At 36.7% G+C, this 57,671-nt stretch carries 60 protein-coding genes and 2 tRNA genes (2 of these 62 only partly in view); 29 read left to right on the top strand and 33 right to left on the bottom strand.

Translation table 11 applies throughout. The annotated features are described in order from the left end of the window. The 14 genes from BM201_RS03190 to gdhA form a co-directional block, all read right to left on the bottom strand. Window positions 1-2,019 carry the 5' portion of a TonB-dependent receptor gene (locus BM201_RS03190; RefSeq protein WP_092539931.1) on the bottom strand. The gene continues 615 nt to the left of window position 1, outside the view, so 2,019 of the gene's 2,634 nt are visible here — the first part of the coding sequence; the start codon lies at window positions 2,017-2,019; the stop codon falls past the left edge of the window. Between the two features lie 103 nt (window positions 2,020-2,122). Beyond that, a complete protein-coding gene (locus tag BM201_RS03185; protein WP_092539930.1) occupies window positions 2,123-2,800 on the bottom strand; it encodes a GLPGLI family protein in 678 nt (225 codons plus the stop codon). Between the two features lie 100 nt (window positions 2,801-2,900). Next, a complete protein-coding gene (locus BM201_RS03180) occupies window positions 2,901-3,632 on the bottom strand; it encodes a GLPGLI family protein (protein WP_092539929.1) in 732 nt (243 codons plus the stop codon). A 15-nt stretch (window positions 3,633-3,647) separates the two neighbouring features. After that, a complete protein-coding gene (locus BM201_RS03175) occupies window positions 3,648-4,370 on the bottom strand; it encodes a GLPGLI family protein (RefSeq protein ID WP_092539928.1) in 723 nt (240 codons plus the stop codon). After that, window positions 4,367-4,771: an ExbD/TolR family protein gene (locus BM201_RS03170; RefSeq protein ID WP_139219119.1), complete on the bottom strand. Its 405-nt coding sequence runs from the start codon at window positions 4,769-4,771 to the stop codon at window positions 4,367-4,369. The genes BM201_RS03175 and BM201_RS03170 overlap by 4 nt, the downstream gene beginning before the upstream one ends. Window positions 4,772-4,779: 8 nt before the next feature. Further along, window positions 4,780-5,520 carry a GLPGLI family protein gene (locus BM201_RS03165; RefSeq protein WP_092539926.1) on the bottom strand — a complete coding sequence of 247 codons (741 nt, stop codon included), beginning with the start codon at window positions 5,518-5,520 and terminating at the stop codon, window positions 4,780-4,782. Continuing rightward, complete coding sequence (locus BM201_RS03160; RefSeq protein ID WP_175486965.1) at window positions 5,517-6,221, bottom strand: GLPGLI family protein; 705 nt, start codon at window positions 6,219-6,221, stop codon at window positions 5,517-5,519. Before BM201_RS03160 ends, BM201_RS03165 begins: the two co-directional genes overlap by 4 nt. 1 nt (window position 6,222) lies before the next feature. Beyond that, complete coding sequence (locus BM201_RS03155; RefSeq protein WP_092539924.1) at window positions 6,223-6,930, bottom strand: GLPGLI family protein; 708 nt, start codon at window positions 6,928-6,930, stop codon at window positions 6,223-6,225. Further along, a complete protein-coding gene (locus BM201_RS03150; protein ID WP_092539923.1) occupies window positions 6,927-7,670 on the bottom strand; it encodes a GLPGLI family protein in 744 nt (247 codons plus the stop codon). The genes BM201_RS03155 and BM201_RS03150 overlap by 4 nt, the downstream gene beginning before the upstream one ends. An 80-nt stretch (window positions 7,671-7,750) precedes the next feature. Beyond that, complete coding sequence (locus BM201_RS03145; RefSeq protein ID WP_175486964.1) at window positions 7,751-8,506, bottom strand: GLPGLI family protein; 756 nt, start codon at window positions 8,504-8,506, stop codon at window positions 7,751-7,753. A 108-nt stretch (window positions 8,507-8,614) separates the two neighbouring features. After that, on the bottom strand, window positions 8,615-9,076 hold the full coding sequence (locus BM201_RS03140) for a hypothetical protein (RefSeq protein WP_092539921.1): 462 nt from the start codon (window positions 9,074-9,076) through the stop codon (window positions 8,615-8,617). Window positions 9,077-9,465: 389 nt separating this feature from the next. Next, window positions 9,466-11,862 carry a TonB-dependent receptor plug domain-containing protein gene (locus BM201_RS03135; RefSeq protein WP_092539920.1) on the bottom strand — a complete coding sequence of 799 codons (2,397 nt, stop codon included), beginning with the start codon at window positions 11,860-11,862 and terminating at the stop codon, window positions 9,466-9,468. Next, window positions 11,862-12,581 (bottom strand): DNA repair protein RecO, encoded by a 720-nt coding sequence (gene recO / locus BM201_RS03130; protein WP_092539919.1) that lies wholly within the window; start codon window positions 12,579-12,581, stop codon window positions 11,862-11,864. The genes BM201_RS03135 and recO overlap by 1 nt, the downstream gene beginning before the upstream one ends. Window positions 12,582-12,668: 87 nt before the next feature. Continuing rightward, window positions 12,669-14,012, bottom strand: a complete 1,344-nt coding sequence (gene gdhA / locus BM201_RS03125; RefSeq protein WP_092539918.1) for an NADP-specific glutamate dehydrogenase — start codon at window positions 14,010-14,012, stop codon at window positions 12,669-12,671. A 202-nt stretch (window positions 14,013-14,214) separates the two neighbouring features. On the opposite strand from gdhA, the gene BM201_RS03120 reads away from it, so the two are divergent. Further along, a complete protein-coding gene (locus BM201_RS03120; RefSeq protein WP_092539917.1) occupies window positions 14,215-14,973 on the top strand; it encodes a THC0290_0291 family protein in 759 nt (252 codons plus the stop codon). Between the two features lie 3 nt (window positions 14,974-14,976). Here the strand turns inward: BM201_RS03120 and BM201_RS03115 are convergent, their stop codons facing one another. From BM201_RS03115 to BM201_RS03105, 3 genes are read right to left on the bottom strand one after another with little or no spacing between them, the layout of a single operon-like run. Continuing rightward, window positions 14,977-15,600, bottom strand: coding sequence for a hypothetical protein (locus BM201_RS03115; protein ID WP_092539916.1), 624 nt, complete (start codon window positions 15,598-15,600; stop codon window positions 14,977-14,979). Continuing rightward, the gene (gene pncA, locus BM201_RS03110) at window positions 15,590-16,192 is read right to left on the bottom strand and encodes a bifunctional nicotinamidase/pyrazinamidase (RefSeq protein ID WP_092539915.1); all 603 of its coding nucleotides are present in this window, start codon (window positions 16,190-16,192) and stop codon (window positions 15,590-15,592) included. Before pncA ends, BM201_RS03115 begins: the two co-directional genes overlap by 11 nt. Window positions 16,193-16,198: 6 nt before the next feature. Then, window positions 16,199-17,608, bottom strand: a complete 1,410-nt coding sequence (locus BM201_RS03105) for a nicotinate phosphoribosyltransferase (protein WP_092539914.1) — start codon at window positions 17,606-17,608, stop codon at window positions 16,199-16,201. Window positions 17,609-18,055: 447 nt separating this feature from the next. Between BM201_RS03105 and BM201_RS03100 the strand changes: the two genes are divergently transcribed. From BM201_RS03100 to BM201_RS03080, 5 genes are all read left to right on the top strand, one after another. Then, a tRNA-Asn gene (locus tag BM201_RS03100) sits at window positions 18,056-18,129 on the top strand. A 57-nt stretch (window positions 18,130-18,186) separates the two neighbouring features. Beyond that, window positions 18,187-18,260: transfer RNA gene (locus BM201_RS03095), tRNA-Asn, on the top strand. A gap of 191 nt (window positions 18,261-18,451) precedes the next feature. Next, window positions 18,452-20,029 (top strand): glycoside hydrolase family 32 protein, encoded by a 1,578-nt coding sequence (locus tag BM201_RS03090; protein WP_092539913.1) that lies wholly within the window; start codon window positions 18,452-18,454, stop codon window positions 20,027-20,029. 16 nt (window positions 20,030-20,045) lie between these two features. Continuing rightward, window positions 20,046-20,945, top strand: a complete 900-nt coding sequence (locus tag BM201_RS03085; protein ID WP_092540608.1) for a carbohydrate kinase family protein — start codon at window positions 20,046-20,048, stop codon at window positions 20,943-20,945. A gap of 99 nt (window positions 20,946-21,044) precedes the next feature. Next, the gene (locus BM201_RS03080; RefSeq protein WP_092539912.1) at window positions 21,045-21,962 is read left to right on the top strand and encodes a glycerophosphodiester phosphodiesterase family protein; all 918 of its coding nucleotides are present in this window, start codon (window positions 21,045-21,047) and stop codon (window positions 21,960-21,962) included. 100 nt (window positions 21,963-22,062) lie between these two features. Here BM201_RS03080 and rseP read toward each other — a convergent pair whose 3' ends face one another. Beyond that, window positions 22,063-23,382, bottom strand: a complete 1,320-nt coding sequence (rseP, locus tag BM201_RS03075; RefSeq protein ID WP_092539911.1) for an RIP metalloprotease RseP — start codon at window positions 23,380-23,382, stop codon at window positions 22,063-22,065. A gap of 153 nt (window positions 23,383-23,535) precedes the next feature. Here rseP and BM201_RS03070 point away from each other — a divergent pair, with 153 nt between their 5' ends. From BM201_RS03070 to feoB, 3 genes are all read left to right on the top strand, one after another. After that, window positions 23,536-24,210 carry an SCO family protein gene (locus BM201_RS03070; protein WP_092539910.1) on the top strand — a complete coding sequence of 225 codons (675 nt, stop codon included), beginning with the start codon at window positions 23,536-23,538 and terminating at the stop codon, window positions 24,208-24,210. 82 nt (window positions 24,211-24,292) lie between these two features. Next, entirely contained in the window at window positions 24,293-24,523 is a 231-nt protein-coding gene (locus tag BM201_RS03065; protein WP_092539909.1) for a FeoA family protein, read from the top strand. Further along, on the top strand, window positions 24,520-26,622 hold the full coding sequence (gene feoB / locus BM201_RS03060; protein WP_092539908.1) for a ferrous iron transport protein B: 2,103 nt from the start codon (window positions 24,520-24,522) through the stop codon (window positions 26,620-26,622). Before BM201_RS03065 ends, feoB begins: the two co-directional genes overlap by 4 nt. A 186-nt stretch (window positions 26,623-26,808) precedes the next feature. On the opposite strand, the gene BM201_RS03055 is transcribed toward feoB, so the two are convergent. From BM201_RS03055 to BM201_RS03045, 3 genes are all read right to left on the bottom strand, one after another. Then, on the bottom strand, window positions 26,809-27,222 hold the full coding sequence (locus tag BM201_RS03055) for a hypothetical protein (protein ID WP_092539907.1): 414 nt from the start codon (window positions 27,220-27,222) through the stop codon (window positions 26,809-26,811). A 63-nt stretch (window positions 27,223-27,285) separates the two neighbouring features. Further along, entirely contained in the window at window positions 27,286-28,110 is an 825-nt protein-coding gene (locus tag BM201_RS03050; RefSeq protein WP_092539906.1) for a ZIP family metal transporter, read from the bottom strand. A gap of 11 nt (window positions 28,111-28,121) precedes the next feature. Next, window positions 28,122-28,784: a metal-dependent transcriptional regulator gene (locus BM201_RS03045; RefSeq protein ID WP_092539905.1), complete on the bottom strand. Its 663-nt coding sequence runs from the start codon at window positions 28,782-28,784 to the stop codon at window positions 28,122-28,124. A gap of 97 nt (window positions 28,785-28,881) precedes the next feature. Here BM201_RS03045 and BM201_RS03040 point away from each other — a divergent pair, with 97 nt between their 5' ends. Beyond that, a complete protein-coding gene (locus BM201_RS03040; protein WP_092539904.1) occupies window positions 28,882-31,242 on the top strand; it encodes a TonB-dependent receptor in 2,361 nt (786 codons plus the stop codon). Between the two features lie 317 nt (window positions 31,243-31,559). Then, complete coding sequence (locus BM201_RS03035; RefSeq protein ID WP_175486963.1) at window positions 31,560-32,039, top strand: thioredoxin family protein; 480 nt, start codon at window positions 31,560-31,562, stop codon at window positions 32,037-32,039. Window positions 32,040-32,406: 367 nt separating this feature from the next. Here BM201_RS03035 and BM201_RS18075 read toward each other — a convergent pair whose 3' ends face one another. Beyond that, a complete protein-coding gene (locus BM201_RS18075) occupies window positions 32,407-32,544 on the bottom strand; it encodes a hypothetical protein (protein ID WP_175486962.1) in 138 nt (45 codons plus the stop codon). Window positions 32,545-32,736: 192 nt separating this feature from the next. Continuing rightward, complete coding sequence (locus tag BM201_RS03030; protein WP_092539902.1) at window positions 32,737-33,477, bottom strand: TerB family tellurite resistance protein; 741 nt, start codon at window positions 33,475-33,477, stop codon at window positions 32,737-32,739. Window positions 33,478-33,656: 179 nt separating this feature from the next. Between BM201_RS03030 and BM201_RS03025 the strand changes: the two genes are divergently transcribed. From BM201_RS03025 to BM201_RS03005, 5 genes are all read left to right on the top strand, one after another. Next, window positions 33,657-34,067: a BrxA/BrxB family bacilliredoxin gene (locus BM201_RS03025; RefSeq protein ID WP_013069643.1), complete on the top strand. Its 411-nt coding sequence runs from the start codon at window positions 33,657-33,659 to the stop codon at window positions 34,065-34,067. A gap of 98 nt (window positions 34,068-34,165) precedes the next feature. Beyond that, complete coding sequence (locus BM201_RS03020) at window positions 34,166-34,549, top strand: hypothetical protein (RefSeq protein ID WP_092539901.1); 384 nt, start codon at window positions 34,166-34,168, stop codon at window positions 34,547-34,549. Window positions 34,550-34,603: 54 nt separating this feature from the next. After that, complete coding sequence (locus tag BM201_RS03015) at window positions 34,604-35,335, top strand: lysophospholipid acyltransferase family protein (RefSeq protein WP_092539900.1); 732 nt, start codon at window positions 34,604-34,606, stop codon at window positions 35,333-35,335. A 3-nt stretch (window positions 35,336-35,338) separates the two neighbouring features. Next, window positions 35,339-35,995, top strand: coding sequence for an HD domain-containing protein (locus tag BM201_RS03010; RefSeq protein ID WP_092539899.1), 657 nt, complete (start codon window positions 35,339-35,341; stop codon window positions 35,993-35,995). Between the two features lie 57 nt (window positions 35,996-36,052). Next, window positions 36,053-36,481 (top strand): hypothetical protein, encoded by a 429-nt coding sequence (locus BM201_RS03005; protein ID WP_092539898.1) that lies wholly within the window; start codon window positions 36,053-36,055, stop codon window positions 36,479-36,481. On the opposite strand, the gene BM201_RS03000 is transcribed toward BM201_RS03005, so the two are convergent. The 10 genes from BM201_RS03000 to BM201_RS02955 all read right to left on the bottom strand — a co-directional run bounded on the left by BM201_RS03000 (window position 36,478) and on the right by BM201_RS02955 (window position 47,629). Next, window positions 36,478-37,266 carry an Fpg/Nei family DNA glycosylase gene (locus BM201_RS03000; RefSeq protein WP_092539897.1) on the bottom strand — a complete coding sequence of 263 codons (789 nt, stop codon included), beginning with the start codon at window positions 37,264-37,266 and terminating at the stop codon, window positions 36,478-36,480. The two genes, BM201_RS03005 and BM201_RS03000, sit on opposite strands and share 4 nt — an antisense overlap. Window positions 37,267-37,507: 241 nt before the next feature. Then, window positions 37,508-38,788, bottom strand: coding sequence for a hypothetical protein (locus BM201_RS02995; protein WP_092539896.1), 1,281 nt, complete (start codon window positions 38,786-38,788; stop codon window positions 37,508-37,510). Window positions 38,789-38,872: 84 nt separating this feature from the next. After that, a complete protein-coding gene (locus tag BM201_RS02990) occupies window positions 38,873-39,949 on the bottom strand; it encodes a PA0069 family radical SAM protein (protein ID WP_092539895.1) in 1,077 nt (358 codons plus the stop codon). Window positions 39,950-40,129: 180 nt separating this feature from the next. Beyond that, the gene (locus BM201_RS02985) at window positions 40,130-40,912 is read right to left on the bottom strand and encodes an enoyl-CoA hydratase/isomerase family protein (RefSeq protein WP_092539894.1); all 783 of its coding nucleotides are present in this window, start codon (window positions 40,910-40,912) and stop codon (window positions 40,130-40,132) included. 237 nt (window positions 40,913-41,149) lie between these two features. After that, window positions 41,150-42,604, bottom strand: a complete 1,455-nt coding sequence (locus tag BM201_RS02980) for a sensor histidine kinase (protein ID WP_092539893.1) — start codon at window positions 42,602-42,604, stop codon at window positions 41,150-41,152. Window positions 42,605-42,703: 99 nt separating this feature from the next. Next, window positions 42,704-43,252: a CopD family protein gene (locus BM201_RS02975; RefSeq protein ID WP_092539892.1), complete on the bottom strand. Its 549-nt coding sequence runs from the start codon at window positions 43,250-43,252 to the stop codon at window positions 42,704-42,706. A 37-nt stretch (window positions 43,253-43,289) separates the two neighbouring features. Further along, the gene (locus tag BM201_RS02970) at window positions 43,290-44,639 is read right to left on the bottom strand and encodes an MATE family efflux transporter (protein ID WP_092539891.1); all 1,350 of its coding nucleotides are present in this window, start codon (window positions 44,637-44,639) and stop codon (window positions 43,290-43,292) included. Further along, window positions 44,639-45,673 (bottom strand): ferrochelatase, encoded by a 1,035-nt coding sequence (gene hemH, locus BM201_RS02965; protein WP_092539890.1) that lies wholly within the window; start codon window positions 45,671-45,673, stop codon window positions 44,639-44,641. The genes BM201_RS02970 and hemH overlap by 1 nt, the downstream gene beginning before the upstream one ends. A gap of 186 nt (window positions 45,674-45,859) precedes the next feature. Continuing rightward, window positions 45,860-46,567: a ThuA domain-containing protein gene (locus BM201_RS02960; RefSeq protein WP_245758557.1), complete on the bottom strand. Its 708-nt coding sequence runs from the start codon at window positions 46,565-46,567 to the stop codon at window positions 45,860-45,862. Window positions 46,568-46,732: 165 nt separating this feature from the next. After that, entirely contained in the window at window positions 46,733-47,629 is an 897-nt protein-coding gene (locus BM201_RS02955) for a helix-turn-helix domain-containing protein (RefSeq protein ID WP_092539889.1), read from the bottom strand. Between the two features lie 201 nt (window positions 47,630-47,830). Between BM201_RS02955 and hemA the strand changes: the two genes are divergently transcribed. The 13 genes from hemA to BM201_RS02890 form a co-directional block, all read left to right on the top strand. After that, a complete protein-coding gene (hemA, locus tag BM201_RS02950; protein ID WP_092539888.1) occupies window positions 47,831-49,084 on the top strand; it encodes a glutamyl-tRNA reductase in 1,254 nt (417 codons plus the stop codon). Further along, a complete protein-coding gene (hemC, locus tag BM201_RS02945; protein WP_092539887.1) occupies window positions 49,081-49,995 on the top strand; it encodes a hydroxymethylbilane synthase in 915 nt (304 codons plus the stop codon). The genes hemA and hemC overlap by 4 nt, the downstream gene beginning before the upstream one ends. Window positions 49,996-50,000: 5 nt before the next feature. Continuing rightward, window positions 50,001-50,651, top strand: coding sequence for a uroporphyrinogen-III synthase (locus tag BM201_RS02940; RefSeq protein WP_092539886.1), 651 nt, complete (start codon window positions 50,001-50,003; stop codon window positions 50,649-50,651). Window positions 50,652-50,757: 106 nt separating this feature from the next. Next, entirely contained in the window at window positions 50,758-51,786 is a 1,029-nt protein-coding gene (gene hemE / locus BM201_RS02935) for a uroporphyrinogen decarboxylase (RefSeq protein ID WP_092539885.1), read from the top strand. Then, window positions 51,786-52,265 carry a DUF6973 domain-containing protein gene (locus BM201_RS02930; RefSeq protein WP_092539884.1) on the top strand — a complete coding sequence of 160 codons (480 nt, stop codon included), beginning with the start codon at window positions 51,786-51,788 and terminating at the stop codon, window positions 52,263-52,265. The genes hemE and BM201_RS02930 overlap by 1 nt, the downstream gene beginning before the upstream one ends. A gap of 9 nt (window positions 52,266-52,274) precedes the next feature. After that, window positions 52,275-52,673, top strand: a complete 399-nt coding sequence (locus BM201_RS02925; RefSeq protein WP_092539883.1) for a hypothetical protein — start codon at window positions 52,275-52,277, stop codon at window positions 52,671-52,673. 1 nt (window position 52,674) lies between these two features. Further along, window positions 52,675-53,577 (top strand): oxygen-dependent coproporphyrinogen oxidase, encoded by a 903-nt coding sequence (gene hemF / locus BM201_RS02920; protein WP_092540604.1) that lies wholly within the window; start codon window positions 52,675-52,677, stop codon window positions 53,575-53,577. A 96-nt stretch (window positions 53,578-53,673) separates the two neighbouring features. Then, window positions 53,674-54,030 carry a four helix bundle protein gene (locus tag BM201_RS02915; RefSeq protein WP_092539882.1) on the top strand — a complete coding sequence of 119 codons (357 nt, stop codon included), beginning with the start codon at window positions 53,674-53,676 and terminating at the stop codon, window positions 54,028-54,030. A 32-nt stretch (window positions 54,031-54,062) separates the two neighbouring features. Beyond that, window positions 54,063-55,055 carry a porphobilinogen synthase gene (gene hemB, locus BM201_RS02910; protein ID WP_092539881.1) on the top strand — a complete coding sequence of 331 codons (993 nt, stop codon included), beginning with the start codon at window positions 54,063-54,065 and terminating at the stop codon, window positions 55,053-55,055. A 238-nt stretch (window positions 55,056-55,293) separates the two neighbouring features. Continuing rightward, window positions 55,294-55,647 (top strand): hypothetical protein, encoded by a 354-nt coding sequence (locus tag BM201_RS02905; RefSeq protein ID WP_092539880.1) that lies wholly within the window; start codon window positions 55,294-55,296, stop codon window positions 55,645-55,647. Between the two features lie 103 nt (window positions 55,648-55,750). Continuing rightward, the gene (locus tag BM201_RS02900; protein WP_092539879.1) at window positions 55,751-56,233 is read left to right on the top strand and encodes a hypothetical protein; all 483 of its coding nucleotides are present in this window, start codon (window positions 55,751-55,753) and stop codon (window positions 56,231-56,233) included. Window positions 56,234-56,359: 126 nt separating this feature from the next. Beyond that, on the top strand, window positions 56,360-57,499 hold the full coding sequence (locus BM201_RS02895) for a CNNM domain-containing protein (protein ID WP_092539878.1): 1,140 nt from the start codon (window positions 56,360-56,362) through the stop codon (window positions 57,497-57,499). After that, window positions 57,447-57,671 carry the start of a methylated-DNA--[protein]-cysteine S-methyltransferase gene (locus BM201_RS02890; RefSeq protein ID WP_092539877.1) on the top strand. It continues 255 nt past the right edge of the window, so 225 of the gene's 480 nt are visible here — the first part of the coding sequence; its start codon is at window positions 57,447-57,449; its stop codon lies beyond the right edge, outside the window. The genes BM201_RS02895 and BM201_RS02890 overlap by 53 nt, the downstream gene beginning before the upstream one ends.

The following is a 57,671-nucleotide window of genomic DNA, read 5'->3' as shown; positions in this document are numbered from 1 at the left end:
GGATCGTACCCTATTCGAATAATTAAAAAAGAAATTGTAATTGATACCTTTAAAAAGACTAAACTTATAATAGCTCAACGAAAGCCGATGATACAATTGATTCTCTAAATCTTCATTTCCGCGGTAAATCCTATTAAAACTACTTAAGCGATAGCGATTGGCATAACTTGATGCATTGGCAAAACTGGAACGCATGCTGTAATTTAATCGTATTTTTTCTGAACCGCCAAGTTTATATTCACTTTCAAATTCGGGTAACAAAACCGGTTTTGTTTCATTGGTAATTTCATCAGCAAACTGTGTGACCTGCCACAGGTAGTAATGATAAAAAAGACCTGGTTTTAAAATAAGATCGCCAAACATGGTTTTATATTGAAAACCTACATATTGATCGACCAACCGGTAATGTACATCATTATTAAAATCAGCTTCAGTAAAACCATTAATTTCTCCAGAATCCAATTGTTGCTCGTCGAGAGTGCTAAAAAGCTGATCTGAAAAACTAATCCCCAATGCCGGATAAATATGATTGGTATTGTTAAGCACCCAATAATGCTTGAGATCTAAACTGGCTTGGTTGAGCGTGGTATTTACCTGCTGAAATAAATGCAGACTGTCTTCTTCTACAAACGGAATAATCGTATTAAAAATCGGCTCGTTAAATAACCAATCTTTATCATTTTCGTTCTTCGAATATTTATAATCGACATTTAGTGTAGAGGTATGTTCAAAGGAAAACTGTTTGCTGTAGTTTAAATGTTGTGTAAAATCGATTCCATCGGGATTTGCCATGGTATTGATAAACGTAGAATCTACCGGAGTAAATGAATTCAAAATTCCGTTTGCTGTAGCCGAAGATGTTTTTACATAGGCATCGTACGTAAGATCTTCATCGGGATTTGGGCGATAACGCAATTGCAATTTATTCAATGTAAAGAACAGATCGTTATTTTGGCGGGTTTCGCGAAATTCATCCAAGCCTCGCTCTTCATCGATATAGGTAATATTGTATTCTTCCAGCGTTTCCAGCTTATTATTAGAAATAATGCTGTAGGCATTTAGATCGAGATCACTAGTTATTTCCTGGGCAATATTAAAAGCGCCAAATTCATTTTTGTTATAGGTAAAATCTTCATTCCGCAGAAATTGTGCAAAATCATCATTATAAATATTATTTGCATTTGGGCGATCCATAAGCGATAAATAACCACCTTCGAAATTGATATAATCCTGCATGGAAAACGACTTTTGCCCGGTATTATTAAAATCACCTATAACATTTACTGAGGTTTTCGGGCTATAATAAAATAAAGTAGGATGCAGGGAATAGCGATCTTCTACACCGCCGCCGACTTCGATATCACCAAACGCAAATTTCTTTTTACCTTCAGAGAGTTTAATGTTCATCGCCATTTTATCACTGTCTTCCAGGCCTTTTAAAAACGGAATTTCGCTGTAATTATCCAGCACTTCGACTTCATCTACAGCATCGGCGGGAATATTTTCTACGGCAAGTTTAGAGTCTCCGGTAAAAAATGTTTTCCCATCGACCATTAATTTATCTACCTTTTTGCCAATTACGGTAATGGTTCCTTCACGATCTACTTCCACACCTGGCAATTTATTTAAAACTTCGCGAAGCTTACGCTCTTCCCCGGTTTTAAAGACATCGGTACGGTAAATTGTGGTATCTTCTTTTACGACCACCGCCATTTTCTTTTTAATAAGGACTTCTTCCAGGCTTTCGTTACTGGCCTGCATGATATAATCTTTCTGAATATCACGGCTGGCAATGATCGAATCGATGATTTTTTGATAACCCAAATAACTAATTTCGATCACATAGCTACTGTCTTTTTCCAGGTTAAGGCGATACCTCCCTTTTTCATCTGAAATAGAAAAGGCCATATTAAGATCATCACTATCTGGAATAGCAATAAGGTTAGCGCCATGAAGTGGCGCATTGGCGGAGTCTTTAACGGTACCGGTGTAGGTTTGTGCGTGGACCTTGCCAAGCATAAAACTTAAGATAATAAAACAATAACTAAGCCTAAATATTTTAATCAAATTAAAGGAATAAAGTTGTTAGGTAAACATTTAATTAGGCTCTTAATAATAGTATTTAAAAATCTGCATTTTTGGATTTTAGATCTATATAATCTTCTTCACTAATTTTCTTTCCAACAATGGGAACTTCTAATTGTATGTTATTTGAGTCTAGGTTTATTTTTTTGGCAGTAATGAGTAAACCTTTATGCATAGCTTCAAGAACCAAACCGGGAAGACCATTATATTTACCAGGGCCAAAATTTACAGGAATTTCTGGTGTATACCATGCATAACGCCCTTTCCCAAAAGTTGCTTTATAACATAAGAAGCCTAACACCGTTTTCTTTTCTTTGGTTAATTTATAGTTGTAATTTTCATAAAACACACTCCAATCCTCGCCACTAAAATTTTCATTATAGTATTGAATATCAGCTTTAACATTCTGATAAAAGACTTTAGTCTCGCCCCCAAGAATTCTGGACAAATTTATTGTAGGATCAATATCAGAATTCATTCTCTTTATAATTTCATATCTTGATTCATTTTCATTAAAAATAAGCTTGAATCTCTCAGGGCGCGAAGTTTTCATTAACATTCTAACCTTGTTTCTAGTTTCTGCTGACGAAGTACCTTGATTGGTATCTTCTGGCATCATCATATTCACTTCATAAAGAACTTCTCCTATTTGCTTTTCCTGAGAAAACCCAGCAAAAAATGTAAATATCAATATAAATGAATAAAATTGTTTCATAACCAATGCGCTGATATCAAGTTACTAAGATTATAAGCTTAAACTTCCATTACGACTGTTAAATTTAACGTCTTGGCCTAAAATAATAAACCTGCAAACTTTAACCCTTGAAACTTTGTAATGCTCTATGTATTTTTTGATAAAATTCCTTTAACGTAATCTCCTCTCCCTTTACCCTTTCTATATTTTTATCCTTCTTATGCAATTTGAAACTTTCTAAAATAAACTTTTCACCTCTTTCTTCTACACTTACGATTAAGCCGGGCAATCCCGCAAAACCGTTTGGAGCATAATTAACCGGTATATCCAAAGAATACCATGCTTCAACCGGAATTAATTTTTCCTCTAATTGTTTATCATAAACTATCATCTCACCTATTGCTTTCCTACATTTATAGCCATTTATTGTTTTCTCTTCATTAAATAGCTTCCACCGAACAGGCATAAGCTTTATATTAAAGGTTTGGTTCAATCTTTCTGCATTAAATATAGTAGTGTTTTCAGTTGCGTTATGATAATAAATTCCTGTATTGGGACCTGCAGCAAGTTTGATATTATTTTCATCAGCTATATCCATAACTTCCTTCATTGTGAAAAGAGATTTAGAGCCCGAAAACACAAGCTCGTACTCAAGTATTTTTGTATATTTTCTCCTTTTCTCTTCTATATTTTTATAAAGCGCAAATCTTTGAGGATCGGCCTTCTTCAATTTTAAACCCCTACTGCTACCTGCATAATCCCCGGTATATTTTTTTTTATAGATTGCTGTACCTGATTGAGGGTAACCGCAAGAACACACCAGTATTAAAAGGAAAAGAGTGAATACTTTCATACTGTGAATTTTATATTAATTACTTCCTAAATTTTTCATCACTCTAGCGCCAATCTCTTCAAACTCTGCATGCGTGACCTGCTTACCTTTACTTGGTTTTTCGATTTTTATATTTTCTTTATCTTGTATATTTTCGATGGTATAGGTTTTCTTGTTCCTTTCCAGTTCCAAAATAAGTCCAGGTAAATTACCGTAATTGGCCGGCCCAAAGGGTAAATTTATTTCTGGTGTGTACCATGCGATAATTGAAATTTCATGTTCTCCCGAATTATTTTTAATGGTTTCAAATCCTGAAGCTTTATAAACTTTGAAATCTTTTATGGTTTTTTGCTCTTTACTGAGTTGCCATATCATATTACTCATTTTAGAACTTATTATAAATTCTCTTCCAAAAGCATTTGTCTGATTTAAGCATATATCTTTTTGATAGTTGCTATAATAAGTTCCACTAAAACCTGCCATGATCCTTGTAAACGCAAATCCGCTTAAGGCCTCATTTTCCATTGATTCCTGCATTTTAAATAAGCTTTCGTGATCATTTATTTGAAGCCTGTATTTTATATGCTTTAGATTCTTAAATGATTGTTTATAGTGTTCTCTTATTTGCGGCGGTATTTTTTCGAGTTGTTCTTTGGTTAACGAAAGTTCTGTACTTACCCCGTAAACCACCTCTAGACTTTGCGCGTTTAACGAAAACCCAAAAAAACAAATCAATAATAAACACCTTAATTTCTTCATTGCTTTAGTGCTTTTAGGTCGATTTTCTGAAACCAATTTTGCCCATCGACATTTAACTTTTTTGTTTCTAAAAGGTAACGTTCGGTTTTTATATTTTCTTGAATTGCTTTCCTCATTTCAGCATTAACATCGATGATATAGCCCATATCAAGATCTTTATCGCCAAAAATTCTGAATATAATTTGTTGATCTACTTTAAAAGGCTGCTTACGCAGCATCTCTGCAACCTGATTTTGTACATTTTGAAACGAAGTTTTTTCTTCCTCTACATAAATAGTTTTATTCGCATTTATAAAAACATTCAGATAAAAAACTTTGTTATTTTCTGTCGAAGATTGTGCACTCACGCCCATTGAAAAGCCTAAAACACATAATAAAACAGTTAATTTCGCTCTCATCATTTTCAATATTAATTTTTATCGTTTTTCATTAAACTTTTCACTTTCTCGTTTCTTGCTTCGTTTATTTTCTTCCATTCAGCAATTGTAACTTCGTTAGCTGCTTTAGGTTTTTTAATATCACCAGGCTTTTCTTCCAAATCTATGTCGACTAAAGTGAACACTTCCCTTCCATATTCTACCTGAACTACCAAGCCCGGCAAGCCTGTAACTCCTCTTGGACCCAACGGGATATTTAGCTGTGGTGTAAACCAAACTTCTAAGCTTCCATCCCAGGTTTTTAGAGTTCCCTTAGCTTTAAAACAGGAATATCCATTAATGATTTTTTGCTCCTTGGTAATTTCCCATTTATAGGGTGGATACTCGATTAAGTAGGTGCTATTGTAAAAAGAATCGGTAAAGAAGAAAGTATTTCCGCTTTTTAAATTGGTATAATAAATTCCATCTCTTGGGCCTGTAGCTAAAGCCATGTATGGATCATCATCGACACTCATCAATTCAGGAAGTTTAAATTCTGCTTCATTTTTATCGAATTTCAACTCATATTTTAGTCGTTTAGCGAGTCGATCCCTGGCCAGTTTCATTTTAGAATATTCTCGATATCGCTGCGGATTAGTCTTTTTTAATTCCTTCATTCCTTCTTCAGATCCAAAAGAAGTCCATTCCTTTTTATAGGTAGCGATTCCACTTTGCGCTATTACAGAAAACGTAAAGCAGAGGAAGATAAAACTGATGTAGTATTTTTTCATCATTTAAAATTTTCAAATTGCTTAAAAAAGTCAGCTTCGCTAATGGAAGTTCCTTTTTGCGACGTATTAATTGTTATCTCTTTTTGCTGAATTTGAACAAGTTTATAAAGTTCACTGCCAGTTTCTAATTGCACAACCAATCCCGGTAAACCATTGTAATGTAGCGGACCGTAACTAAGCGGAATTTCTGGCGTGTACCAGGCAATGACATCTTGAAATTTACCCTTCTCTAATGCTATTTTTGCTGAAGCTTTAAAGCAGGAATAGCCACTAATTGTTTTTCGTTCTTTTTCCAGCTTCCAATCGATTTTATCTACATTCACAAGAAATTTTTCTCCCAGAGCTTCGATCGCCCAAATCATGGAAGCTGCCTTTCGGTTAAAATAATATTCTCCCTGATAAGGCCCTTTAGCCAAGGCTAAGTCGGCTTGATCTTCAACACTCAGTAAGTCTTCCAAATAAAAAAAGCTTCTATCTTTATCGAATTTCAGTTTATAAGATAACTGCTTTGTAAGTTCTTCCTGAAGTTTTTCTAACTCACGGTACTGTCTATATTTCTGCGGATTTGCTATTTTATCCTGTTGCCCTGCTGCCGATTCAGAATATAAATTGATCCATTCTTTTTTATAGGTAGCTATGCCAGAATCCTGGGCATAACCAGTTAAAAGACTGAATCCAAAAAGTAAACTGAAAACATACTTCATCTTAATCTTGTTTAAAAATGGTACCGCGCATATCATCCAGCATCTTGTTATATTTTTCTGCGGAAATTAATTTGCCAAAATCTGGTTTTTTAATGTTTACCGGTTGGCTTGTACTAATCTCGACTAAAGAAAGCACAAAGGTTCCTCTTTTCACTTCGACAATTAAACCCGGCAAACCACCAAAACCCAACGGCCCGAAAGATGCTGGGATCTGTGGCGTAAACCAAACCTCCTTGATAGTTCCATTTTCTGGAAGTTCAGCTCTAAAACAGGTAAATCTGTTTACGATTTTGGTCTCTTTGGTAACTATCCAATCGAAATCTATAGAATCCTGAATCGTATATTTTTTTCCGGTAGCTTCCGAAGTTTTTAGCCAAACGCCACTTTTTGTGTTTTGGTAAAACTCACCGCTGCCTATCATTGCATGCCCAATCTTTGCAGATCCCGGCATGTTGACATCATTATCCATTCGATCAACCAGCTGAAAGGAAGAAACCGAATCCTTAAACTCTAAGACGAAATCAAACTTTAAAGTTGCTTTCCTAGCTTGATTAAGTCTTTTTATGGCGTTGCGATGGGCTTCATCATCTGGCTTTTTAATTTCAAACTCCTTAAATTCTACGATCTTGTAATGACAAATCGTACCAGTTTGAGCATAGAAACTCAACGAAAGGAATAATATGCTACAAAATATCAACGCTTTTTTCATCCCGACTTCATCATATTGGCTGCTGCTTCTCTATACAAAGCGTCTAAGGCTTCGCGAGAAATCTCTTTACCTTCTAATGCCTGAATTTCCAAATCTTTATCACTGAACTTAATGCTTTTCAACTTATAGGTCATTGGAAGATAAGATCTATTGATCTGTAATTCTAAAATTAAACCCGGCAAACCGCCATATCCAAAAGGCCCGTAACCAAAAGACAGCTCTGGAGCAAACCAGGCAATAACTTCATGCTCAAATTTTCCTTTAGAATTTTCAGTAACTTCAGTTGTGCTAGCTTTAAATACCTTAAAACCGTCGATTATTTTAGATGCTGAAGAAACCTCCCACTCCCCAGCGCCTTTGGTTTTATCTTTAACCAAATGCATCGTCATAAAATCCTCTTGTTGGATCACCAGTTTATTAGCATCTGCCTCGATTAAATAAACCTTATCCAGCCCTACCAAAGCTTTCGAAAATCGATAATATGGTTTTCGATCTATTTCCATTCCCTCTTCCAGTTTAAAAAGAGCTTTAGATCTATCAAATTTTAATATGGCTTTCATCTGTGCCACATAATCCTTACTCATTTTATACATTTTCTGTATAACATCTTTGTTTTCGCCTCGCTTTACTTCTGGCAATTCTTCGATTTCGATAGCATATTCAATTTCACCAGATCGTAGCTGAGCATAAATTTGAAAGTTCCAAAAAAGGAAGAAGATAAAAAATAGTGACCGAAACATAGATTTTTGATAGATGAACAACCAAGATAACAAATAAAACTAAACGATTAGTTAAAACAGAAAGGAATTAACGGTATAGACTAAAACTCTGTTCCATACATTTCACTTCTTCTTTTTATTTCCATAAGGATTTTCTTCGTAATTGTATCTCTTTCCTGATAGGTAATTGTTTTTTTTGCCGTTGGGATTTCTATCTTAATATCTTCTCTGCTTTCTATTTTCGTCGCGAAATAAATAATTCTTTTATCCCATGTAGCCTCTAAAATTAATCCCGGCAGTCCATCAAAATCTAACGGGCCGGTAGAAACAGAAATCTCTGGAGTAAACCAGGCTTCTACAGGCACCCATAACGGCTCCATATACTTATCGTAAGTTTTATACTCTATTTTAGCTTTAAAGCATTTATAACCTAAAATCATTTTATGTTCTTTAGTGATCTCCCAGGAGTTATACTTCTCTTTGTTAGCTAAAATTCTATAACTTTCACCACTAATATCCTTAAAAATAAATTTTAAGCTATCTTCTTTATAGAATACCCTTTTACCGGTTGCTAGAACTAAAGCTGCATTGTAGCCACTTTGCATATCTCTATTTTCGAAAGGCATTTTAGGTTCTGTATAGAACTTTGAAGATTTACCTTGTATCAACAAAATTAATTCTACATAAGGAAGAGCGGCAATTCTATTCTTCATGTATTTACGCACCATCATATTTTCAATCTTCGAAAGATCTTTACGCTCTTCAGGGTAATCTATTTTATACGTAATTTTTAGACTTTGAGCATTCGCACAAAAGCATAAATTCAAAATGATAGAAATCAAAAGCACTCTTTTCATGAACATGAGATTTGCATTAAAATACATAATAAACCATTTAAATTCAGCAAACCACTAAAATTAGGGTAAAAATCCCCTAATATTAGCATTCATTCAATGCTATCAAAATCAGTTTAGCGAAATATTTAATACCGTCGTTTTAAGCCTTAAATAATCTTTTTTTAAAACTTCAACCTTAGCAATACTGCTGGCATATAATCTTAGATCTTTGTCTTCAACTAAATATCCATTTACATAAAGATCTGTTTCACTATCCAGGCCGAAGAATTTATTTATTTCAGATTGCGACTTGGCTTCAAACTCCTTCTGAATTTCTAAAGTCACAATTCCCGGGTTTTGCTGATCTACAAATAACATTTTAGAACCGATAGTTTTATCTTTAAAAACCTTCATTTCAGAAATATATTCTTCTGGAATACTTTTTAATATACTGCTCCCCGCAATGATCTGATCATTAATGATAATCACCGGCTTTTCTGAAGTATCCTTAGCCAATTTTACACGCGCCACCTGGGCATTTAAAGTAAAATTCCCTAAAACGAAAATCATTAAAATAAGTAGTTTTTTCATGGAAAGTAAGGTTTAATTGATGATAAAGGTTAAATGCGCTCGTCCCAATTACTATCAGGATGCTTTGAATTAAAGTTAATTTGCAAACAAACGCCTGATTGCGCTGAAGTGGTTAACAGAACAAAAGCATTTTTTGATTATTCGTAATTTTTAATAATTCGTGTTTATCGTCATTCCGGACCTGCCCGCCTGACTGCCGTCAGGCAAGTTCCGGCAGGCGGGCTTGATCCGGAATCTCATGTAATATTGAAAAACAACCTATTGTGATGAGACCCTGAATCGAGTTCAGGGTGACCACACTCACTATGACTTATTGCGGACGTTCATTAGCATTTTTACCCCATTTCAATATAGCCAATTCTTTGAGAATAACTTCGGGTATAAATCCCCTAAAATTTAAAACGTGCTGAAATGATTAAATTTCGGCCTGCAGCGGCAATTCCAGAACTGTAGGTACGGTAACGCTGATCTGTAATATTTTCTACGGAAGCCGTAAGCAACCAGTTTTCATCTAAATCGTACTGTCCGGTTAAATTTAAAGTGTACCAGGACGGCGAATATGGGTTTCCGTTTGCATCGATCGCATACAAATAGGCTTTCCCCTGCTCTGAAGTTGCCAGGTCGTTATAACTGAGCTCTCCGTTATATTCAGCAAAAAGATCGAGTTTTACTTTCTTTTTATGCCAGATCAAATGAGTGTTTCCAAAAAGTGGCGCCGCATGTCGCAAAGGCGCTACAGAGCCATCATCTAATTCTTCTTCGCCTTCAGTGATCGCGATTTTTGAAGCAAAACGTAAAGCGACTGAAAAATCGACCTCAACATTTCCTTCAAATCCATAAACATTCGCATTCGATGCATTTTGAATAGCCTGAATGTTGCTTGCTTCACCCTGGTAATCGATCTCTGTTTGCCCGTTCAAATTAAAATCGCGACGAACCATCGCATCTTCTAACCAGGTATAAAAACCTGCAAAACCAAAGCGAATATTTTCAGCCGGTGACCAGTTTACACCAATTTCAGCATTATATGCATATTCTGGTTTTAAATTTGGGTTTGGGACAACCACAGATCCTGGTTCAGAATCAAAAATTTTCCCTACATCGTCGATATTTGGTGCTCTAAAGGCTGTAGATGCATTTACACGCCATTGTAAAAACCGGTTTTGTTTCCAGTTAATTCCTGCGCTGGCTGTTAATGCACCGGTATTGATATCGGCATCGCTAAACGGAAAATCGTATAGATTTTCATCGAATTTCGCATTTAAAAGAATGTGATTATATCGCAAACCCGACTGGAAATTTAAATCTTCCTGAATTTGCCATTGATAGGTTGCATACGCCGCCAAAGACTGCCAACTGGAATTATCTGGGTATCGCGAAGTAGTTTGCTGCTGTGCTCCCGAGTTTATATTTTCCTGAAAACCTTCAGAATTCACTTGGTTATTCACATATTCTAGTCCGTAAAACAATTTGCTGCCTTCAAAAGCTTTTTCGAAATCAAGATTCGCTGAATAAGCGCCTACATTTTCTTCAGTATTAAATAAAATTTCTGAACCAAAATCGCGATCATGGCGACTTTCTTCAAAAAACTGGTAAGCCAGCGTAAATTGCGCCTTATCGTAAAGTTCCCCGTTTCCTTTTTTGTTGATCTTAAAATCACCTAAAAACCATCGCTGCGGTCCATAATACCATTCGGCTGCCCGCAGCTGCCCATTTCTTCTTCGGTACAAACGATCGTATCTTGGATAGTCTGAAGTTTCACTGTAAATAAGCCCAAGATTGAAATTCCATGTTTCATTGGGCATATATTTTACCTTTTCGAGCAGGCTAAGCTGCGTGTATCCGGTTGGTTTTTGAATTAACGGACTTTCATTTTGCTCGACCACATCTTCACCATTTTCCTGCGTCACATATTCCGGTCTTAGATAAGAATCGGGCCCATGTTCTCCCATTTTTAGATCACCAAAATCTGAATACGAAACCGAGGTCTGAAATGCCCAATTTCGCCTTCCTAAATTTACATCGGCATGTAAAGTTTGCTCGTTATTTGCCGAGGAATATCTTCCGTAGAAATTACCGCTTACAGAAGTTTCTGCACCAAACGAAAATCGAGGTTTTAGCGTATAAAAATTCATTACGCCGCCAATTGCATCACTACCATAAACAACAGAGCCGGGACCTAAAATAACCTCAGACCTTTCGATAGCCAATGGATCTATATTGATCACATTTTGTAGGTTTCCGCTTCTAAAAATAGCGGTGTTCATTCGCACGCCATCTACAGAAATTAATACGCGATTTGTTGCAAAACCACGAATCATGGGGCTACCGCCACCTAACTGACTTTTTTGTACAAACACCTGCCCGGTACTTTCTAAAAGATCTGCGGAAGTTTGCGGACTATTTTGAATAACATCTCCCCGATCTATACTTACAATTTTCTGCGGAATTTCGTCTTTCTGAAGCTGAAATTTCGCTACGGAAAGCACCACCTGATCCAGCTTATTTTGGTCTTCCTGAAGATAAACGAGCTGGTCTTTGATCTCAGATTTTCTAATCTCGAATAATTGATGCGAAACATGCTGAAAAAAAAGTACTTCAGAAATATCGAATTTTGATATATCGGCACGTCCTTTAAAATTACTTAGGCTGGTTTTGGTCTTTTCAGCATTAAAAATAATGACATCGCTTAAAGGCTCTTCGGTAGCTTTATCGAGAACAATGATGTGCTGAGAAAATAGGTTTCCGCTTAAAAAAATAAAGAAGAAAATGACTAAAAAACGCATTAATTAAAGATTTCGTTGAGGACAGTTAGGGATTTTGGTTTTCTAAAGCCTTCGATATGCAGTTCGTAATACAGCAGCAACATTTTTAAAAAATTAGATCGTTGCTCGCCGGTTAATTTTACCTGCTGCATGTCGTTAAAGCTCACATTTAAAAATGCTCGCAAAATATCAAGATTTTCGCCTTCTATGCAATATTCATTGGTTTTAACAGGCTCAAAAGTTCCTTCCAGTAAATTGAAAAACGGCTGCTCTGTATTTAGATCGTCTGGCTGAAAGCCTAAAAATCCAGATAACTTCAGCAAAAACATTATATGAAAATTAGCGATCTTATCATGCAAATCCATCCAGCTAAAAGCGGTTTCTAAAAAATGATACATGGCAGGATTAGATTCTTCTTCTCTGATCGCACTTTTTAAAATTTCAGCAATAAACATCACCATACTAGCTTTGACCATGTTGGTGTGCAGTGAAGTATAGGTGTTAATTACCTTGGCATCTTTTAGATATTCTAAAGTGCCTTTATTCTTATGACTCGCCACGATATCGAGTTGCGTTAACAACTGAAACTGGCTGACTTTAAACTTTCCCTTTTTCGATTTTAGAATTCCGCGTAGCATATAGGTGCGCAAACCACTTTCTAAAGAATATAGATTTACAATAAGATCTGCTTCCCCATATTTTAGCGCACTTATAACAATTGCTTTGGTCGTAACTATCATCGAAATTCCGTAATCATTCTGGCATGGGAAGGTATAAAAAAAGCCGCTTTTAAAAAGCGGCTTTTTGATATTTATATGGGCTTAAAATTATACCACACCCTGAGCTAACATTGCATCAGCAACTTTTACGAAACCGGCAATATTTGCACCTTTTACATAATCTACATATCCATCTTCGTCTTTACCATATTCTACACATTTATCATGAATATCGTTCATGATCTCGTGAAGCTTGTTGTCTACTTCTTCTGCAGTCCAGTTGTAACGTAAAGAGTTTTGCGTCATCTCTAATCCTGAAGTAGCTACACCACCTGCATTAGATGCTTTACCAGGAGAGAATAAGATCTTCGCCTCACGGAAGATTTCTATAGACTCTGGCGTACAAGGCATGTTAGCACCTTCACCAACACACATACATCCATTGTCTACTAATTTCTTAGCATCTTCTTCTTTCAACTCGTTTTGAGTAGCACAAGGTAATGCAACATCGCATTTTACTTCCCACGGCGTTGTATCTGGGTAGAACTTAGCATTGCTATATTCCTCTGTGTACTCTTTAATTCTACCACGTTTTTCGTTCTTAAGCTCCATGATGAATTGTAATTTTTCTTCATCAATACCATCTTCATCATGAACGTATCCTTGAGAATCAGACATCGTCACTACTTTTGCTCCAAGCTCGATCGCTTTTTGAGCAGCGTATTGTGCAACGTTACCAGAACCAGAAATTACTACCGTTTTACCTTCTAAAGTTTCGCCTTTAGTTTTAAGCATATTCTGAGTGAAATATACATTTCCATAACCCGTAGCTTCAGGACGAATTAAAGAACCACCGTAAGACAATCCTTTTCCGGTCAAGATACCCGTAAATTCGTTTTGCAATCTTTTGTACTGGCCAAACATATATCCAACTTCTCTGGCTCCTACTCCAATATCACCTGCAGGAACATCGGTATTATAACCAATATGTTTACTAAGCTCTGTCATAAAGCTCTGGCAAAAACGCATAACTTCGTTATCAGATTTTCCTTTAGGATCAAAATCTGATCCTCCTTTACCACCACCCATTGGTAGTGTTGTAAGACTATTCTTAAAAGTTTGCTCGAAAGCCAAAAACTTAAGAATACTTAGATTTACAGATGGATGAAAACGCAATCCTCCTTTATAAGGACCGATAGCCGAATTCATTTGCACACGATATCCACGGTTTATTTGAATATTACCTTCGTCATCTAACCACGATACTCTAAACATGATCACACGCTCTGGCTCTACCATACGCTCCAGTAACTGTGCGTTTTGGTACTTTTTATTCTTCTCTATAAAAGGTATAATAGTTTCAGCAACTTCATGAACCGCTTGAATAAATTCTGGCTCATTTTGATTTCTTTGAGACACTTTATCCAAGAAATCCTGTATATTTTTTTCCATAAGGCGTCGCTTAAATTTGTTTTAAAAAAAATGTTTTTTCGAGGTGCAAATATATGAGATATATAAAAATTAGCGATAAAATTTTAGTTTTTCATACAATATTAACTTTTTGTTGAATTTCATTAAAAAAAAGAAAAAATCAATTTAAAATAAGCTAACCTTCTTTTTATATATTTGCCTCGATATCCTATAAACACCTGTGTTGAAGCGATTTTGTAAATCTTTTTTAATCGGTTTTATATGCCTTTTATCCCAATTAGGTAACGGGCAGGTATTGCATGAAGTTGGGGTTACGGCAGGTCCAGCTGCGATCACAACCGATTATGGGGAGCGAGGAGAGTTTAGAAACTTCTATCAAAACCTTGGTTTTGGGGTAGGACTGCAGCATTATATGAATTTTGTGTACACCGGGAATAATACCCAAACCAATTACTTTAAAGACTTTTTTAGAGTACGTACAGAGATCGATTATTTTCACACATTTTTAGATCATTACGGGCCAATTTCTTATCAAAACAATCCGCGTGGAGAAATGCTTAGGGCCATGCATGGCGAAATTCATGTCTTTGAATTCGGTACACAAATAGAATGGCATTTTACACAAATTCGTGAGTATTTGATCTTTTCTACACGGTTCTCTCCATACATCACCGTAGGAGCGCATGCCGTTTACTACATGCCAGATGCCTATAGTGATCTTGGTCCTGTAGATAATCCAAGAGTGTTGTTTCCCGCATTTCAGGATGGATTAAATCTGGAAAGTGGCTTTACATACAATGTTCTTTTTGGCGGCGGCACACGATATCGATTAGGGAGAAACAGTGACCTGGTCGCCGAGGTTAAATGGCAGTATTACGGCAACGATTATATCGAAGGTTTAGATGTACAGGGGCCGCAAAACCAATCGAATGATTGGACCGTCTGGATAAACTTTGGATATATTCACTACCTGAATTTCTAAAATCTATTCCTGAAATTCATCGAATTCTCTCACCTTTTTATCAAGGCAATTATTTACCAGCATCTCAAACTGGGCGATATTTTTAACCGAAGTAACATAAACTGGTGCCAAGTCTTCACCATACTTTAACTGCAGCACAACTTCATTTACTTCTTTAAGTTTTAAACTTCGATCCCTCTTATCTCTAAACAAAACCTGGTTTCCTGCCTTTATCATAAAATCCTTAAGCTCGAAACTTACATTTTCATGCTTCCCATAAATATCGATTGCTTCATTAGAAATATAATACCGATTTATCGTACCGTCGCAAGGTTCATAAAATAAAAACTGGTCTTTGTACTTTTTAAGTTCAACCAGTTTAAAAATTGCGTTTTGATGTTTCTTTTCTTCGGAAATGATTACTGAATCTAAGTTTCGATAAAAAACAGATGTTTTTGTGGTATCAATAAACAATTGATATTCATCCAGGTTTAATGCTGAAGCTGAAGTTCGCTCTGGAATACTATCTGAAGGAACTACGTAAGGATCTTCAGGAATTATCTCAGTATTTGCCTCTTCAGAAGCATCCTTTTTACAACTGAAAAAACCTAAACAAATAATGAATATGAAAAGTATTCTAAATCTCATCAGCATTTAAAATCTTTCCTCCTTTTTCTACAATTTCAGCTTTTGCTTTTTCAAAACCTTCAGCATCGATAGCGCGGGTAGCGTCTTCGATCAAAAAGGAAGTAAAACCTTCATTTAAAGCATCTTTCACACTAAAAGCAACGCAAAAATCACCTGCCAAACCTGCAAAATAAAGTTCGGTTACGCCTTTTTCCTTTAGATATCCGCTTAAACCGGTAGATTTTAAATGTGCATTATCATAAAAGCCGCTGTAACTATCAATTTCAGGATTTGTTCCTTTTCTAAAAATAGCTTCAATTTTATCTAATTTTAGCTCAGCGTGAAAATCTGCTCCTGTAGTTCCCTGCACACAATGATCTGGCCACATTACCTGGTCGATTCCGTTTAGATCGATAAGTTCGTAAAGATCTTTATTATGAGTGCTGGCAAAACTAGCGTGCCCTGCCGGATGCCAATCCTGAGTGGCAAGCACTAAATCAAATTTATGCTGAATTTTATTGATTATCGGCACAATTTGATTGCCTTCTGGAACTGCTAAAGCGCCGCCGGGCATAAAATCGTTCTGAACGTCTATAAGAAGTAAAGCTTTCATGGCATTTTACATTTTATGTTCACTTATTAGTCGGTCTCTTTCTGCTTTCAGCTTTTCTGAAATACTTACTTTATAAATATGCGGATTGTTGAATCGCTTATATTCATACGGTAATTCGGCCAATCTTGATTTACTATATTCAGCAATTTCAGCAAGTGTTCTTTTCTTGATCTTCATTTCACCATTTTCCATCACCGGCTGCAATAAAGCTTCTTTTTGATAAGCCGAAACATCTAAAAATTTATACGGTTCTGAAGGATGAAAAACTTTAGAAAGCTCGGCATTATTTTCATTTCCCATCGCGATGACGTCTACACCGGCACACTCGCCATTTTCATCTTTCATTCTGTACACCTGCTTACGATGCGGCAAAGTGGTTTTGATTAAACTCTCTGAAATTTTAATTCTTGGCTGCCCGTCTGAAAATGTAAGTTTATAAACTCCGTCTAAAGCAGCATCTGGTTTCCCGATCACGAGGTTTGTTCCCACTCCATAAACATCGATTGGCGCATCCTGTTCCTGCAAACTTTTAATTACAAATTCATCTAATTGATTAGAAGCAGCAATTTTAACGTAGTCTAAACCGGCATCATCTAACTGCTTTCTTGCCTTTTTCCCCAAGTAGGCCAAATCGCCACTATCTAAACGAATAGCCATTAATTTTTGACCGCGATTTTCCATTTCTTTAGCCACGATTATCGCGTTTGGAACACCACTTTTTAAAGTATCGTAGGTATCTACTAAAAGTACACATCCTTTTGGACGCCCTTTAGCAAATTCACGAAATGCGGTTAACTCGTCATCATAGCTTTGGATAAAAGAGTGCGCCATAGTTCCTGAAACCGGAATATCAAGATCTCTCCCGGCAATTACATTACTGGTACCATTAAATCCACCAATCATTGCAGCTCTTGAAGCATAATAACCACCCGGTCCTTGTGCTCTACGCAATCCAAAATCTAATAAAACCCGCTCACCAGAAACCAATCGCATTCGGCTTGCTTTTGTGGCAATTAGTGTTTGGAAATTCAGTAAGTTTAGCAATATCGTTTCGATGATCTGGGCTTCGATCAAATTCGCTTCTACCTGTAAAACAGGTCGCGTTGGAAAAACCACATCTCCTTCCTGTACCGAATAAATATTTCCTGAAAATTTAAAATTCGCTAGATATTCTAGAAAATCATCTTCAAAATCGTACTGCTTTAAAAACTCGATATCTTTCTTACTAAACCTAAGATTGGTGATAATTTCGAGCAAATCTTCTAAACCGGCAAAAATGGCAAAACCACTTCCGTAAGGGATTTTTCTAAAATAATAATCGAAAACTGCTTTGGTATCGCGCTTTCCGTTTTTAAAATATACCTGCGACATCGCAAGCTGGTATTGATCGGTATAAGTTGCCGTAAAATCGAACATAAAATCTTGGTTTTGTAACTCGCTTATCGAGATTTGAACTATTTTCTAATTTCTAGTAGAATTAGTTCATTGAATTTCAGCAAAACTTTATCTAATTTTATTGCTGAACAATACAAATTTAAGGCTTTGCAAATGTTTTAAGCCTTTTCCCTGTACGAAAATTGTATTAAAAAGTACATCAACCAATTCATCTTCGGAGTAGCTGAAAAATCTTGCCTACTATTAAATCTGAAGTTGAATCTTTAAATCCTTTATGGTCAAATTAGGATTCGAGATCGAAATATTTATCCAAATCTTTAACTTTATAAAGAGTAGATTTTCAGCTTTATAGCGCACCAACATTTCTACATTTTAATTTTATTTAAAATACAGCTTCATTTTTTTTAATAATATTTAGTGATAATTAAAAATTCCATTATATTTGCATCCGCAAAATTGATTGCAAATTCCTCCTTAGCTCAGTTGGTTAGAGCATCTGACTGTTAATCAGAGGGTCCTTGGTTCGAGCCCAAGAGGGGGAGCAAAAAATTTTTAGGGCAAATTCAGCTGCCGAGAATGCTGAAAACATATTGATATATTCCTCCTTAGCTCAGTTGGTTAGAGCATCTGACTGTTAATCAGAGGGTCCTTGGTTCGAGCCCAAGAGGGGGAGCAAAAAGCCACGCTATTTTTAGTGTGGCTTTTTTGTTTGCATTCAAGGATTCATTTTGTTGATGTAGTAAAATATAAACCTAGATCTAGGAATCCTTTCTGCTAAACATCCTTAGGAAAATCGCTAAAATTTTCCCTATTTTTATAGAATCTTAACCACCAGCTGCCTTTTAATATTAATTTTGAGATTCTATGAAAATTTTCAGACCTGCAGCTCTTATCGCACTTTTAGTATTCGCATCCTGTAAAAACAAAAATCAGGATCAACAAACTCCTGAAACCGAAACGGTATCGATTCAAACCGATGAAGATTTTAGACCTTCTTTTCATTTTTCACCAAAGGAGCATTGGATGAACGATCCTAACGGGATGTTTTATCTAAACGGAACCTATCATTTGTTCTTTCAGTATTACCCTGATGGTAATAAGTGGGGGCCAATGCATTGGGGACATGCTACGAGTAAAGACATGATCACCTGGGAAGAACAGGAGATCGCTCTTTTTCCCGATGAAAAAGGATATATTTTTAGCGGAAGTGCAGTAGTAGATCATGATAATACTTCTGGTTTTGGCGATGGCACAACGCCGCCTGTAATCGCCATGTTTACTTATCACGACCCTAAAGGTGCTGACGAAGGACGAATCGATTATCAATCTCAAGCTATTGCTTACAGTTTGGATGAAGGAAAAACCTGGACAAAATATGAAGCCAACCCGGTAATCGCGAATCCAGAATTGCAGGATTTTAGAGATCCTAAAATGATCTGGGACGAAGAGAACAGACAATGGATAATGGTGCTTTCAGCCAGAGATCGAGCCTATTTTTATACTTCAGCAAACTTAAAAGACTGGAAAAAGGTATCTGAATTCGGCAAAAATTATGCTGCACAAAATGGTGTTTGGGAATGCCCAGATTTCTTTCCTATGAAAGTCGAAAATAGCCACGAAACCAAATGGGTTTTGATACAGAGCACTAATCCCGGCGGATACAATGGGGGCTCGGCTACGCAATATTTTGTTGGCGATTGGGATGGGAAAAACTTTACCCCAGAAGCCGACCTTTACGGAAAAAACATCGACCATCCTTACTGGTTAGATTTTGGAAAAGACAATTATGCCGGAGTGACCTGGTCTAATGTTCCAAAAGAAGATGGCAGAACGTTGTTTATGGGCTGGATGTCCAACTGGCTCTATGCCCAGGAAGTCCCTAGCGAAACCTGGAGAAGCGCCATGACGATCGCACGTAAACTTCAACTTAAAAAAGAAAACAATAAGTATATCATCACCTCTACTCCGGTTAAAGAACTTGAAAAATATGTGGGGGAAATTATCACTAAATGGAAACTAACCGATGATGATCATGCGATAATCGACAAAAAAGAGTTAGATCTTACCAAAGCTCAGGTTTCATTTTTAATCCCGAAGATCACTAAAGATGTTCATTTGACGCTGAGTAACGAAAGCGGCGATCAATTTAAATTCGGTTTTAAAAAGAAAGAAAATGAGTTTTATATCGATCGATCTAAATCTGGGATCACCGATTTCGGAAAAGAGTTTGCATCAACCGTATCTACCGGAAGAAGAATCTCAACTTCAGATTCCTTAAAAGTGAACCTGATTTTAGATAATATGAGCATCGAAATTTTTTATGACGACGGAAAAACAGTGATGACCGAGATCTTTTTTCCGAAGCAACCTTATACCAGTTTAAAGATCAACGAAGGTGTTCCTGTGATCGATATTGAAGCCAACGAATTTAATTTTAATTAAAATTACGCATTCTACTATGTCTGAAGCCATAAACGCCGTTTGTTTTGGAGAGGTTTTATATGATATTTTTCCAAATTCAGAAAAAATTGGGGGAGCGCCATTAAATGTGGCTTCTCGCCTTAGCGCCAACGGGATTAACACAAGCATGATCAGCAGCGTTGGTAAGGATGAAAAAGGAAAGAACCTGCTGGAATATCTAAAATCGAGAAATATAGATCATTCTCTGGTTGCTGAAACTTTAGATTTTCAAACCGGCGTGGTGACTGTAGAACTAGACGATAGCGGATCTGCTTCTTACACGATCGAACATCCTGCAGCATGGGATAAAATTGAAATTTCAGCAGAAATGATCGACAAGGTAAAAACTACCGATGCTTTTCTCTTCGGAAGTTTAGTTTGTCGCGATCAAAAAAGTAGGGCAACTTTAACTGAATTACTTAAACATGCTAAATTCGCTGTTTTCGACATTAATTTAAGACCACCGCATTACGAAAAAGAGATCCTGGAAGATCTAATTTTAAAAGCTGATTTTATCAAATTTAATGATGACGAGCTTTACGAGATTGCTGCCATGTTCGATTCTCCTTTTCATTCCTTAGAGCAAAATCTTAGTTATATGGCCAAGATCACTAACGCCAAAACGATTTGCGTTACTAAAGGCAGTCACGGCGCAGTGCTTTTTACTGAAGGAAAATTGTTTTACAATAGCGGCTACAAAATTAAAGTTGCAGATACTGTGGGCGCCGGCGACAGTTTTTTAGGTTCCTTGATTTCTAAATTACTGCGAAAAGAAGAACCTCAAAAAGCATTGAATTACGCCTGTGCGATTGGCGCATTAGTCGCTTCAAGAGAAGGAGCGAATCCTGAATTCACTTCAGAAGAAATTGAAGCTTTTATGTTTCCGGATGCCGAATAATTTCAGCTTGAAATTGACTAAACTTGAAGATAAGTTTTAGTTAGCTTAACTTTTTTGTGTCTAAAATCTACGTTATTAGAACTCTATAAATTTTTAGATATGAAATTGGTTAAAACAAGCCTTCTTTTTATAGCATTAGTAAGCTTCAGTTGTAAAGAAAACAGGAAAGAAGAAAATACTTCCGAAGAAAAAATTACTGCGGAAGCATCGAAAATCGAAGTACAGGGACATCGCGGTGAACGTGGGCATTCCCCAGAAAATAGCATTCCGGGATTTCTTGCTGCGATCGATAAAGGAATTGATGTAATAGAGATGGATGTTGTGATGTCTAAGGACAAGAAGATCGTGGTGAGTCACGAAGCATTTATGTCTTCAGCCTATGTGCTTTCTCCCGCTGGTGATACGATCCCAAAACAGCAAGAAAAGAGCTACATTCTTTTCACGATGACTTACGACAGTATTAAAAAGTTTGATATTGGCAGTAAAGGCAACGCATCTTTTCCTGGACAGCGAAAATTTAAAACCTACAAACCTTTACTTGCTGAAACGATCGATAGCATAGAAAACTACGTAAAATCGAAGAATCTTGATCCTGTACGCTATAATATCGAAATAAAATCTGACGTTGCTGAATACGAAAAATCACAGCCAAAGCCCGCCGAATTTGTAAAAGCCGTAATGGCGATCTTAGAAGAAAAACAGATTGTTTCTAAGATCAATATTCAATCATTTGACGTGAATATTTTAGAAGAAATGCATCGCTCTTATCCTGAAGTAAAATTAGCGTATTTGGTAGGTCGCGGAGATTTTGATGAAAATATGGAGAAGATTAGCTTTAAACCGGAAATTTATAGTCCGCATTACAAACTTTTAGATTCTATGAAAGTGGCTAAAATTCAGCAAAGCGGAATGAAGGTTATTCCGTGGACGGTTAACGAGCAAGCCGATATCGACAAAGTTAAAAAGATGAATGTAGACGGTATTATTACCGATTATCCTGAACGTGCAATTGAATAATTATGCTATAAGCTAACAGCTCTCAGTTTTCAGATTTCAGCAAAAAACAAAGCCCGAAATTCGACAATTTCGGGCTTTGTTTTTATAAATATTTTAGGTCTTATTTATCGAATATCGCTCTATAAATATCGTTTCCATTCGCATAAAGCACCAAAGCAATTAAGATAAAGAATCCTACCATTTGGGCATATTCCATAAATTTCTCGTTTGGTTTTCTACCGGTAATTATTTCGTAAAGCAAGAACATTACGTGCCCACCATCTAAAGCTGGTATTGGTAAGATGTTCATAAAGGCTAGAATGATAGAAATTAGCGCTGTTGTATGCCAAAATGCCTGCCAGTTCCACGCATCTGGGAACATCCCTCCTATAGCTCCAAAACCGCCAACCTGGGTTGCTCCTTTTTTGGTGAATACATATTTAAACTGATATACATAATCTCTAAGCGTCCAGTAACCGTCTTTAAAACCTTCAGTAATACTTTCAGCAAAGCCATATTCCTGAGTTTTAACCTCGAAGTCTCTTCTTGGTGTAACACCTAAAATTCCTTCTTCATCTGGAGTAGCCATTACGCTTTTAATTTCACCATCACGCTCAAAAACGATCTCCATTTCAGTATTCTTATTAGCTCTGGTATTTTTAGTCATTTCATGCCAGTAACCAATCTCCTGATCGTTAATCGAAATAATGCTATCTCCTTTTTGTAAACCGGCTAAACTCGCCGCAGTTTCAGGTGCAATACTGTCTAAAATTGGACGCTGGATAGGTATGAACGGCTGCATAATACCTTCTTCGAACATCTGCTCGCCGATATTTTCAGGTATACTTATCGTTTCTTCAGCTCCATTTTGATGTAATACAGTTACTGTATTTACATCTCGCATAAACAGTTTACGATTAATATCTACACTGTTTTGAAGATCTTCCCCATTAATCTGTAAAACACGGTCTCCATCTTCAAAACCAAATTCTTTAAATTCATCTACGATGGCAAAGCCTTCTGGCATTTCATCTGGACCAATGTAATTGGTTCCCCAAACAAAAAGGATCATCATAAAAAGTAAGAAACCTAAAACAAGATTCACCGTTACGCCTCCAAGCATAATTATTAATCGCTGCCAGGCCGGTTTGCTTCTAAACTCCCATTCTTGTGGTGGTTGGGCCATCTGCTCTTTATCCATACTCTCGTCGATCATCCCAGAGATCTTCACATAACCTCCAAGTGGCAGCCATCCGATTCCGTAAACCGTATCTCCGATCTTTTTCTTAAAAAGCGCAAACTTTACATCAAAGAAGAGAAAGAATTTTTCAACGCGGGTTTTAAATAATTTTGCAGGTATAAAATGTCCAAACTCATGCAACACAATAAGCAATGACAAACTAAGAAGAAGTTGAATTGCTTTTACTATAAATGGATCCATTCGCTAATATTCAATTTTTAAATCGCACAAAAGTAGTCTTTTAATAAGACCTAGAAAAGTTTGTAAGTTAACTAGCATTTATCCTGCCAAAATTTTAAGGCTTTTATTGTGGCAAATTAGCTGCTAGGCTGTAATTTTGCATAAAAATTTGCTATGCGTAAATTTCTTTCCAGATACAAGATCTTTCTTATCACCTTTGGGACGCTTTGTGTAGTGATCATGTGGTCTATTTACACCTTACTTAAACCAGATAAAAAGTTAGCCATTTACCAGCCGGATATGGTGAATAACGAATTGGTAGATACCACCATGCAATATGTAAGAAAGTATCACAAAATTGCAGATTTTAAGCTGGTAAATCAAAATGGTGACACCATTACCAACGTGAACTACGAGGATAAAATTTACGTTGCCGATTTCTTTTTTACCACCTGCATGACGATTTGTCCCATAATGACCGATCATATGGTGAAGATCCAAGAAAGGATCAAAAACGATCCAGATGTTTTTCTTCTTTCTCACACCGTGATGCCACGAATAGATACGGTAGCCCAATTAAAGCGTTATGCTGAAGAAAAAGGGGTTATTGACAGCAAATGGAATCTTGTTACCGGAAACAAAAAGCAGATCTACGATTTAGCCAGAAAATCTTATCTCGCAGCCAAAAGTGAAGGCGACGGCGGAAAGTATGATATGGTACATACCGAAAATTTTGTACTTGTAGACAAGGACAGGCAAATACGCGGTTTCTACGATGGCACTAATGCTGAAGCTATCGAAGAATTAATGGAAGATCTTAAAATCCTGAAGCGCGAGTACGAGGAGTAAAAGCCTACATTTTAACGCCTAAACTTTTGTACTTGGGCAAATTCCACTATTTTTGCGTTGTTTAAATTCAATCTAAATAAATTTGAAGGTTACAGTAGCTCATTTAAAGCGAGGCGAACGCGGAATCATCAAGGAATTTTCTGCAGATCATGTACCACTAAAACTCCTGGAAATGGGATGTCTCCCCGGTAACGAAGTAGAATTGGTACAAACCGCTCCCTTTAAAGATCCTATGTACCTTAACATCAACGGAAGCCATTTAGCCATCAGAAAAGAAACCGCTTTACAAATCGAAATCGAGCTTATCAAATGACCGGCAAACAGATTAACGTAGCGCTAATTGGAAACCCCAATACCGGTAAAACTTCAGTATTTAATCAGCTTACAGGATTAAACCAAAAAGTTGGTAATTATCCTGGGATCACCGTAGAAAAAAAAGAAGGAGTTTGTAAACTTCCTCGTGGTTTAAAAGCGCATATTTTAGATCTTCCGGGAACTTACAGCCTTAACGCATCTTCTTTAGATGAGAATGTGGTGATCGAATTATTGCTGAATAAAAACGATAAAGATTATCCAGATGTTGCGGTTGTTGTAAGTGATGTTGAAAATTTAAAAAGAAACCTTTTACTTTTTACCCAAATAAAAGACTTGGGAATTCCTACAATATTGGTGATCAATATGGCCGATCGTATGGAACGTAAAGGGATTTCTTTAGACGTTGATATTCTTGAAGAACGGTTAAACACAAAAATAGCCCTGGTTAGTGCGAGAAAACGCACGGGTATCGATAAGCTTAAAGAACTTATCATTAACCACAGAAATATTTCTAGCGAGCCTTGTGTAAATGCTTCGGTTATCGATCCAGATTACTTTGGCAATCTAAGAAAGGCTTTTCCTAAGCAATCAATTTATAAACTTTGGCTGGTGATTACCCAGGATGTAAATTTTGGGAACATCAATAGAAATGAGATCGATAAAACTTCAGGATTTAATACAAAATCGAATTCAGAGCTCAAAAGACTTCAGCAAAAAGAAACTATACACCGTTACCAGTTTATCAACGGTGCATTAAAAGAAGCTCTTAGCGTAGATAAAAATGCGGCCAAAGATCTACGATCTCGGTTAGACCGTGTTTTAACTCATAAAGTTTGGGGTTACGTTATTTTCTTTGCAATCCTGCTGCTCATATTCCAGGCGATTTACGATTGGTCCAGCTATCCTATGGATCTTATTGACAGCACTTTTGCTTCGTTAAGTGAGCTTACCAAAGCAAATTTACCAGAAGGTGTATTTACCAGTTTAATTGCTGAAGGAATTGTGCCGGGACTGGGTGGAATCGTCATTTTCATTCCTCAGATCGCATTTTTATTCCTTTTCATTTCCATTCTCGAAGAAACCGGGTATATGAGTCGTGTGGTATTTTTAATGGACAGAATTATGCGGCGCTTTGGACTTAGCGGAAAAAGTGTGGTACCTTTAGTTTCTGGAACGGCCTGTGCGATCCCAGCAGTAATGGCAACCAGAAATATCGAAAACTGGAAAGAACGTTTAATCACGATCCTGGTAGTACCATTTACTACCTGTTCTGCCAGATTACCAGTGTACCTTATCATTATCGCGTTAGTGATCCCAGATGAGACTTTTCTAGGTTTTAACCTACAGGGCTTAATGCTTATGTTTCTTTACCTACTTGGTTTTGGAACAGCCATTCTATCGGCATGGATCTTAAACGGAATCCTTAAGATCAAAAACAAAAGTTATTTTGTGATTGAGATGCCAAACTACAAAGTTCCTTTGCTTAAAAATATTGGTATCAACGTAATAGAAAAAACAAAATCTTTTGTATTTGGTGCCGGTAAAATAATTCTTGCGATCTCTATTATTTTATGGGTGTTAGCGAGTTACGGGCCTGGTGATAATTTTAATAATGCTGAAGAAATTGTTCGCGGAAATTATACCGAGCAAAGTATTCCTACTGAAGAAATCGAGCAGGAAATCGCCAGTTATAAACTGAAGCATTCGTATATTGGCATTATGGGACGTGGTATCGAACCTGTTGTAGCGCCTTTGGGTTACGATTGGAAGATTGGTATTGCGATCATTAGCTCTTTTGCTGCACGTGAAGTTTTTGTGGGAACTCTAGCGACGATCTATAGCGTTGGCAGTGACGAAGAAGAAACGATTAAAAATCGAATGGCAGCTGAAACCAATCCTATTCTTGGCGGACCATTATTTACTTTGGCAAGCGGAGTAAGTTTGTTGCTTTTCTACGCTTTTGCCATGCAGTGTATGAGCACGTTGGCAATTGTACAAAAAGAAACCAATAGCTGGAAATGGCCAATATTGCAATTAGTGATTATGAGTGTTTTTGCATATCTCGTCGCCCTAATTGCATTTCAGTTTTTAAAATAAACCTGTAAGAATTTTATAGAATTTCGACTTAAATACTATGGAACTTATACAAAACATTTTAGTCTTTATAACCTTTCTAACGGCTGTAGGATATTTGATCACCAAATTTATTTGGAAACCGGCATTTCTTAAGAAGAAAGCAAATAAAGAAAAGGCTTGCGGAATGAGCGACTGCGGTTGCAGCCACTAGTTCAGCAGTTTATCTAGCTGAATAGCTACTTTATACTCAGATTGTTCAATTTTGAAAGGATTTTCAGGGTAAGGAGCTAATCCTGTTACTTTTAGATCCACATTTTTTAACGGCTGATATTGTTTAAAATAGAGGTTTATTTTATCACTTATATAAATCTCCACTTCTCCCAACGATCTTTCCCTATCATCTTTAACTTCAAAAAGAAGTCTGGCGTTACCAGCTCTTATACAGGTTACATTTTTAGGGCAGCGGGAATCTACAAGCACTTCTTTAAAAACAATACTGTATTTTCCACAATCTAACTGTTCCCCTACTTTTAAAAAAGATTGAAGCCTGACTACCTCTGTTTGAGCAGACAGGCTTACTCCATTAACTATAAAAATTAAAACAAGTAATATTCTTTTCATGATCGCCTTTTTTTAAAGGACGACAACTTAAAGACAATGTTGCATTATCAACTAATCAATTTTCTATCCAAGCCCAACATCCAGTGTCATCATTACCATAAATCCACCAATAAATCCTAAAGTACTTACATCTGTATATTTACTCTGTTGAGATTCTGGCACTACTTCTTCAACGACTACAAATATCATTGCTCCTGCTGCAAAAGCTAAAGCATAAGGTAAAATTGGCTGAAATGTCATTACCGCCCAGGCACCAAGAACGGCAGCCATAGGCTCTACTATTGCTGATAATTGCCCATAATTAAAACTTTTTAATCGGCTAAATCCCTGTCCTCTTAAAGGCATCGCTACCGCAAAACCTTCAGGGAAGTTCTGTAAACCAATTCCTATCGCTAGAGCAACCGCCCCAGCAATACTTGCACCTTCAAAACCGGCTGCTGCACCGCCAAATAAAACACCTACGGCAAGGCCTTCTGGAATATTGTGTAAAGTGATGGCTAAAACCAACAAAACCGACTTATGCCAGGGAGTTTTTATTCCCTCTTTTTCTTCAGTATTAAAGTTTACGTGTAAATGTGGTAGGATCTTATCTAATCCAAAAATAAAAAGTGCACCCAAACCAAACCCAACAACTGCGGGTATAGTTTTTTCAAAACCTTCGCCGGGACTCATTTCTATCCCTGGAGCTAGTAAACTCCAAAAACTTGCAGCCACCATTACTCCGCCTGTAAAACCTAACATTCCATCAAAAAGCATTCGGTTCATTTTCTTGAAGAAAAAAACCAAAGCAGCACCAAGTGCGGTTAACCCCCAGGTAAAAAGCGTAGCATAAAATGCCGCTAATACAGGGTCTAAAGTTTCAAAATAGTCTACTATCGCGTTTAACATAATTTAGTTGGTTAATCTAAAGCCACCGGCTTTAAGTAAATATTATTAGCAGCCACTTTAGAAATGGTAAGCTCTTTATTATTCATTTTTAAGATCATAGAACCATCAAATTGTTCTTTTTCTAAAATGGTGATCGATTTCCCTAATTTGATCTTATTTCGATCTAAATACTGCAAAAATGCTGCAGAAGAATCTTTAACTCCCACACAAATTCCCTGGTCACCTTCGTTAAATTCGGCCAAAATCTTTTTTTCGAGATTCGCAAAATTACCCTCGGCATCTGGGATAGGATCACCGTGAGGGTCACGCTTAGGATACTCCAGAAATTTATCGAGTTTCGATATTAATTCATCAGATTTTATGTGCTCTAACTGCTCGGCAATATCATGTACCTCATCCCAGTTAAAATCTAGTTTTTCTACCAGAAAATATTCCCACAAGCGATGCTTCCTAATGATTTGCACGGCAATCGAATTTCCTTTTTCACTCAGTTTTACGCCCTGATACTTTTTATAGTTTACCAGATTTTTTTCGGAAAGCTTTTTGATCATATCGGTGACCGATGAAGCTTTAGTTTCCATTTCCTCGGCAAGCGCATTGGTGCTTACACCGCGAACATATTTCTTCTCTAAATGAAAGATGGATTTTAAATAATTTTCTTCGGAAAGCGTCATTTCAATTTTAATTACACACAAAAATACATTTTTTTATTTAAAAACAAATTTTTAGATTTGTCTAAAAATAATATTTAAACACCTGAAATTTATTGAAATGAAGATCTTTAGGCTCCTATTTTTCCTTTTTTCTACTATCGCTACCGCACAGGAAGCGGTAGAAATCACCGGAAAAATAAGCAGTACTTCTGGAGCTGTGGCTTTCGCAAATATTTCAGTAATTGGGCAATCACAAGGAACTTCAGCAGATCGAGAAGGGAATTTCAGCATAAAAACTTCCGCAGAAAACTCTTTAAAAATTCAGGCGATTGGTTACAAAACCAAAATCATAAAAATTACTTCTGAAATTATCCAAAATCAGCAAATAAGTATTCAGCTTGAAGAAGATCAGTTAGGATTAGATCAGGTAGTGATTAGTGCGACCAGAAATCGGGTTAATGTGAAAGAAGCCCCGGTGGTTGTAAATGTGCTTAGCCCAAAGTTATTTAACGCCACACAATCAATTTCAGTAGCAGAAAGTTTAAACTATCAACCCGGAGTTCGGGTAGAAACAAATTGCCAAAACTGTGGCTTCACGCAAGTCCGTTTAAATGGGCTAGACGGTAGCTACACACAGGTTTTAATAAATAGCAGGGCCGTATTTTCCGCCTTAAACAGTGTGTACGGTTTAGAACAAATCCCTACTTCTATTCTAGACCGTATCGAGGTTGTGAGAAGTGGCGGCTCTGCTTTATATGGATCGAATGCGATTGCTGGAACGATAAATATCATCACCAAAGATCCTGTTTTAAATTCATGGCAAATTTCATCGAATCTTGGCTTTATTGATGGTGAAATTCCAGATCGAACCTTAAATATTAATGGCTCTGTAGTGAATGAAGAATTGACTAGCGGAATCACCGTTTTTGGCATGAAACGCGATCGCAATAGCTACGATGCAAATAAAGACGGATTTTCTGAACTTACCGAACTTAGCAACACCAGCCTGGGCGCAAAAGCTTTTTTAAAACCGAATGAAAATAGTAAAATTACTTTAGATCTTACCGCTTTGGAAGAATATCGACGTGGTGGCGACAGATTAAATCTCGCTCCTCATCTTACCGATATCACTGAAGAATTAGATCACAACACCATAATTGGCGGAATTACTTACGAATTTCACAATAAAGACCGAAGCAATAATTTTTCGATCTACAGCTCTGGCCAGCATACCGATCGTAAAAGTTTTTATGGCGGATTGGGCGGTGGCCGAACAAAGCAGGATTCTATCACTGCGGCGAATGCCTACGGAAATACCGATGATCTTGCTCTTTTAGTTGGTGGGCAATTCACCCGAAATTTTAAAAATAGCGATGACATTTTAACCGTGGGAACCGAATATAATTTGTGCGATACTGAAGATCAAATTCCCGGTTACCAGCGTACGATCGATCAAAAAGTAAATTCTATCGGGGCTTTTGCTCAATATGAATGGAAACCTTCTGAAAAATTCACGGCGCTTATCGGTGGGCGTTTAGATCATGTAGTGATTAATGGCAATTATACAATTCAGGAAATTCAAAGAAAATCAGATATTGAACAGACGGTTGTGAGTCCGCGTTTAACTTTAAGATATAAAGTTTCAGACGACTGGCAGTTTAGAGGTGGTTATGCACGCGGATTTAGAGCTCCGCAGGCGTTTAATGAAGATATGCATATTTCTTCGGTGGGTGGTGAACCGCAATTTGTGATCTTATCAAATGACCTGCAAACCGAATATTCTAATGCCTATACTGCATCAGTAAACTACTCGAAGAATTTCAACAAATTACAAACCAATTTTTTGTTAGAAGGGTTTTATACCGAACTTCAGAATCCTTTTACTACGGTGAGTACCGGCGCAAGTTTATCCAATGGCTCGATATTGGAAGAAGTAAGAAATGGGAGCGGCGCTTATGTTAGCGGAATGAATTTTGAAATTGGCATTTCTCCTTCTTCAAAATTTAGTTTTCAAATGGGGGGAACACTTCAGAATTCAAAATATAAAGAAGGACAGATTTTATTTGAAGCTAACCATAGTAATCCCAATGAAAGCGATATTATTATTTCTGAATTTGTTCGTAATCCAAACGTTTACGGCTACCTGAATGCCAACATCTCGATCTTTGAAGAAACAAGTCTCGATCTTACCGGAACCTACACCGGACCGATGACCGTTCCTTTGGTAATTAGCGACAGCGGATTTTTACAACTAAATGAAAGTGATTCATTCTACGATTTTAATCTAAAACTAAATCAGCATATCGATATTACAGAAAGTTTTCAGGTGAATATTTATGGCGGAATTCAGAATCTTTTTAATTCCTATCAGGATGATTTTGATACTGGCGCTACCAGAGATTCAGATTATGTTTATGGCCCGTCACAACCCCGTACTTTTTTCTTCGGAATTAAGTTTGGGAATTTGCATGACCTTTAGAAGTTAGAATTTAGACCGCTTCGCTTTTAGATATGAGAGAATAGATTATAGAATTTAGCCTAGAAATGTTGAATATTGAATGTTGAATAAAATATATCGTCACTTCGAGTGATTTTAGCGAAGTGATAACGGAGCTAAAATTGTATCGAGAAGTGAATGGAAGTTAGAATTTAGATCGCTGCGCTATTAGAGTTTAGAATCTAGAGAATAAAATAGAGAAGCAAGAGTCAAGAGCCAGAAGTCAAAATTGTACAATTTAAAAAACAATTTTTGCTGAAAGCTGACTGCTGAAGGCTAACAGCTCAATACAACAAAACATGACCAAATATCTTCAAATATTGATTCTATTTTTAGTATTTCCAGTATTCGGTTATGCTCAAAAAGGTGATTCGATAAACTGGATCGATTTTGAACAATTAGAAGACTCTTTGGCGCTAAAACCGAAGAAAATCTTTATTTATTTTTATGCCGACTGGTGCGTGTATTGCAAAAAAATGGATCGAAATGCATTTAAAGATCCTGAAATTATCAAAAAATTAAACTCCGATTATTACGCCGTAAAAATGAATGCTGAAAGTACCGATACGATCACTTTTGACGTGCAAAAATTCTACAATCAGCAGGCAGAAAGTATCCGAAATGGCATTCATCAGATTCCGCTATTATTGGCAAGCAGAGAAAAGCGTGAATTCAGCTTACCGGCAATTTTAATTTTGGATGAAAAATTTATTGTCGAAAATCGCGAATTTCAGTATTTAACCACTCAAAAAATGATGGAGTTGATAAGCTATAATTGACTATTCTTGTGCTATTAAAGGCAGTACTATTAGCATTTCAATTTCAGAAATTTCAATCTGTTCTAAAGCTTGCCCATTTACTGATGCTCCTACCGGAATACTTAAATCGCTACATGGTTCTTCATTTTCTTCTGCCAGAATATCTAAATTGACAGTTTCATACCCCGCAACACTAATTTGATATTGAAAATTTTCTAAACTAGTAGGAAGAGATACGGCTAAAGAATGCTGAATAATACTGCTGACTGAATTGGGTTCTGCATTTTCAATTTCAGGTATATAAACAAAACTAGCATCTCCAAAATCTGCTTCTATTGTAATAGTTTCAGGATCAACACTTCCTGATTCTAGAAGATTCTCACCAGTATTATCTACCAGTCTTAAATGCAGCGCTGGAAGCGCTAAGCGCTATATCTACCAAATCACAGTCAATTGCTTCGTCATCATCGTTTGAACATCCTATAAAAAGAACAAAAACAAACAACAATTTTAAAGTAGATTTCATATTCTAAATTTTAAAATAGATACCTAAAAAAGTAAATGGTTGCGTGAAAAAGATTTTTTTGCGTTAGGGATTGCAGCGAAAATCCTTTTGCGAGGCACGAGCAAAAGATTGTAGTGTAAAGCCCGGCCGTAGGCAACGCCCAAATTAAGCCTCCATCATTTACTACATTAATTACAAATGGCTCGATGAGCCTTAGAAGCCGCGTTCTTTTTGGATGGTTTCGTAAGCTTCCTGTACTTTATCGAATTTCTCGCGAGCACCTTTTTTATAAGCTTCGTCCATGTGTTCTAACTTATCGGGATGGTATTTCTTTACCATTTTTCGGTAAGCTTTTTTCACATCGCTATCTGAAGCAGATTTATCGATCTCGAGTATTTTATAGGCATTATCTGGCGTTTGTTTAAAGAACATCGCCTTGATACTTTCAAAATCTTTAGCACCAATTCTTAGATAACTGGCGATCTTTTGGATCATATTCGCTTCTGAAGCACTTACCGATCCATCGGCCTGGGCGATCCCAAATAAAAAGTGCGTGATCTGTAAACGAGTTGGATATTGCGTTCTGCTGGCTAAATACTGCGAAATTCGAGAGGCCGATAATTCACGATTTTTAATAACATCGTTAAAGGTTCTAAAAGTCGCATTAGCACGCTCTTTCCCGTAGGCACGTACAAAATAAGAACGTACATAATCGAGTTCGGTTTGTGAAACTTTTCCATCTGCCTTGATCACCAACGCGCAAAGCGACAACAAATGAAGCTCGAAATCTCCCGGACTTACCGTAGAAGACTGCTTTCCTCCCATCATCGATTTTAGAAAACCACCGCTACTACGATTCCAATTATCTAAAAGTGTCCCAATAATAAAACCAATAATGGCCCCGGGATATCGCATGTACATAAAACCTAAAACAGCTAGAAGCCACTTTATCATAAATCGCAAATTTTTAGCAAAGATAACATTTACAAAACTAACCGCTTTTATTGTAAGGTAAGGGATTTAAGCACGACAACTTTAGAAGAAATTAGGTTTAAGGGCTGATTTTCATTAAGCTGAACTTAATTTAATATCTTTGTAAACTAATAAAGTCTAATACTAATAAATTACAATATATGTATCCAGCAGATTTAGTAAAGCCAATGCGTGAAGATCTTACAAGCATAGGTTTTGAAGAATTACATACCGTAGAAGATGTAGAAGCAGCAATGAAAAAAGAAGGGACTACGCTTGTTGTAGTAAATTCTGTTTGTGGATGTGCTGCAGCAAATGCTCGTCCAGGTGCTAGAATGTCTTTACAAAACGCAAAAACTCCAGATAATCTTTATACCGTTTTTGCAGGTGTAGATAGAGAAGCTACCGATGTTGCTCGTGGCTTTATGGTACCGTTCCCTCCATCTTCTCCTTCTATGGCATTATTTAAAGATGGTGAGTTAGTGCACATGTTAGAGCGTCACCACATCGAAGGCCGTCCTGCTGAAATGATCGCTGAAAACCTTACCGGTGCTTACGACGAATTCTGCTAAGCAGCATTCAATTTAAAATATCAAAAACCGACAAATTGCTTGTCGGTTTTTTTTATGTTCCAAAAGCAACCTATTTAGATTGTTTGTATCTAATTATTATGAAGAAAAAAATCTTGCTCATATTCTCGATTTTCGGCCTGCTTTCCTGCGCCGATGATGATACCGCTGAAAATAAAGCTGCTTTTGAAATGCAACTTCAGGAACAACTAGAAGCTATAACTAATCTTTCGGGTTCTGGAAATTGCAATGAAGACACAGATTGCGATTATTTAGCCTACGGAAGTAAAGCTTGTGGCGGGCCAAAGGGATACGTAGTTTTTTCAACCGCTATAGATGTAGATCTGCTGAAAGAAATGATCGAAGATTATACAAAGCTTGAAGAAGAGTATAATAATAAATTCAATATATTTTCAGACTGCTCCATCGAAGGTTTCCCAACGATTGGATGTGTAGATTCTAAATGCGCCAAAATGATCGAATAAGAATTACGAGGCTATTTCCTTTAAAAACTTATTTTTGTAGCTTTAATTTAAGCAATGAAAAAAGTTTTATCATATCCGTTAACGGTCATATTTTATTTTTTCTTCTTTCTAACCCTACTAATTTTTCATCCTATCCAATGGATCTCATTAAAATTAGGCGGTTACCAGGCGCATAAAAAGAGTGTCGATATTTTCAATTTCTTTCTGCTACGTTGCCTTAATTTACTGGGAACGCGATTTGTGGTCGAAAACGAACATCAAATTCCGGTTGAGCGTCCCTGTATTTTTGTGGCAAACCACCAGGGAATGTACGACATCCCTCCTATTGTTTGGTACATGCGAAAACATCATCCAAAATTTGTAAGCAAAAAAGAACTGGGAAAAGGAATACCAAGTATTTCTTTCAATTTAAGACATGGCGGCTCGGTACTTATCGATCGTAAAAACCGAAGGGAAAGTCTGCTTAAAATGGCCAAATTTGCCAAATATTTAAAGAAAACCAATCGATCTGCTGTAATATTCCCTGAGGGAACCAGAAGTCGCACCGGAAAACCTAAAAAGTTTGCTGCCAGCGGTATGCAAATGCTTTTTAAACAAATGCCACACGCCCTGGTGGTGCCTATCACCATTAACAACAGTTGGAAGCTTTTTCGCTACGGTAATTTCCCTTTAGATATCGGCGTTACCATGCGAATGAAAGTACACGAACCTATTGAAATCGACTCTACAGATCCAGAAAGCCTGGTAGCACTAGTTGAACGTACTATTATAACTGATATTCGATAAAATATGACTCAAAATGAATTGATTATCGAAAACACAATTCAGTTTGTAAAAGAAACTTTAAAAAATGCTGAAGGTGGTCACGACTGGTTTCATATCGAGCGGGTTTTAAACAATACTAAGCTAATCGCCAAAACTGAAGATGCAGATGATTTTATTGTGCAACTGGGCGCTTTGTTGCATGATATCGCCGACTCGAAATTTCATAATGGAGATGAAAGCGTTGGTCCAAAAATAGCAGCCGAATTTTTAGAATCTCAGCAGGTTTCTACGGAAGTTATTGATCATGTGGTAAAGATCATTCAGAATATCTCTTTTAAGGGCGGAAATATTGAACAGAAATTTCATTCGGCCGAACTTGATATTGTTCAGGATGCCGATCGTTTGGACGCCATTGGTGCGATAGGAATTGCGAGGACGTTTAATTATGGCGGATTTAAAAATCGAGCGATTTACGATCCCGAAATCGAGCCAAAACTGAATATGACCAAAGAAGAATATAAAGCTTCGAATGCACCAACCATTAATCACTTTTACGAAAAATTATTATTGCTGAAAGATCGCATGAACACTAAAACAGGTGCTGAAATTGCACAAAAACGCCATGAATTTATGGAGCAGTTTTTAGATCAGTTTTATGCAGAATGGAATGGGTTGAAGTAGACAGTTTCAGGAAACAGTTGGCAGTGAATTTTTAGAATACAACAAAAAAGACAAAAAATGAATCTAAAATTCATCAAAATTTTGGGATTGTATCAATTAATAGCAGGTGCTTTGGGCATTTTGACTTTCTTGTTCTTCCTTCACACAATTGATCTTTTAAACGTAGCATTAAATGGCTTATCTATTTATAGTGGTTACCTCCTTCTAAAAAAAGACTTTAAAAAAGGACTTAATTTATCTATTATCAATCAGTTCCTACAAATTATTGGGGTAAGTCTATTAGGATTTACCTTCAAATTTGTCGCCGGAATTTGTCTTGGTTTTTATATTGATCTTACTTCAGATACTATAATTGGTGCTTCCGTTAATTTGAATATCTGGCAAATGAGTTTTAGTTCAAATACTGAGCAAATAAGGATCAGTTTAAACTTTATACCCGTGATCTTAATTAATTATATTTTTAGGGAAAAAGCTAAGCTAACTTAAACCTCCCCCTGACAAACCGGACAGAAATAAGTGGTTCTTCCAGAAACTTTTGTTTGTTCGATCTTACCGTTATTTCGTGGGCAATCGGCGCCTTCGCCTTCTTTTCTTAATCGGGTTAAGTAAGATTCAGGAACTCGTTTTCCTTCGATTCTGGCTTCTTTTACCACTTCTAAAACATCCCCTATTTTATCGAAAATCGATTTTAGTTGTTTTTGGCTTAAATTATTTACCTTATTTTTAGGATGAATTTTAGTTTGAAATAAAACCTCATCGGCATACATATTTCCTATCCCGGCAATTAAACTTTGATTCATCAACAAGCCTTTAATCGTACCGCTTCTACCATCACAGATGTCTAAAAACTGTTTTTCAGAAATTGCTAAAGCATCTACGCCAAGATTGTGAGATTCCTGAAATGCATCAACACTTTCAGCTAGATATAGTTTTGCGAATTTACGCGGACAAGTAAACGCAAGCTTAGAATCATCTTCAAAAATCAGTTTTAATTTCGTGTATTTTGGTGTTTCATCATGCTGATAAAAATCTAGTTTTCCGGTCATTCCAAAATGCATCACCAGCACTCCGTTTTTCTTTAGTTTCAGAAATAAATATTTTCCCAGCCGAGTTGTAGACTCAAATTCGTTGTTTTTAAGATGCTTTTCAAAGTCAGATTTCGGCGATTGATAGATCTTTTTATCTCCGGTTTCAACAGCAACTATCTTTTTATGTAGAATTGTCGCATCTGCATATTTTTTCTGGTAAGCAACTTCAGGAAGTTCGGGCATGGTTTTGTTTTAGTTTACAGTTTTCGGTTGAGCTTTCAGCCTTAAGCTATCAGCTATCGGTTTATTCAAAATTCAGCATTTAGAATTCAAAATAATTTAGCAAATCTTCAAATTATCTTGTCTCTAAAATTAAAACTCCTGAAACCAGAATTCGCTAAATCCCTGCTAAAGTTTAAACTTCAACATATCAAAAACACTAAAAAATCTATCTAAAAAAAACTACAATTTTGAAAAAATAGACTTATCGATTAAAAGGATACTTAGAGATCCAATGAAAACCTCTGTTGTTCAGCAAGAAATCTTCACGGCCTTTTCTTTCGGTTTTAAAATAGATACTATCACCTTTAAAAATACCTTCAAACTCATAAATATTCGATTCCGGTTTCATTTTGTAATCAAAAAACCCAACTTTACTAGAATCACGTTCCTTTAAATAGATTTTTTGGGCAACAGTATCTGTTTCTGCCACGTAATAAACACCTTCATCATTCATTTTTTGAAGATACACAAGCTCTGGCCGATCAAAAATAAGTCGCTTAAATTGCAAACTATCATCTAATCGAGCCGGTCTTTTTATATGATTCAGCTGAAATTCATTTAATTCATAAATTCCGTATAACTCATGTTTAGGACCAAGGTCACCATACATATCTTGTCTACGTATTGTAGAAATCAGTTTTAAAACAACAAACACAATGATGAATAAAAACTTAGCAATTTGAAGCGTATAATTTTTCCATTTTTTCGAAAATGGTTTTACATATTCGATTTTAGAAACATCACGATTAAGGATAAAAACATTCAGTAATCTTTTGCCGTCTATCAAAATCAAGAAGGCTGAAAAAACACATAAATGCAATGAAAATTGTTTTACAGGAATATCATAAGAAATATTCATCATAAAAACATTTAACATCACCCCAAAACTCAAAACGGCACCTAATGTTCTGGTTCGTTTGAATATAAGCAGAATAGCAGCAATAGTTTCAGACCAGCCTGCAAATACGGTGTAGGTTTTAGAAAACCCCATATAATTCCAGGCCAGTCCCATTGGTGACATTTCGCCAAAAGGAGTTACAAGCCTTATTAAATATGGCTCTCCAAACTGAAGTTTAAAGACTTTAATGATTCCGTAAGTTAACAATACAAATATTAGGTAATAACGTATGTATTGTCCTCCTATATAAATGAGTTTATTCGAATTTATTTTTCTTCGGAAGAGTAAGAAAATCACTGTACAAAGTATAAAACTTAGAATCCCGATCAATAAACATCTCACAAAGTCGTACAAGGTGTCTCCACTCCCTGTATTTTGAACATGATAAGCATCTGGATTATTCAGAAAAGTCTCAGCGAACCATGGAACTATAACATGCCAAGTATTTTGATGAAATATCCTTTCAAAAAAATACAGAGGAGTAAATGAGTTTAGCGGAAAAGGAAAAATATAAAGAACCGAATAAATAAAGAAAAACAGAATTACATATTTCAGCAATTCTTCGCCAAAGGAATTGAGTTTCATAATTTTTGATTGATGGTTTAAGTCTGAATGAAAAGGCTTTCCAATAAATAACGAAACTCTAATTAAAATATTTTCAGCGCATTATTAAAACAACTTCATCTGCCCGTCTTTGTAAATCTCGTGTAAACCACAGTTCAATGTCGGCCGCTCACGATCTTTCAGGTATAAATTTCTAGCAATTTTAAACTGTTGCTTTACCTGGTCTGCGAATTCTCCTTCTCCTTTCATTCGGGTTCCAAATCGGCTATCGTTTAAACTTCCGCCGTGAACACTTTCAATTTGATGAAGCACCTTACTAGCTCTATCAGGCATGGTTTTATTGATCCAATCGGTAAAGATCGTACCAATAGCACCGTTCAATCTTACGATCGTATATCCAACACTAAGCGCTCCTCTATTCGCAATTTCTTTAACCAGGGGCATAATTTCGTGACTATTAACTGACGGGATTATTGGTGCCATCATCACATTTACAGGAATTCCTTTTGCTGAAAGTTTCTCGACAGTTTCCAGTCGTTTTTTGATACTTGCTGTACGCGGTTCTAAAATTCTTCGTGTTTCTTCCTTTAAACTGGTGATCGAAATATTTACGTGAACTAATCGGTCTTTATGCAATTCTTCTAAAATATCAAGATCCCGAAGCACCAGGGAATTTTTGGTAATAATACCCACCGGGTGCCGATATTTCAAAAATGTCTGAAGCAATTTTCTGGTAATTTCCAGTTGCTTTTCTACCGGCTGATAGCAGTCTGTATTTCCCGATAAAACGATCGGCGCTGCCTGCCATTTTTTACTGCGGAGTTTCTTTTCTAATAACTCAACCGCATTTTGCTTTACCAAAATTTTCTGTTCGAAATCCAACCCTGGACTAAAACCCCAATATTCGTGAGAATTCCGGGCGTAGCAATAAATACATCCATGCTCACAACCCTGATACGGATTTAAAGAATAGCTCATTCCAACATCGGGACTTTCAACTTTATTTACAATGGTTTTAGGAAAGGTGTCGATGATGGTGGTTTTGCTTTCTTGAAAATCATCACCTTCTGCAGCGCAATAATTCAAAAAGTCATCTCTAAACTCGTGGCTATTTGCATCAAATCGATTAGGAACATTGCTCTGTGCTCCTCTACCTTTTATATACTCTTGAGATTTGGACATTTCACAAAATTATGGAATTTTTCCACTTATGAGGAAATTATCCTAATTTATTTCCAAAATAAATACCTCAAGATAAATCCATGAGGCACTTTTTGATGATGTATTTTATATCGAGGCAAGGCTCGAATTATTCAATCTCTATTATCGCGTAAATCCAAATTTGTCGATAAGGGTCAGTTTCTATTTTCCGGGAAATTCTGCTTTTCGTTTATTCAAGAAAGCTGAAGTTCCTTCTTTAAAATCTTCGGTTCCAAAAGCATTTCCAAATTCGTTGATTTCAACCTCAAATCCATTAACGCCTTTTTCATAGCTCGCATTAATCGCTTTTATCGCTCCTTCAATAGCAACCAAAGAATTTTTAAGGATCTTCCCGGCTAGCTTTTCAGTAAATTCTAAAAGCTCTTCCTGGGTGGTTACATGGTTTACTAAATTATATTGCAAAGCCTGATTAGCATCGATCATTCCGGCCGTCATGATCATTTCCATAGCGCGACCTTTACCTACGATTTGCGTCAACCGCTGTGTACCGCCATAACCAGGAATTACGCCCAAAGAAACTTCAGGCAATCCCATTTTAGCATTTTCAGAAGCTACTCTAAAATGTGCTGCCATCGCTAATTCCAATCCGCCGCCTAATGCAAATCCATTCACCGCTGCAATTACCGGTTTTGGAAAATTTGCCACAAAATCAAACAATTTCGCCTGACCTTCCGCTGCTAACTGCTTTCCTTCTTCCGGAGAAAAGTCGGCAAACTCGCTAATATCGGCACCGGCAACAAACGCCTTTTCACCACTTCCGGTTAAAATAATCAATTTTACATCTTCATCATCTTTAGCTTCAGAAAAAGCTTCGTGAAGTTCTTGTATCGTGTCTTTATTTAAAGCATTAAGTTTAGAAGGACGATCGATAGTAATGTAAAGGATCTCATTCTCTTCTTCAACTAAAATATTTTGGTAACTCATCGTGTTGGTTTTTTATTTTTGATTGTCCGTAATTTGTAATAATTGGTTGTGTTCGTCATTCCGGACCTGTCCGTCCGGCAGGCGGGCTTGATCCGGAATCTCATACTGTATTGAAAACCGAACTATTGTGATGAGACCCTGAATCAAGTTCAGGGTGACCACACCTAATTATGATCTATTCAATTTTTTATTAAAGGTAGCATTTTGAACCTGTCTTCCCAAACACCAAAAATTATGTTATTTAGGAAAACGGACTTTAAAGATAGTTCCTTTGCCTGGTTTTGAAGTAAAATTTATACTTCCTTTATAAGTTTCTACGATGTTTTTAACCATGGCAAGCCCCAATCCCATTCCGCTGCTTTTGGTAGTAAATTTAGGCTCAAAAATCTTTTCGCGATTTTCTTCTGTAATTCCCTGCCCGTTATCACAAACACTAATACATACATTATCCGGCTCTTCGTCGATGCTCACCACGATCTTTGGATCTTCGGTTTCATCCATCGCCTGGATAGCATTTTTCACCAGATTGGTCACTACGCGGATGAGTTGCGTACGATCGAATTTGGCTAAAATTTCTTCTTTTTCTGAATTAAAGACAATATAATTTTCGTTGAAAATATCAAGCGCCAGTTTGGTGATCTTAGGCACATTTAAGGTTTCGTTTTGCTGCGCAGGCATTTTTGCAAAGTTTGAAAATGCTGAAGCGATCGAACTCATCGTATCGATTTGGTTGATCAAGGTGTCACAAAATTCATTGACTTTATGTTCAATTTCGGGATCATGGCGATCGAATCTACGCTCAAAACTCTGCACACTTAATCGCATTGGCGTAAGCGGATTTTTAATTTCATGTGCTACTTGCTTTGCCATTTCTCTCCATGCCTGTTCTCGTTCACTGGTGGCCAGTTTTACGGCACTTTCTTCCAGCTCGTCGATCATAGAATTATATGCTGAAATTAATGCATAGATCTCTTCAGAAGCATTACTGAGCTCGATCTTTTGGTTTCGCTTATCTAAACGTGTTTGATTGATCTTTTCTGAAATTATCTTTAAAGATTTCGTGATATATTTTGAAAGGAAATAAGACAAAATAATGGCCAAAGCCAGCATAAAAAGATACACTTCACCAAGACGCATCAAGAAATCGTTAAGGTCTCGATTTAATACACTATCATCCTGAAGATAGGGCAAATACAAGATCGCCAAAGGTTTAAAACGCTGATCTGTAATATAAGTGTAAGACGACTGAAATTTCTCGCCATTCGTTTCTCCTTTCAATAAATATCGCCGATTAGAAGAAGCATCTAATTTGGCTAAAATCGGTTTATCGATCTGGTAATCTGTAGTGTCTTTAAAAAAATTCTCTTTAGAACTTATCAATAAACTTCCTTCAAGATCATAAATATTGATCTGCATCTCATGCACCTGAGACATCTCGTAGATCTTTTGATTTTGTTTAAAAATGGAAGGAATATTTTCAGTATTTACCATGTAGGTAGTACTGGCCAGCACAAAGTTGATATTCTCACGTATTGCTGTTTCTTTTCGTTCCAGTCGTTCACGGTGATAAGCCTCAGCTTCTTCTTTATATTGGTAAACGGTGACACCGGCGATCAAAATAGAAGCTCCCAACACCAGAAGGATCATGGAAATAAAGATACGCGTACGTAAGGATAATTTTAAAAGCTTCATAAATTGCCAGTTACCTCAAATTAATCAAAATCATTGGGTTGATATTCGATGATTTCAGACTAAATTATTTTTTCAGAAAAGAATCAATTATCACACCAATTACGCATTGGGGTTTTTAGAGCGTATCTTTTTATATAATTTGATTCCGAGCATTAGTAGAATTCCCAATGCAAAAATTCCTATTACTCCGTAGATCCAATTCAGCGCATTTCTAACAATTACCAGAAATATTACCGAAAACAAGATCACAGTAGAACCTTCGTTCCAAAGACGCATTTGTCCTGAAGTATATTTTACTTTATCAACCTGAAGTTGTTTAAAAATATGATGCGTTTTTAAATGATAAGCAATTAGCAAAATCACAAAACCAAGCTTTACATGCATCCATCCCTGTTGCAACCAAACGGGCTGCATGATCAATAAGATTATTGCGAATAAAGTTGCTAGGATTGCCGATGGCCAGGTAATAATAAACCATAAACGCTTAGCCATAAGTTTTAGCTGTGTTCCTAAAATCGACTTATCGGGTTCGGGTTTATCAAAAGCTTCAATCTGGTATACAAACAATCGCGGAATATAAAAAAGCCCGGCAAACCAGGTGATCACAAAAATAAGATGAAGCGATTTTATGTAATTATAATATTCCAAAGGCTGCTATTTAGGATACAAATTAAAAGCTTTTCTATTAATCGTGTTTTAAATTATGCCTGATTTCACGATTTACAAAATAACCCGTTACAATGGTTGAAAGCACATCGGCAATCGGGAAACTTATCCAAACACCTAATTCTCCGTAGTAATTCGGTAAAATTAAAATAAGCGGAATAAAGAAAAATCCCTGTCTGGAAAGCGTTAATAATAAAGCCGGAACTGCTTTTCCTATCGCCTGAAAATATGCCGCGCCAATAAGTTGTAAGGCGATAATTGGCGTTGCTGCAAAAACCCAACGCATAGCACCAGGTGTACGCTCGATAATAGCTTCATTTTGGGTAAAGATCATGGCGATTTCTTTTGAAAACCCCATGATTAAACCAAAAACCACGCACCCCATTAAACAAGCATATAGGATCGCTCTATTGATAGAACTGCGGACTCTGCCATACTTTTGAGCACCGTAATTATAGCCGGCAATTGGTAAAAATCCCTGTGTAATTCCCAAAACCGGAAATAAAGCAAACATCAGCATTCTACCAATGATCGCATAAACAGCAACTCCGTCTTCACCAGCCAGATCAAAAAGAATATTATTCATTAGTAAATAAATAATACTCACCACCGCCTGTCGTGCAAGCGTTACAAATCCCAGAGAACCAATCTCACGAAGAATAGGAAAATCTAGCCTAAAATGACTAAAATCGATCTTTAACTCAGATTTACCAGAGAAGACAAAAAACCAGAAAATATACAGGAAACAAACCATATAAGATCCTGTAGTTGCCCAGGCAGCGCCATACATTCCAAGATCCATTACATTTATAAAAAGATAATCGCCTATAATATTTCCTACGGAAGGAATAATCATCGAGATCATGGCGAAATTTGGTTTTCCTTCAGCTCTAATTACATTATTGCCCATCATGTTAAGCGCCAAAATTGGCACTCCGTACAGAACAATGCGGTAATAGATCTTTGCAGGTTCAAAAATATCACCTTTCCCACCAAAAGCAGGAATAAGCTCATTGATAAAAGTAAGGCCCAAAATCACCAAACTAACACATAACAAAAGTGTTAGTGTAATTTGATTACCAAAGGTTTTACGTGCTTTTTTATCGTTATCTGCACCAAGTGCACGGGAGATGATTGAAGAACCTCCAATCCCGATACTCATCCCCAAAGCAGCAATAAAAAATGAAATAGGTAAAACCACATTAATTGCGGCTATCGCAGTAGAACCAATCCAGTTTCCCACAAAAATGGTATCTACCAGGATATTTAGCGACATCACCAAAATTCCAACAGATGCGGGTAGTGCCTGCCGAATTAAAAGTTTACCTATGGATTCATTTCCAAGCGCTTCAGAGCTTACTTTTGCCATTATGCTTCAACGGGTTTTTGATGCGCCCACTCGTCTACCCAGCGAGACAGCATTTTAACCCAGTCTTCACGATCATTTAAGCAAGGAACTACGGTAAATTCTTTTCCCCCGACTTCATGAAAAATTTCTTGCCCTTCCATCGCAATTTCTTCCAGAGTTTCTAAACAGTCTGAAACAAAAGCCGGAGTAACAATGGCCATTTTTTTGATGCCTTGTTTTCCAAAACGCTCTATCGTTCTATCGGTATATGGTTTTAACCATGGATCGAATCCTAATCTGGATTGAAAGCTTACACTGTAAGTTCCTTCTTTTAGATTTAAATATTCAGCTACTAGTCTTGTGGTTTCGTAGCATTGGTGACGGTAACAAAATTGATGTGCAGAAGATGCTGTTTGGCAACAACTACCATCGATCTTACAATGCGAATTTGTGATATCACTTTTCCTGATATGACGCTCTGGAACTCCGTGATAGGAGAACAATAAATGCTCAAAATCCAGATTTTGTAATCGCTCCTGAATACTATTTCCCAAAACACGAATATAATCTGGATGATTATAAAATGCCGGAACCGAAGTAAACTTCATGTCTGGGAAATGCTTTTGGCGTAACTGTTCAGCCAGCACCAAAATAGTTTCGGTGGTTGCCATTGCAAATTGTGGATACAACGGGAAAAGCAACACTTCGTCTACTCCTTTTTCTCTAAGTTCTTTTAAACCATCGTAGATACTTGGCGTTCCGTAGCGCATAGCCAAAGCAATTGGCACCGAGGTCATTTTATCAACTTTTTCCTGTAATCTTTCAGAAAGAACAATTAATGGCGAACCTTCTTCCCACCAGATTTTTTGGTAAGCCTCGGCAGATTTTTTTGGTCGGGTATTCAGGATAATTCCTTTTACTAACAACGAACGGAACACGTAAGGCACATCGATTACGCGCTCGTCCATTAAAAATTCACCAAGATATTTTTTTACGTCTTTTGGATCTGTGCTATCGGGGGATCCCAGATTAACTAAAAGTACGCCTTTGCTCATGTCTTTCTCTTTTTTGCATTACAAAGTTAAGCCTATAAATTTGTTCAACTATAAATTAGTATTATACTTTTTTATTAAACAATAGCTAAAATTTTGCTCCTTAGATGAAGACTTAAAGCTATTGAGTTCTAAAAAATTTAGATGAAATATGACACAATACTGATATTCGATGTTTTTGGAAGAATTTTATTTTAATAGGAACTGAATACATTTTACTAAATGTTCTCTAAAAAGTGGCTCGTTATAAGATGCTGCAGTGTGCCCACCACCGGTATAGATCATTTTTCCGCCATCTTCAAATTCCTGAAACCATGCGTGCGGGTGAAATTCGCCATTTTTGCCACCTTCATATGATGTCTCGTTTAGCTGAAGCAACACCTGGAGATCCGGATTTATATTTTTGAAGTTATACCACTCGTCTGTACGCTTCCAAACTTTGGGTAAATGAGCAACTGTAGGGTGATCTGGCATTTCTACTACAACTTCAGCTTGCTGGATATGCGGATGACTTTCAAAATAAGCGCCAATAAACTTTCCGTACCACGGCCAATCATATTCGGTATCTGAAGCGGCATGAATTCCGAAGAAATTACCGCCATTTTCAATATATTTTCTGAATTTTTCCTGCTGATCTTCAGTAAAAACATCTCCAGTTGTACTTAGAAAAATCACTGCATCGATATTCGATAATTCTGAAACAAATTTTTCTGCATCCTTTGTCGCATTAATCGTCCAATTATTTTTTTCTGCAATTTCTTCTAAAGCAGCAATTCCCGTTGGAATAGATTCATGCTTAAAACCAGCTGTTTTATAGAAAATCGATAATTTTTGCTGTGCATTTCCCAGCGTAAAACAGAAAATTAAGAGCAGAAAAAAGAGTTTTTGGAGTTTCATTTTGTATTGAAGTTGACGGATTATAAAAGCTTTAAGCGAACAATTATCAGCTTTCAGCTAAAATTCAAAATTTAATTTTTCATCCTGATTTTTTATATTCTGACTCTCAATTATCTGATCGACACATCACCGCCTTTTCAAATTGAAAAAAGTCTATTTTCTTAATTAATGCGTTGCCGGTAAAGACATTAAATATTTTTTTGGCGTAGTGCCAAATTTCTTTTTAAAAGCTGCAATAAAATGACTAGCGGTGCTGTAACCTACCTTTAAACCGACTTCGTTCACATTATATTCGCCGCTATCCAATAATTTGCGGGCATATTCCATTTTGTAATCAAATAGAAAACTGTAAACCGAATCACCATAGATCTGCTTAAAACCCTCTTTCAATTTCTTTAAACTTAGGTTTATTTCGTCTGAAAGTTCTTGTAAAGATGGTGGCTCGGCCATTCTAGCGATTACGATGTCTTTTGCTCTCCTAATTTTTAGGATATTTTCTTCATCACTTAAAAACGGACATTGCTCAACATTTGCATCTTCTGCCCTGTTAAAATAAAGACTCAGCAACTCGTAAGCTTTGGCTTTAAAATAAAGGCTTTTTATGGTTGGTGTAAGATTAAAATTCATCACCTGGTTTAGAACGATCGCCATCGAAGGTGATATTGGTGAATCTTTATAGTATTTTTTATCCTTGTTCTCTGTGCTTAAAAACGAAATATAATTAGCTTCTTCAGAAAATAACGCGTGAAATTTCTTTATCGAAATAACCAGTGAAATTAACCAGGATTTAGGCCCTAAAATCAGATTTAGCGGTAAGTTTCGCTGCGGATTATATAAAATAAGCGATTTTTCTTCAGCCAACGGAAGTTCGTATCGACCTTCGTTAAATAAGAATTTACTTTCTCCCTTTACATTAAAGTGAAATTGTATAAAACTGGTGTCTACTTCACGTTCAACAATCTGTTTATCAGAAGTTTCGTTCTGAAACTTTAAAATATGAAAACCTTCTTCTACTTTAGTCTCTTCCGTTAAACTTACAGCGATATTTTTTTCCTCTTCCATCGTTTAAAAATACTATTATTTATTTAGAAACAATCTAAACTAATACGTTCTTAGCGTTCATTAATACTACAAAACTATGCTATTTCAAGCATTTACGATCATAAATATACTAAAATCCCTGTTAGCGACACAAATAGTACTTTGAGCGTTATTTTTTACGTTAACAATATTTTAATTTTGCCTCGCAATCCCTAAAAGTTCATGGAAAGTTCGATTTCTAAAGGAAGACATTTTTACATCATTGGTCTTAGCTATAAAAAAGCAGATGCTGAAATTAGAGGACATTTTAGTCTAAATGAAGAAGCTAAAACCAGGTTGTTAGAGCAGGCGAAGAAAGAAGGTATAGACGGAGTTTTGGCAACCTCAACGTGTAATCGTACAGAGGTTTATGGCTTTGCCGCACATCCTTTTCAGCTCATCAAACTCTTATGTGAGCACACCCACGGCACGGTAGAAGAATTTGAGAAAGTAGCCTATGTTTACAAAAACAAGCAGGCGATCTCTCATATGTTTAGAGTGGGAACTGGCTTAGATAGCCAGATTCTTGGCGACTTCGAAATTATTAGTCAGTTACGAATTGCTTTTGCCCAGTCTAAAAAAATAGGTTTATCGAATGCCTTTACAGAGCGTTTGGTAAATGCCGTGATCCAAGCCAGTAAACGTATTAAGAATGAAACCGAAATTTCTTCAGGAGCAACTTCAGTTTCTTTTGCTTCCGTTCAGTATATATTAAAAAATGTAGACGATATTTCTAACAAGAATATTTTACTCTTCGGGACCGGTAAAATTGGCCGAAATACCTGCGAAAATCTTATTAAACACACTCAAAATAAGCACATCACTTTAATTAACCGAACTAAAGATAAGGCTGAAAAAATTGCCGGAAAATTTAGTTTAACGGTTAAAGATTATGCCGATCTACAGGCTGAAATTAGAAATACAGATGTTCTTATCGTAGCTACAGGAGCACAAAATCCAACGATTAGTAAAGAACTTATTTATTGTAAAAAGGATTTGCTGATCCTGGATCTTTCTATCCCTAAAAATGTTGCTGAGGATGTTGAAGAACTGGATAATGTAAGATTGGTTCATTTAGATCATCTTTCTCAGATTACTGACGAAACCCTTCAACGTCGTAGAAAATTTATTCCTGAAGCTGAAGCAATTATTGTTGAAGTAGAAAGTGAATTCAACAAATGGCTGGAAACTCGCAAATTTGCGCCAACCATTAAAGCACTGAAGAAAAAACTACGATCAATGAAAGACGCTGAACTTGATTTTCAGCGTAAAAAAATAGCTGATTTTAACGATGAACAGGCCGAAATCGTAAGCAACAGGATCATCCAAAAGATCATGAAGCATTTCGCTAATCATCTTAAAGAAGATAGCAACACTACAGACGAAAGCTTAGAACTTATCCAAAAAGTCTTTCAGTTAGAAGAACAAGTACGATGAATAAAGTGATACGCATAGGAACACGAGACAGCGAACTGGCCTTGTGGCAGGCAAAAACTGTACAATCTGCACTTGAAAAATTAGGGCATCAAACCGAACTTGTTCCCGTAAAATCTACTGGAGATCTAAATTTAGATGTTCCGCTTTATGAAATGGGCATCACCGGGATTTTCACCAAAACGCTCGATGTTGCCATGCTTACCGGCAAAGTAGATATCGCGGTTCATTCTATGAAAGATGTCCCAACGGCTTTACCCAAAGGAATTGTAGAAGCGGCCGTTCTAAAACGTGCAAATACGCAGGATATTCTTATTCATAAAGGTACCGACTTTTTAGAGGCTGAAGGAACGATCGCTACCGGAAGTTTACGTAGAAAATCGCAATGGCTTAATCGCTATCCAAATCATAATGTGGTAGATCTTCGCGGAAATGTAAATACGCGAATGCAAAAGCTGGAAGATAATGATTGGAACGGAGCCATTTTTGCCGCTGCCGGATTGGAAAGAATCGAAATAAAACCTGAAAATTTTATCGATCTCGACTGGATGATTCCTGCACCTGCACAGGGTGCCATGCTGGTTGTGGCTTTAGAGAAAGATGAATTTACCAGAACAGCACTTGGCGCGTTAAATCATTATCAAACAGATCTTGAAGTTCATGTAGAACGTGAATTTTTACGCACTTTAGAAGGTGGCTGTACCGCACCTATCGGGGCTTTAGCGAAGATGGATAACGACGATATTCTACATTTTAAGGGTGCTCTTTTTAGCTTGGATGGTTCGCAAAAGATCGAAGTCGAAAAAAGAATCGCTGCCGATAATGTTACCGGATTCGGGAAATTTTGTGCTGAAGAAATTCTTGCCAAAGGTGGCGCTGAACTGATGAAACAAATCAAGGAAGTTTTAAACTAAGGCTTATGGCCACTGTACTTTCCACAAAAAAACTTAGCGTTTCGCAAAAGCAATTACTGCTTGGCGCCAAAATTGGATTAGTGGAATACAACGCCATAAACATAGAATTTATCCCATTTTCATCGAATATCGACCGCATACAAAATGCCATTATCACGAGTAAAAATGCGTTTAAAGTTATTAAGGATAAAGTAAAGATCGAGAAAGCATTTGTGGTGGGATCTAAAACTGCAGCCTTGCTAAAGGAAAATGATATTGAAATTGCTGAAGTTGCCGATAATGCTTCAGTATTAGCTGAAAAAATCATCGAAAATCATCAAAATAAGCACTTTACTTTTTTCTGCGGAAATAAACGTAGAGACGAGCTACCACTTCAGCTAAAACAAAAACAAGTATCTTTTGAAGAAGTTGAAGTGTATAAAACAAGCCTCAATTTTGCCGAATTTAAGCAGGAGTTCGATGGCGTTTTATTCTTTAGCCCAAGTGGTTTAGAAAGTTACTTCAGCAAAAATAAAATAGGAGAAGCTACGGCATTTTGCATTGGAACAACCACGGAAAATTCTGTAAAAAAATATACCAAAAACATAATAACAGCTACCCAGCCAAGCATTGAAAATGTAATCGTTCAGGTAGTGAAGAAATATAATAAACAATAGCTTCAGGCTTAATTTGAAGAATAAAGGTTAAATTTAAATCCCTCGATGAGGGAAAAATCTTCCCCTCTTTTTAGTGGGGAATACATTGAAGATAAACAACAAAAACATGATTAAAAACGATCTTTTCTTAAGAGCTTTAAAAGGAGAAACGGTAGAGCGCCCACCAGTTTGGATGATGCGCCAGGCAGGTCGCTACTTACCAGATTTTATGAAGCTAAAAGAAAAATACGATTTCTTTACACGTTGTCGCACGCCAGAACTTGCTGCAGAAATTACGACGATGCCGATAGAGCAGGTTGGTACAGATGCTGCCATTTTATTTAGTGATATTTTGGTGGTGCCACAAGCAATGAACGTAGAAATTGAGATGAAACCTGGTGTAGGTCCTTTTTTACCAAACCCGGTTCGCAGTCCGCTTGATGTTAACGACATTATCGTTCCAGATGTTTACGAAGAATTGGGCTATGTCTATGACGCTATAAAATTAACCAAAGAACGTCTTAACGATGAAGTTCCGTTAATTGGATTTGCAGGTTCACCGTGGACGATCTTATGTTACCTGGTGCAGGGACAGGGCTCTAAGAATTTTGATAAAGCAAAAGAATTTTGTTTTAAACGCCCAGACGCGGCACAGGTATTACTTCAAAAAATCACCGATACCACAATCGCTTACCTAAAAGGAAAAGTAAAAGCTGGTGTCGATGCGATACAGATCTTTGATTCGTGGGGAGGTTTACTTTCTCCAACAGATTATCAAACCTATTCCTGGAAATATATTCAGCAGATCATCGATGCTTTAAAAGATGAGATTCCTGTAATTGCTTATGGTAAAGGTTGTTGGTTCGCATTAAAGGAAATGTCACAATCTGGCGCTGCTGCTTTGGGTGTAGACTGGACGTGCTCTGCAATTAACGCAAGGTACTTAAGTGGTGGGCAAATAACGCTTCAGGGAAATTTTGATCCTTCACGATTATATTCTACCCCACAGGAAATTAAGAAAATGACCACCCAAATGATCGACGAATTTGGTAAAGACCGCTATATCGCCAATTTGGGACACGGCATTTTACCAGATATTCCGGTTAGAAATGCGCAGGCATTTGTAGACGCGGTTAAAGAATACAAACCTAGATAATGGCAATTGAGGCAAGAATACGGCAGCTTAATTTTAAAGAGATCTTTATTCTGCTGAAGTTATTCCTGCCCCAACCACTTTATATTTTCCCAACCTATCGCGCTACCAGAGAAACGTTAAAACTTTGCGACAGGCTTTTTGGGAAAAAACATTATCAGGATAATCGGGAAAACGCTTTTAGGCACGCCTACTGGAACTTTTTGATTGCTGAAAAAGTTTTTCAGAAAAATAATTCGGTTGAAGAATCGATAATCTGGGCAAAAAAAATCACTGATCTGCATGAGCGAATGGCTCCTAATAAAGCTTTAGCGCGAGCAATGGATCTTCATAATAATGATGTGGGGCGCAATATCTTCAGCAATAATCCTGAAGAAAATGCAGTTGAAAGCCTTCAGGATTTAATGGATTCCGCAGTAAAAATTACAGAACCAGAGCTATCGAAATTCGATAAAAATCAGCTTGTTTTTATAGAAGAATAACCTAAGATTATGCTGAACAAAAATTACCGGGACGAAGAAAAAGAACGCATCGACGAGCAGCTGCGATCGATCATGGAAATGGGCCATATCCCTGAAGAATGGGAGGAAATTCGGCTTAATCTAGATCGAAAACTTAAAGAAGCACTTAGCATTGGCTTAAATGAGATCGAAAATCTTCCTGAAGAAAAATTAATGGAGATTTTAGCGAATCTCGACTTAGAGTTTTCGCATTACGAAGCGCTTGGTGATATTCTTCTAGGAAGTATCGAGTTAGAAGCCGAAGAAAAACAAGCCGATCTTGCACAAAAAACGCTTCTAATTTATAAAACTGCACAAGAGGTAAGTCGCACTTTTTCATTTAGTCTCACACAAAAAATTAATGAAGCTAGAAGTTGGATAAATGATTAGCATGAAAGACCAATTTTATCAATATATACAGGATCTCCAGGACACCATAACTTCGAAACTGGAGGAAATCGACGGAAAAGCAAAGTTTAAAGAAGACCTTTGGAAACGTAAAGAAGGTGGCGGTGGCCGCACGCGAGTGATCGAAAACGGAAATGTTTTTGAAAAAGGAGGTGTTAATATTTCAGCAGTTCACGGGCCTTTAAATCCTGCGATGCAAAAATATTTTAATGTTGGCGATGTTAACTTTTTTGCCTGCGGATTAAGTTTAGTGATTCATCCTAAAAATCCTATGGTTCCTACCGTTCATGCCAATTGGCGTTATTTTGAAATGTACGATAAAGAAGGAAACACGCTAGACCAGTGGTTTGGCGGCGGGCAGGATCTTACACCTTATTATCTTTTTGAAGAAGATGCGATTCATTTTCATCAAACATCGAAAAATGCCTGCGATAAGCACGATCCTAAATTTTATCCTGAATACAAGAAAAAATGTGATGAATATTTTTGGAATGCGCATCGTGATGAAGCCAGAGGAATTGGCGGATTGTTTTTTGACTACCTGAAAGATTCTGAAAAACATAGTATAACCGACTGGTATAATTTTGTGACTGAAGTTGGCAACAGCTTTTTGGAAGCTTACGTACCGATCGTTGAAAAAAGAAAAGACCTTGAATTTAACCAAGATCAGCGCGACTGGCAGGAAGTGCGACGCGGTAGATATGTAGAATTTAATTTGGTTCATGATAAAGGAACATTATTCGGTTTAAAAACCAATGGCCGAATTGAAAGTATTTTAATGAGTTTACCACCGCATGTGCAATGGGTATACGATCACCATCCAGAGCCCGGCAGCGAAGAAGCCAAGCTTATTGAAGTGCTGGAAAAACCGAGAGAGTGGGTTTAATAAGTTGACAGTTTACGGTGGACAGTTTACGGTGGACAGTTTACGGTTGACAGAAAATAGCTGACAGCCTTTAGCTTTCAGCAATCAGCTTAAAAGATGAAAGATTATAAGAAATACCTGGTTTGGCAGAAATCGCATCAATTAACATTAGATGTTTATAAACTCTCTGCCCAATATCCAAGAGAAGAAACTTTCAATCTGGTAAGTCAAATTAAAAGATCATCGAGCTCGATAGCTACAAATATTGCTGAAGGATGTGGCAGAAAATCTGATAAAGACTTCTCCAGGTTTCTATATATTTCCTTTGGCTCTGCAAACGAATTAGAATATCAAATACTGCTAAGTAAAGACCTTAATTTTATTAGTGCTGAAGACTATGAAAAACTTCAACTTCAAACTGAAAAAATTAAGAAAATGCTTAGCGCTCTTATAAAAACTTTAAATGCAAGCTAAAGGCTAATCGCTGAAAGCTTACAGCTAAAAAAATTATTATGCTTAGAAGAAACCGAAGATTACGTACAAATGAAGCTATTCGTAGCTTAGTGAGAGAAAGTCTGGTAACTCCAGATGATTTTCAGGCACCATTATTTGTGGTAGAAGGAAGCGGCATTAAACAAGAAATCGCTTCGATGCCGGGATACTTTCGATATAGCCTTGATTTACTGAAAAAGGAAGTCGAAGAATTATGGAGTTTAGGTATTAAATCGGTGTTACTTTTTGTAAAAGTTGAAGAAAAACTAAAGGACAATCGAGGTACTGAAGCTGTAAATCCAAACGGCTTAATGCAACGCGCTATCAAAACGGTTAAAGAAACTAATCCCGAAATGATTGTGATGACTGATGTTGCGCTGGATCCTTATAGCGAATTTGGTCACGACGGAATTATTGAAAACGGAAAGGTTTTAAATGATCCTTCTGTAGAAGTTTTAGCAAAAATGGCATTATCTCATGCTGAAGCCGGTGCCGATTTTGTCGCACCAAGTGATATGATGGATGGCCGAATCTTAGCTATGCGCAATATTCTTGAAGAAAACAGCTTTTTCAATACTGGAATTATGAGTTATAGTGCTAAATATGCTTCAGCATTTTATGGGCCATTTAGAGATGCGTTGGATTCTGCTCCGGTAGATGCTCAGGATATCCCTAAGGATAAAAAAACTTACCAAATGGATCCTTCTAACCGTGATGAAGCGATTCGTGAAACTTTAATGGATATCGAAGAAGGCGCAGATATCGTTATGGTAAAACCGGGATTATGCTATCTGGATATCGTAAGAGATTTAAAAAATACTGTAAATGTTCCCATTTCTGTATACCAGGTAAGCGGTGAATATGCCATGATCAAAGCTGCTGCTGAAAAAGGATGGCTGGATCACGATGCCGTGGTGATGGAGCAACTAACAGCGATTAAAAGAGCGGGAGCCGATTTTATCTCGACTTACTTTGCCAAATACGCAGCAAAACTACTTCAGAGATAGTTTAAAGAGCTTAGAACGCTTCGCTTTTAGATACTAGAAAATAGACTTAAACCTCACAGATTTTAAAAATCTGTGAGGTTTTTTTATTCAAAATTAAACTGGAATGAACTTTACTTTTTTCGACAATTAACGAACCGCTTATAAGCTCGACTTAAGAAAAAATAGCCAAAAGCTGATGGCTGCTGATTTTTACCAATATTTTAATTTTCCACATTCGGTTTTTTAGTAAATTCACAGTGTGAAATTCAACAAAATACATATCTCTTTTTCGCTGGTGCTTATTGCTTTATTAAGCGCCGCAGGAATTTCACAACCGCAAACTTCTGCTTACGTATATCAAGATTCAGAAAAAAATACTTCTAGTTTTCAACAATCTGATATTACTAAATCCTTTGTTTTTGAAGAGCCGGGAAACTACGATCTACAAACAGATCAAGAAGAACCCGGGATTTCTCCCCTATTCTTCAGTAGTAATTATGAGCTTAAAACAAGTCAACTTCCGCAGAAAATATTAAAATCTAAGTGGAGTTTTCTTCGAGATCAAAAAAGTACGCTTGAAGCTCAAATTTTTCCATTTCACTTTTTCTCCTGATTGATTTAATAATTATTTGGTGCTGATTTTCAGCAAAATTAACGTGCATCCTAATCTATAGGACTTGTACGCCTAATTGTAATTATTAAAATTCAATATAAAAATGGAAACATCTTCAACCATTATTGGTCTAAGCCTATTTGTACTGTTTATGGGCCCAATATTTTACGCATTATATCGTCAAGGTTTAAAGGAAAAAAGAAACAAAAAAGCCTTACAAAACCTCGCAAAATCGAACAATATGAAACTTAATCATATTGAAATTTCTAATGCTTTAGTTTTAGGATTAGATAAAGCGCAGCATAAACTCTTGATCCTTGAACCGGCAAATGCCAATCAACATCAACTTATAGATCTATCTGAGGTCAATAAAACCAGTGTGATTAAACGCAGTGTTTCTTTTACTGAAAATGATAAAAAAAGTACCAAAATCATACAAATAAGCATCGAATTACTTTCTGAATCGAATCATAAACGAATTTCTGAAATTTTATTTTATGATGAAGATGGCGCCGATAATAGTGATATGGAAACACAGTTATTTACAGCCTCTCGCTGGAACAACCTAATCCAGGCAAGTCTTTAATTAGTTGAGTTGTTGAAAGAAAGCTGTTCTTTAAAATTTAGAGCAGCTTTCTTATTTTATAATTTCTTTCAAATAAAATAGATATTTAATCCCTAATTTAGATCTCTTAAAAACCAAAGAACTCTAATGGGATTACTCCTGCTATTTGCCGCATTTTCGATATTTTTTTCTTTTATGTGCTCTATTTTAGAGGCTGCGCTTCTAAGTTTCACCCCGTCTTACATAAAAATTAAAAGACAGGAAGGTAAAAAGTATGCTGAAGTTTTAGGGAATTTCAAAAAAGATATCGATAAACCTTTAATTGCTATTTTAACCATTAACACCGTGGCACATACCGTAGGATCTATTCTGGTAGGTGTACAGGCCGAAAAGACTTTTGGAGATGGCAGTAATGCAGTAGGAATAGTTTCTGGATTATTAACGCTGGGAATTTTAATTCTATCTGAGATAATTCCAAAAACCCTGGGGGCAACTTATTGGGATCGAATGGGCGCATTTACTGCAAACACGCTTAGAATTATGATCGCCCCTCTAAAATATACCGGGCTCTTATGGTTATTAATGCTTACTACAAGATTGATCGGTAAATCGGCCAAAGTGAATACCATGAGTCGGGAAGAATTTGCCGCAATCACAGAAGCTGCCGAAGAAGAAGGCGTTTTTGAAGAAAACGAAAGTACCGTGATCAAAAACATGCTGGTTTTTAAATCTGTAGAAGCAAAAGATATTATGACGCCATTTTCTGTAGCGATCACAGAAGATGAATCAATGAGCATTGAAGATTTTCACCATTCACATAAAAATTTAAAATTTTCTAGAATTCCGGTTTATAAGGAAAAATCGAATAATATTTCAGGTTTTATTCTGAAGGATGATGTGCTGGAAGAAATGATCAAACAAAATGGGCAATCAAAACTAGATACCCTAAAACGAGAGATCTTTGTTACTACTTCTGAAGTGCCAATCCCAGATCTTTTTGATATATTTATTAGAAAACGAACGCATATTTCTATTGTTACCGACGAATTTGGAAATGTTGTTGGACTGGTTACCATGGAAGATATTATCGAAACACTCTTAGGTTTGGAGATCATGGACGAGAGTGATAGTATCGAAGATATGCAAAAGCTTGCTCGTAAAAACTGGGAGCGCCGCGCCAAACGTATTGGTTTGATCCAGAGAAGAGACGATGCACAACCTGAAGAACTTAAAGATGAAGAGCACCTATCTGAAGACACCGCTGGGGATCGCAAAAATAACGGGTGATACTGAAGGTGTTGCCGAAATAAAAATTGAAGATCAAAATATCGAATTTCAGGAGGATAAAGATCTTCCAGATTGTGTGATCCAGGCAAAATCTCAGTTGCTGCAATATTTTGAAAAAGATCGAAAAAGCTTCGATTTTAAAATGAATCCAAAGGGCACGCAATTTCAGCAA

Source organism: Zunongwangia mangrovi (assembly GCF_900112105.1).
GTDB lineage: Bacteria > Bacteroidota > Bacteroidia > Flavobacteriales > Flavobacteriaceae > Zunongwangia > Zunongwangia mangrovi.
The sequence above is the reverse complement of the archived record's forward strand: the minus strand, read 5'-3'. Positions and strand labels throughout refer to the sequence as shown.

Excerpts from the sequence above, each read along its gene's own strand:
- BM201_RS03185 (WP_092539930.1), bottom strand. The coding sequence starts at position 2,800 with ATGAAACAATTTTATTCATTTATATTGATATTTACATTTTTTGCTGGG.
- BM201_RS03180 (WP_092539929.1), bottom strand. The coding sequence starts at position 3,632 with ATGAAAGTATTCACTCTTTTCCTTTTAATACTGGTGTGTTCTTGCGGT.
- BM201_RS03175 (WP_092539928.1), bottom strand. The coding sequence starts at position 4,370 with ATGAAGAAATTAAGGTGTTTATTATTGATTTGTTTTTTTGGGTTTTCG.
- BM201_RS03170 (WP_139219119.1), bottom strand. The coding sequence starts at position 4,771 with ATGATGAGAGCGAAATTAACTGTTTTATTATGTGTTTTAGGCTTTTCA.
- BM201_RS03165 (WP_092539926.1), bottom strand. The coding sequence starts at position 5,520 with ATGATGAAAAAATACTACATCAGTTTTATCTTCCTCTGCTTTACGTTT.
- BM201_RS03160 (WP_175486965.1), bottom strand. The coding sequence starts at position 6,221 with ATGAAGTATGTTTTCAGTTTACTTTTTGGATTCAGTCTTTTAACTGGT.
- BM201_RS03155 (WP_092539924.1), bottom strand. The coding sequence starts at position 6,930 with ATGAAAAAAGCGTTGATATTTTGTAGCATATTATTCCTTTCGTTGAGT.
- BM201_RS03150 (WP_092539923.1), bottom strand. The coding sequence starts at position 7,670 with ATGTTTCGGTCACTATTTTTTATCTTCTTCCTTTTTTGGAACTTTCAA.
- BM201_RS03145 (WP_175486964.1), bottom strand. The coding sequence starts at position 8,506 with ATGAAAAGAGTGCTTTTGATTTCTATCATTTTGAATTTATGCTTTTGT.
- BM201_RS03140 (WP_092539921.1), bottom strand. The coding sequence starts at position 9,076 with ATGAAAAAACTACTTATTTTAATGATTTTCGTTTTAGGGAATTTTACT.
- BM201_RS03135 (WP_092539920.1), bottom strand. The coding sequence starts at position 11,862 with ATGCGTTTTTTAGTCATTTTCTTCTTTATTTTTTTAAGCGGAAACCTA.
- recO (WP_092539919.1), bottom strand. The coding sequence starts at position 12,581 with ATGATAGTTACGACCAAAGCAATTGTTATAAGTGCGCTAAAATATGGG.
- gdhA (WP_092539918.1), bottom strand. The coding sequence starts at position 14,012 with ATGGAAAAAAATATACAGGATTTCTTGGATAAAGTGTCTCAAAGAAAT.
- BM201_RS03115 (WP_092539916.1), bottom strand. The coding sequence starts at position 15,600 with ATGAGATTTAGAATACTTTTCATATTCATTATTTGTTTAGGTTTTTTC.
- pncA (WP_092539915.1), bottom strand. The coding sequence starts at position 16,192 with ATGAAAGCTTTACTTCTTATAGACGTTCAGAACGATTTTATGCCCGGC.
- BM201_RS03105 (WP_092539914.1), bottom strand. The coding sequence starts at position 17,608 with ATGTTCGATTTTACGGCAACTTATACCGATCAATACCAGCTTGCGATG.
- BM201_RS03090 (WP_092539913.1), top strand. The coding sequence starts at position 18,452 with ATGAAAATTTTCAGACCTGCAGCTCTTATCGCACTTTTAGTATTCGCA.
- BM201_RS03085 (WP_092540608.1), top strand. The coding sequence starts at position 20,046 with ATGTCTGAAGCCATAAACGCCGTTTGTTTTGGAGAGGTTTTATATGAT.
- BM201_RS03080 (WP_092539912.1), top strand. The coding sequence starts at position 21,045 with ATGAAATTGGTTAAAACAAGCCTTCTTTTTATAGCATTAGTAAGCTTC.
- rseP (WP_092539911.1), bottom strand. The coding sequence starts at position 23,382 with ATGGATCCATTTATAGTAAAAGCAATTCAACTTCTTCTTAGTTTGTCA.
- BM201_RS03070 (WP_092539910.1), top strand. The coding sequence starts at position 23,536 with ATGCGTAAATTTCTTTCCAGATACAAGATCTTTCTTATCACCTTTGGG.
- feoB (WP_092539908.1), top strand. The coding sequence starts at position 24,520 with ATGACCGGCAAACAGATTAACGTAGCGCTAATTGGAAACCCCAATACC.
- BM201_RS03055 (WP_092539907.1), bottom strand. The coding sequence starts at position 27,222 with ATGAAAAGAATATTACTTGTTTTAATTTTTATAGTTAATGGAGTAAGC.
- BM201_RS03050 (WP_092539906.1), bottom strand. The coding sequence starts at position 28,110 with ATGTTAAACGCGATAGTAGACTATTTTGAAACTTTAGACCCTGTATTA.
- BM201_RS03045 (WP_092539905.1), bottom strand. The coding sequence starts at position 28,784 with ATGACGCTTTCCGAAGAAAATTATTTAAAATCCATCTTTCATTTAGAG.
- BM201_RS03040 (WP_092539904.1), top strand. The coding sequence starts at position 28,882 with ATGAAGATCTTTAGGCTCCTATTTTTCCTTTTTTCTACTATCGCTACC.
- BM201_RS03035 (WP_175486963.1), top strand. The coding sequence starts at position 31,560 with ATGACCAAATATCTTCAAATATTGATTCTATTTTTAGTATTTCCAGTA.
- BM201_RS18075 (WP_175486962.1), bottom strand. The coding sequence starts at position 32,544 with ATGAAATCTACTTTAAAATTGTTGTTTGTTTTTGTTCTTTTTATAGGA.
- BM201_RS03030 (WP_092539902.1), bottom strand. The coding sequence starts at position 33,477 with ATGATAAAGTGGCTTCTAGCTGTTTTAGGTTTTATGTACATGCGATAT.
- BM201_RS03025 (WP_013069643.1), top strand. The coding sequence starts at position 33,657 with ATGTATCCAGCAGATTTAGTAAAGCCAATGCGTGAAGATCTTACAAGC.
- BM201_RS03020 (WP_092539901.1), top strand. The coding sequence starts at position 34,166 with ATGAAGAAAAAAATCTTGCTCATATTCTCGATTTTCGGCCTGCTTTCC.
- BM201_RS03015 (WP_092539900.1), top strand. The coding sequence starts at position 34,604 with ATGAAAAAAGTTTTATCATATCCGTTAACGGTCATATTTTATTTTTTC.
- BM201_RS03010 (WP_092539899.1), top strand. The coding sequence starts at position 35,339 with ATGACTCAAAATGAATTGATTATCGAAAACACAATTCAGTTTGTAAAA.
- BM201_RS03005 (WP_092539898.1), top strand. The coding sequence starts at position 36,053 with ATGAATCTAAAATTCATCAAAATTTTGGGATTGTATCAATTAATAGCA.
- BM201_RS03000 (WP_092539897.1), bottom strand. The coding sequence starts at position 37,266 with ATGCCCGAACTTCCTGAAGTTGCTTACCAGAAAAAATATGCAGATGCG.
- BM201_RS02995 (WP_092539896.1), bottom strand. The coding sequence starts at position 38,788 with ATGAAACTCAATTCCTTTGGCGAAGAATTGCTGAAATATGTAATTCTG.
- BM201_RS02990 (WP_092539895.1), bottom strand. The coding sequence starts at position 39,949 with ATGTCCAAATCTCAAGAGTATATAAAAGGTAGAGGAGCACAGAGCAAT.
- BM201_RS02985 (WP_092539894.1), bottom strand. The coding sequence starts at position 40,912 with ATGAGTTACCAAAATATTTTAGTTGAAGAAGAGAATGAGATCCTTTAC.
- BM201_RS02980 (WP_092539893.1), bottom strand. The coding sequence starts at position 42,604 with ATGAAGCTTTTAAAATTATCCTTACGTACGCGTATCTTTATTTCCATG.
- BM201_RS02970 (WP_092539891.1), bottom strand. The coding sequence starts at position 44,639 with ATGGCAAAAGTAAGCTCTGAAGCGCTTGGAAATGAATCCATAGGTAAA.
- hemH (WP_092539890.1), bottom strand. The coding sequence starts at position 45,673 with ATGAGCAAAGGCGTACTTTTAGTTAATCTGGGATCCCCCGATAGCACA.
- BM201_RS02960 (WP_245758557.1), bottom strand. The coding sequence starts at position 46,567 with ATGAAACTCCAAAAACTCTTTTTTCTGCTCTTAATTTTCTGTTTTACG.
- BM201_RS02955 (WP_092539889.1), bottom strand. The coding sequence starts at position 47,629 with ATGGAAGAGGAAAAAAATATCGCTGTAAGTTTAACGGAAGAGACTAAA.
- hemA (WP_092539888.1), top strand. The coding sequence starts at position 47,831 with ATGGAAAGTTCGATTTCTAAAGGAAGACATTTTTACATCATTGGTCTT.
- hemC (WP_092539887.1), top strand. The coding sequence starts at position 49,081 with ATGAATAAAGTGATACGCATAGGAACACGAGACAGCGAACTGGCCTTG.
- BM201_RS02940 (WP_092539886.1), top strand. The coding sequence starts at position 50,001 with ATGGCCACTGTACTTTCCACAAAAAAACTTAGCGTTTCGCAAAAGCAA.
- hemE (WP_092539885.1), top strand. The coding sequence starts at position 50,758 with ATGATTAAAAACGATCTTTTCTTAAGAGCTTTAAAAGGAGAAACGGTA.
- BM201_RS02930 (WP_092539884.1), top strand. The coding sequence starts at position 51,786 with ATGGCAATTGAGGCAAGAATACGGCAGCTTAATTTTAAAGAGATCTTT.
- BM201_RS02925 (WP_092539883.1), top strand. The coding sequence starts at position 52,275 with ATGCTGAACAAAAATTACCGGGACGAAGAAAAAGAACGCATCGACGAG.
- hemF (WP_092540604.1), top strand. The coding sequence starts at position 52,675 with ATGAAAGACCAATTTTATCAATATATACAGGATCTCCAGGACACCATA.
- BM201_RS02915 (WP_092539882.1), top strand. The coding sequence starts at position 53,674 with ATGAAAGATTATAAGAAATACCTGGTTTGGCAGAAATCGCATCAATTA.
- BM201_RS02900 (WP_092539879.1), top strand. The coding sequence starts at position 55,751 with ATGGAAACATCTTCAACCATTATTGGTCTAAGCCTATTTGTACTGTTT.
- BM201_RS02895 (WP_092539878.1), top strand. The coding sequence starts at position 56,360 with ATGGGATTACTCCTGCTATTTGCCGCATTTTCGATATTTTTTTCTTTT.